Source organism: Bacillus sp. EKM202B, assembly GCF_011066025.1.
GTDB classification, from domain to species: domain Bacteria; phylum Bacillota; class Bacilli; order Bacillales; family Bacillaceae_G; genus Bacillus_A; species Bacillus_A toyonensis.
Window position 1 is genome coordinate 57,672 of the sequence record NZ_JAAMNK010000001.1, and the last position, 57,671, is coordinate 115,342.

At 35.8% G+C, this 57,671-nt stretch carries 45 protein-coding genes, 6 pseudogenes and 1 riboswitch (2 of these 52 cut by a window edge); of the genes and pseudogenes, 6 read left to right on the plus strand and 45 right to left on the minus strand.

Annotated features, from left to right (window positions below; genetic code table 11):
- Positions 1–576, plus strand: partial view of an LTA synthase family protein gene (locus G9F74_RS00295; protein WP_016108971.1) — the end only. 1,344 nt of this gene lie to the left of the window's left edge; only the last 576 of its 1,920 coding nucleotides appear in the window; its start codon lies off the left edge, out of view; it ends in the stop codon at positions 574–576.
- Positions 577–689: 113 nt separating this feature from the next.
- On the opposite strand, the gene G9F74_RS00300 is transcribed toward G9F74_RS00295, so the two are convergent.
- Both G9F74_RS00300 and G9F74_RS29935 read right to left on the minus strand, forming a co-directional pair.
- A complete protein-coding gene (locus tag G9F74_RS00300) occupies positions 690–3,473 on the minus strand; it encodes a dynamin family protein (protein WP_016108972.1) in 2,784 nt (927 codons plus the stop codon).
- A 331-nt stretch (positions 3,474–3,804) separates the two neighbouring features.
- Positions 3,805–3,942, minus strand: a pseudogene (locus G9F74_RS29935) (IS6 family transposase); the annotation flags it as partial.
- A gap of 113 nt (positions 3,943–4,055) precedes the next feature.
- Here G9F74_RS29935 and G9F74_RS00305 point away from each other — a divergent pair.
- Positions 4,056–4,247, plus strand: coding sequence for a hypothetical protein (locus tag G9F74_RS00305; protein WP_000461140.1), 192 nt, complete (start codon positions 4,056–4,058; stop codon positions 4,245–4,247).
- Positions 4,248–4,525: 278 nt separating this feature from the next.
- Here the strand turns inward: G9F74_RS00305 and mutL are convergent, their stop codons facing one another.
- The 35 genes and pseudogenes from mutL to spoVFB form a co-directional block, all read right to left on the minus strand.
- On the minus strand, positions 4,526–6,469 hold the full coding sequence (mutL, locus tag G9F74_RS00310; protein ID WP_016108973.1) for a DNA mismatch repair endonuclease MutL: 1,944 nt from the start codon (positions 6,467–6,469) through the stop codon (positions 4,526–4,528).
- An 8-nt stretch (positions 6,470–6,477) separates the two neighbouring features.
- Entirely contained in the window at positions 6,478–9,150 is a 2,673-nt protein-coding gene (mutS, locus tag G9F74_RS00315; protein WP_016108974.1) for a DNA mismatch repair protein MutS, read from the minus strand.
- 324 nt (positions 9,151–9,474) lie between these two features.
- Positions 9,475–10,017, minus strand: a complete 543-nt coding sequence (gene cotE / locus G9F74_RS00320) for an outer spore coat protein CotE (RefSeq protein ID WP_001288802.1) — start codon at positions 10,015–10,017, stop codon at positions 9,475–9,477.
- A gap of 127 nt (positions 10,018–10,144) precedes the next feature.
- Positions 10,145–10,576, minus strand: coding sequence for a YlbF/YmcA family competence regulator (locus G9F74_RS00325; protein ID WP_000870465.1), 432 nt, complete (start codon positions 10,574–10,576; stop codon positions 10,145–10,147).
- A gap of 3 nt (positions 10,577–10,579) precedes the next feature.
- Positions 10,580–12,109, minus strand: a complete 1,530-nt coding sequence (miaB, locus tag G9F74_RS00330) for a tRNA (N6-isopentenyl adenosine(37)-C2)-methylthiotransferase MiaB (RefSeq protein WP_001005380.1) — start codon at positions 12,107–12,109, stop codon at positions 10,580–10,582.
- 431 nt (positions 12,110–12,540) lie between these two features.
- Positions 12,541–13,407, minus strand: a complete 867-nt coding sequence (locus G9F74_RS00335; protein ID WP_000190161.1) for a 2-oxoacid:ferredoxin oxidoreductase subunit beta — start codon at positions 13,405–13,407, stop codon at positions 12,541–12,543.
- Entirely contained in the window at positions 13,394–15,151 is a 1,758-nt protein-coding gene (locus tag G9F74_RS00340; RefSeq protein WP_016108975.1) for a 2-oxoacid:acceptor oxidoreductase subunit alpha, read from the minus strand. The genes G9F74_RS00335 and G9F74_RS00340 overlap by 14 nt, the downstream gene beginning before the upstream one ends.
- Positions 15,152–15,378: 227 nt before the next feature.
- On the minus strand, positions 15,379–16,302 hold the full coding sequence (locus tag G9F74_RS00345; protein WP_000688026.1) for a dipeptidase: 924 nt from the start codon (positions 16,300–16,302) through the stop codon (positions 15,379–15,381).
- 58 nt (positions 16,303–16,360) lie between these two features.
- Positions 16,361–16,621, minus strand: a complete 261-nt coding sequence (gene spoVS, locus G9F74_RS00350; RefSeq protein ID WP_000404341.1) for a stage V sporulation protein SpoVS — start codon at positions 16,619–16,621, stop codon at positions 16,361–16,363.
- A 149-nt stretch (positions 16,622–16,770) separates the two neighbouring features.
- Positions 16,771–17,565 (minus strand): TIGR00282 family metallophosphoesterase, encoded by a 795-nt coding sequence (locus tag G9F74_RS00355; RefSeq protein WP_001221099.1) that lies wholly within the window; start codon positions 17,563–17,565, stop codon positions 16,771–16,773.
- A gap of 147 nt (positions 17,566–17,712) precedes the next feature.
- Complete coding sequence (rny, locus tag G9F74_RS00360) at positions 17,713–19,278, minus strand: ribonuclease Y (protein ID WP_000204713.1); 1,566 nt, start codon at positions 19,276–19,278, stop codon at positions 17,713–17,715.
- Positions 19,279–19,762: 484 nt separating this feature from the next.
- A pseudogene (locus G9F74_RS00365) lies at positions 19,763–20,185 on the minus strand (recombinase RecA family protein); the annotation flags it as partial.
- Positions 20,186–20,453: 268 nt separating this feature from the next.
- Positions 20,454–21,077, minus strand: coding sequence for a PDDEXK family nuclease (locus tag G9F74_RS00370; protein ID WP_000301533.1), 624 nt, complete (start codon positions 21,075–21,077; stop codon positions 20,454–20,456).
- Positions 21,078–21,174: 97 nt separating this feature from the next.
- A pseudogene (gene recA, locus G9F74_RS00375) lies at positions 21,175–21,783 on the minus strand (recombinase RecA); the annotation flags it as partial.
- A 144-nt stretch (positions 21,784–21,927) separates the two neighbouring features.
- Positions 21,928–23,166 carry a competence/damage-inducible protein CinA gene (cinA, locus tag G9F74_RS00380; RefSeq protein ID WP_000990726.1) on the minus strand — a complete coding sequence of 413 codons (1,239 nt, stop codon included), beginning with the start codon at positions 23,164–23,166 and terminating at the stop codon, positions 21,928–21,930.
- A gap of 20 nt (positions 23,167–23,186) precedes the next feature.
- The gene (gene pgsA, locus G9F74_RS00385) at positions 23,187–23,765 is read right to left on the minus strand and encodes a CDP-diacylglycerol--glycerol-3-phosphate 3-phosphatidyltransferase (RefSeq protein WP_001052980.1); all 579 of its coding nucleotides are present in this window, start codon (positions 23,763–23,765) and stop codon (positions 23,187–23,189) included.
- 63 nt (positions 23,766–23,828) lie between these two features.
- Entirely contained in the window at positions 23,829–24,743 is a 915-nt protein-coding gene (locus G9F74_RS00390; RefSeq protein ID WP_000137455.1) for a helix-turn-helix domain-containing protein, read from the minus strand.
- A gap of 21 nt (positions 24,744–24,764) precedes the next feature.
- Positions 24,765–25,550 carry a DUF3388 domain-containing protein gene (locus tag G9F74_RS00395; protein ID WP_000574107.1) on the minus strand — a complete coding sequence of 262 codons (786 nt, stop codon included), beginning with the start codon at positions 25,548–25,550 and terminating at the stop codon, positions 24,765–24,767.
- A gap of 138 nt (positions 25,551–25,688) precedes the next feature.
- The gene (locus G9F74_RS00400; RefSeq protein WP_000114447.1) at positions 25,689–25,937 is read right to left on the minus strand and encodes a DUF3243 domain-containing protein; all 249 of its coding nucleotides are present in this window, start codon (positions 25,935–25,937) and stop codon (positions 25,689–25,691) included.
- 75 nt (positions 25,938–26,012) lie between these two features.
- Positions 26,013–26,726, minus strand: a complete 714-nt coding sequence (gene ymfI / locus G9F74_RS00405; protein WP_000759598.1) for an elongation factor P 5-aminopentanone reductase — start codon at positions 26,724–26,726, stop codon at positions 26,013–26,015.
- 100 nt (positions 26,727–26,826) lie between these two features.
- Positions 26,827–28,113 carry an EF-P 5-aminopentanol modification-associated protein YfmH gene (yfmH, locus tag G9F74_RS00410; RefSeq protein WP_000411962.1) on the minus strand — a complete coding sequence of 429 codons (1,287 nt, stop codon included), beginning with the start codon at positions 28,111–28,113 and terminating at the stop codon, positions 26,827–26,829.
- The gene (gene yfmF, locus G9F74_RS00415) at positions 28,114–29,388 is read right to left on the minus strand and encodes an EF-P 5-aminopentanol modification-associated protein YfmF (RefSeq protein ID WP_000772425.1); all 1,275 of its coding nucleotides are present in this window, start codon (positions 29,386–29,388) and stop codon (positions 28,114–28,116) included.
- A gap of 209 nt (positions 29,389–29,597) precedes the next feature.
- Positions 29,598–30,557, minus strand: coding sequence for an ABC transporter permease (locus tag G9F74_RS00420; protein WP_000008853.1), 960 nt, complete (start codon positions 30,555–30,557; stop codon positions 29,598–29,600).
- Complete coding sequence (locus G9F74_RS00425) at positions 30,558–31,616, minus strand: ABC transporter permease (protein WP_001085263.1); 1,059 nt, start codon at positions 31,614–31,616, stop codon at positions 30,558–30,560.
- Positions 31,609–33,141 carry an ABC transporter ATP-binding protein gene (locus G9F74_RS00430; protein ID WP_000456934.1) on the minus strand — a complete coding sequence of 511 codons (1,533 nt, stop codon included), beginning with the start codon at positions 33,139–33,141 and terminating at the stop codon, positions 31,609–31,611. The genes G9F74_RS00425 and G9F74_RS00430 overlap by 8 nt, the downstream gene beginning before the upstream one ends.
- Positions 33,142–33,259: 118 nt before the next feature.
- Complete coding sequence (locus G9F74_RS00435; protein ID WP_000725766.1) at positions 33,260–34,345, minus strand: BMP family lipoprotein; 1,086 nt, start codon at positions 34,343–34,345, stop codon at positions 33,260–33,262.
- An 88-nt stretch (positions 34,346–34,433) separates the two neighbouring features.
- Positions 34,434–35,159 (minus strand): GntR family transcriptional regulator, encoded by a 726-nt coding sequence (locus G9F74_RS00440; RefSeq protein ID WP_000114182.1) that lies wholly within the window; start codon positions 35,157–35,159, stop codon positions 34,434–34,436.
- Between the two features lie 233 nt (positions 35,160–35,392).
- Positions 35,393–35,494: riboswitch (purine riboswitch) on the minus strand.
- Between the two features lie 204 nt (positions 35,495–35,698).
- Entirely contained in the window at positions 35,699–38,083 is a 2,385-nt protein-coding gene (locus G9F74_RS00450) for a DNA translocase FtsK (protein WP_001118764.1), read from the minus strand.
- Positions 38,084–38,301: 218 nt separating this feature from the next.
- Positions 38,302–38,505, minus strand: coding sequence for a YlzJ-like family protein (locus G9F74_RS00455; protein ID WP_000605018.1), 204 nt, complete (start codon positions 38,503–38,505; stop codon positions 38,302–38,304).
- Positions 38,502–39,251 carry a translocation-enhancing protein TepA gene (gene tepA, locus G9F74_RS00460; protein ID WP_000139820.1) on the minus strand — a complete coding sequence of 250 codons (750 nt, stop codon included), beginning with the start codon at positions 39,249–39,251 and terminating at the stop codon, positions 38,502–38,504. Before tepA ends, G9F74_RS00455 begins: the two co-directional genes overlap by 4 nt.
- 103 nt (positions 39,252–39,354) lie before the next feature.
- Positions 39,355–41,025, minus strand: a complete 1,671-nt coding sequence (locus G9F74_RS00465) for a ribonuclease J (protein ID WP_000823093.1) — start codon at positions 41,023–41,025, stop codon at positions 39,355–39,357.
- 603 nt (positions 41,026–41,628) lie between these two features.
- Positions 41,629–42,507: a 4-hydroxy-tetrahydrodipicolinate synthase gene (dapA, locus tag G9F74_RS00470; RefSeq protein ID WP_000564769.1), complete on the minus strand. Its 879-nt coding sequence runs from the start codon at positions 42,505–42,507 to the stop codon at positions 41,629–41,631.
- An 11-nt stretch (positions 42,508–42,518) separates the two neighbouring features.
- Positions 42,519–43,751, minus strand: a complete 1,233-nt coding sequence (gene dapG / locus G9F74_RS00475) for an aspartate kinase (RefSeq protein WP_000692465.1) — start codon at positions 43,749–43,751, stop codon at positions 42,519–42,521.
- A gap of 23 nt (positions 43,752–43,774) precedes the next feature.
- The gene (asd, locus tag G9F74_RS00480) at positions 43,775–44,821 is read right to left on the minus strand and encodes an aspartate-semialdehyde dehydrogenase (RefSeq protein ID WP_000414844.1); all 1,047 of its coding nucleotides are present in this window, start codon (positions 44,819–44,821) and stop codon (positions 43,775–43,777) included.
- 150 nt (positions 44,822–44,971) lie between these two features.
- Positions 44,972–45,160, minus strand: a pseudogene (gene spoVFB / locus G9F74_RS00485) (dipicolinate synthase subunit B); the annotation flags it as partial.
- Positions 45,161–45,398: 238 nt separating this feature from the next.
- Here spoVFB and G9F74_RS00490 point away from each other — a divergent pair.
- Complete coding sequence (locus G9F74_RS00490; protein WP_016108976.1) at positions 45,399–47,054, plus strand: EndoU domain-containing protein; 1,656 nt, start codon at positions 45,399–45,401, stop codon at positions 47,052–47,054.
- A 20-nt stretch (positions 47,055–47,074) separates the two neighbouring features.
- Positions 47,075–47,485, plus strand: a complete 411-nt coding sequence (locus G9F74_RS00495; RefSeq protein ID WP_000272778.1) for a hypothetical protein — start codon at positions 47,075–47,077, stop codon at positions 47,483–47,485.
- Between the two features lie 231 nt (positions 47,486–47,716).
- Here G9F74_RS00495 and G9F74_RS29940 read toward each other — a convergent pair.
- A pseudogene (locus tag G9F74_RS29940) lies at positions 47,717–47,902 on the minus strand (N-acetylmuramoyl-L-alanine amidase); the annotation flags it as partial.
- Between the two features lie 4 nt (positions 47,903–47,906).
- On the opposite strand from G9F74_RS29940, the gene G9F74_RS00500 reads away from it, so the two are divergent.
- Together G9F74_RS00500 and G9F74_RS00505 are read left to right on the plus strand one after the other, a co-directional pair.
- Complete coding sequence (locus tag G9F74_RS00500) at positions 47,907–48,395, plus strand: hypothetical protein (protein WP_016108977.1); 489 nt, start codon at positions 47,907–47,909, stop codon at positions 48,393–48,395.
- A gap of 641 nt (positions 48,396–49,036) precedes the next feature.
- Positions 49,037–49,531, plus strand: a complete 495-nt coding sequence (locus G9F74_RS00505; RefSeq protein ID WP_016108978.1) for a hypothetical protein — start codon at positions 49,037–49,039, stop codon at positions 49,529–49,531.
- 76 nt (positions 49,532–49,607) lie between these two features.
- On the opposite strand, the gene G9F74_RS00510 is transcribed toward G9F74_RS00505, so the two are convergent.
- The 7 genes and pseudogenes from G9F74_RS00510 to G9F74_RS00540 all read right to left on the minus strand — a co-directional run.
- Positions 49,608–50,672, minus strand: coding sequence for an N-acetylmuramoyl-L-alanine amidase (locus tag G9F74_RS00510; RefSeq protein WP_016108979.1), 1,065 nt, complete (start codon positions 50,670–50,672; stop codon positions 49,608–49,610).
- Positions 50,669–50,908 (minus strand): hypothetical protein, encoded by a 240-nt coding sequence (locus G9F74_RS00515; protein ID WP_016108980.1) that lies wholly within the window; start codon positions 50,906–50,908, stop codon positions 50,669–50,671. Before G9F74_RS00515 ends, G9F74_RS00510 begins: the two co-directional genes overlap by 4 nt.
- A complete protein-coding gene (locus G9F74_RS00520) occupies positions 50,908–51,144 on the minus strand; it encodes a hemolysin XhlA family protein (protein ID WP_033668551.1) in 237 nt (78 codons plus the stop codon). The genes G9F74_RS00515 and G9F74_RS00520 overlap by 1 nt, the downstream gene beginning before the upstream one ends.
- A 120-nt stretch (positions 51,145–51,264) precedes the next feature.
- The gene (locus tag G9F74_RS00525; RefSeq protein WP_016108981.1) at positions 51,265–51,663 is read right to left on the minus strand and encodes a hypothetical protein; all 399 of its coding nucleotides are present in this window, start codon (positions 51,661–51,663) and stop codon (positions 51,265–51,267) included.
- Positions 51,664–51,677: 14 nt separating this feature from the next.
- A complete protein-coding gene (locus G9F74_RS00530) occupies positions 51,678–56,135 on the minus strand; it encodes a phage tail spike protein (RefSeq protein WP_016108982.1) in 4,458 nt (1,485 codons plus the stop codon).
- Entirely contained in the window at positions 56,132–57,589 is a 1,458-nt protein-coding gene (locus tag G9F74_RS00535; RefSeq protein WP_016108983.1) for a distal tail protein Dit, read from the minus strand. Before G9F74_RS00535 ends, G9F74_RS00530 begins: the two co-directional genes overlap by 4 nt.
- 41 nt (positions 57,590–57,630) lie before the next feature.
- Positions 57,631–57,671, minus strand: a pseudogene (locus G9F74_RS00540) (phage tail tape measure protein) (its annotated part continues 2,371 nt past the right edge of the window); the annotation flags it as partial.

A 57,671-nucleotide genomic window follows, 5' to 3' on the forward strand; every position in this document is an offset into this window, starting at 1 on the left:
ATTAAAAACTTTATTGAGCGTTTAAAGGCCGAGGGGCTTTATGATGATTCTATTATTGTATTATACGGTGATCATTATGGCATTTCTGAAAAACATAACCGTGCAATGGCGCAGTTTTTAGAAAAAGATCAAATAACAGAATTTGATACTTTACATTTACAACGTACACCTTTATATATTCATATCCCTGGACAAACAAAAGGTCAAACGATTTCAAAGCCTACGGGACAAATTGATGTGAAACCTACTATTCTAAATTTATTAGGGATTGATACTACGAACGATATCCGTTTTGGTCACGATATGTTTTCAGATGAATATACAGGATTTGTTGTTTTACGTGATGGTAGCTTCGTTACAGACAAATATGCATACAAAAACAACACTTTTTATGACCGCATAACAGGTGAAATTGTAGATTTACCAAAAAAAGAAGCTCAAGCACTCATTAACCGTGCACAAAATGAATTACGTATGTCTGACAAAATTATTGAAGGCGATTTATTACGTTTCTCAGAAAGTAATAAAATTAAAACTGGCGAAGTAAAAACTAAAATTAAAGAAACTGAAAAATAATCTATATATGCGAAAGGAGCAACTCATTACGGTTGCTCCCTTTTTCCCCTCTTATAACAACGGATATAAACAAAAAAACAACTCCAAAATCCACTTTTGGAGTTGTTTTACGTTTATTCTATGCTTGTTTCTAAATTTAAATCTGTATAGGCATTATACTCACCTATATTTAAGATTACTTCACATTGACGTAATCTCAATTCAAAGAGCGTTATAGAATCATGATACACTTCAGGATTTGATTTCATTTTATGTAATATCTCTTGTTTTTCTTGTATTTCTAACTGCGTATTTTCTACAGCTTGTTTCAAGGAGTTAAATGGATTTCTAAAGAACATATTAATATCCCGCTCTTGTGTATTTTCAAACAGCTCAAATTGCAAGAAAAATTTCTTCACAATAGAAGCCGTTACTTCTGTATAATCTTCATTTTCTATATACTGTTTATATTTGTTATATAGCATAGATCTATTCTTTGGAAGAACCCCAAATAATTTACCGGCACTTTTCAGTAAAAATTGCGCTGGCGTAAATCGGCGTAAAATATTTACTTCTTCCATTTGTATTCTAGTCGTCATTCTATCAGTATCTCTGCGCCAGTCATCAAGCACTTTAAAGTCACATTCTAATTGTATTCGATTTTCTCCAAATAAAGAATTAAGTCCTTCACTGAGTTCTTCTAAGTGCGATTGACTTTGAAGTAACTCATTATTAGAAGTTTCAATCCAATTTTGCATAGAACGAGCAAAGTTAGGTAATACAGTTTGTTCTAAATATTTGTGTACTCTTTCGTTCATTGCTGTATTTAGTTCCATTTCAATGTTTCCAAAATCGCTTTCTTCACTGATTAAATCAGAACAACTCTGCAGTAGCTTCGGAATATGTTCAGTAAGACCATTCGTAATTTCTGTTTTCATTGTACGATACGATTGTGTAATGATATGAATTTTTTCCCTCTCAAAAGCAGTAAGATTATTAATACTACCATTTAATTTAACTAACATATCTTCATTCCAATTCATAGCATCCACTAGATTGTTTTCCTTCTCAACGCGTTTATCTAAAAGGTATGTAATTGTTTTTCGAATGAAAAACAATAGCTTTTCAGTACGATCTGCATCGATATTTTTATAGTTAAAGTTAAAACGAATAAACTCAGTTAAATCATTTAGTTGTTGATTACTTGTATATAACGAAGAGTAAGGGAAAAGTCTCGCTTGCGGGAAATACGCGTTTATTCTCGCTTGCGTATCATGTAAAACTCTTTTTACTTCTGCTTCACTGTAAATGTTATCGATTTTATTTAATAAGAAATGAATTTGTAGATTTGGTGTATGTTCTTGAATACTTAATAGAATGTCACGTTCTTTGTCAGTAAAAGGTGAATCCGCATTCAATACGAACAATAATTCGTCTACAGAATTCAGGTATTCAAATATCTCATCTCTAGTATCGTTATTTCTATTAAAGCCAGGTGTAACTACAAATGTAAGTTTATTTTCACTTAAAAATTTGCATGGTAGTTTAAATTCAACACACGCTCTATCTCTATACGTTTGGTGGTGTAAAGACATCATATCATGGTAATCAGAGAAATTCTCAGTTGTTGTAATTGCTGAGTCTGTTATAGCGTTAATTTCTGTATGAGCATCATTTTTTAAAACCACTACATTTGAAATTGAGTTTTCTAATATATTTTCTCCTACTATAGAGTTAATAAATGCAGTTTTTCCATTTCCTGAAGTGCCCGTTACTAAAATACGATTTGTTCTTAAATCTGCAAGTTCGCTAACTAACCATCTAAATCGGTGACCCATTTCTATATCATGCTTTTGTGCCCACTGTGTAATAGATTCAAAAAGATGTAAACTATACTCTAAGCCATCCACATGATTAATAGAATACAACAGTAGGTTTTCTGCATTTTTTATATTTGCTGCATCTATTTTGGAAGGGAAAATCTCATCCCATGCCAATACAGCTGCTGATGGAAATACAGCATAAGAAGAATTGACTACCTTTAACCAATTTGTTAACAGATTTGGAATGATATCATGTAATTGTCTAAGCGTATATTGGCCTTGAATTAATTCAAAATACGTTTCTTCGTAAAGAGAAGAAATTTTGTCCCATATATCGGACGAATGTATTTCGATATGTAAGAAAAACTCATTTATTGTGTTAAGCCATAATAAGTAATTTTGTTCATTTTTATAACTGTTCCAAAGTGATGATACAATTTGTGTAAATTGCACTTGATCTACATGATTTAATGTAACTAATACTTCATGAAAATAGTCTGGTGAAATATTTTTAGTAAATCCTTTATCGATATACCCTTTTAGCACCTCAAACCAAGGATAAGATTCTGTTCGAACCAGCTCATTCACAGCAAGCTCTACTGCACTATCAAAATCTTGCTGTTCTTCATAAAAAGAACGGGCAATTTTGGTGACATTCGGATAATCGGGATTTAAAGAAACCGCCTCTTTAATTACAGCGAAAGCTGAGTCAAAATTATTTTGCTCGATGTAAAGAGAAAGTAATTGCAGTCCAATTTCAGTCATCAATATTTTGTTATCAGTAGTAATGGAAGTATAAACCTCTTCAGCAACTGATAGTCGGTTTAGTTCAAAGTAAGCATCCGCAATGTTTTTTTGTGCCCATGGTGCTAGTTCGTTGCCAACTTTCTCCCATTTGAAAATAGCTGATTCAAAATCTTGATGGTGATAATAAAATTCACCTTGTGCAAAACGAATATAAGACCCATCGGAAATTTCATGTTTTTCTTCGTTTACATAAACTTCCCCAAGTACGTCAAGAGGTGGTTTTGTTTCATTCTCCATTAGGAATGTTTCATAATACATCTTTTTTATTAATTGTTTTTCTATTCTCATCTTTTCCCCCACTATATCTTGAAAACACACTTTTAAGATATGTCAATACTTTTTTTATGTATGCTTTTTATCTTAACAAAGAATTTCTTTTGGAAAATTTCATTTTCCTTTCATTTTTCAAGTAAGATTGAATTTTTATGAGAAAAGTTTCAGTTCTTTTTCAATTCCCTTTCAGTTGTGAAACAACATTAAGTGTTCCTAATAACCTAATAACACTATAATATTCCGCATTATATTATCAGGAAAACTATATATATATTACATTATAAAAACAATCTATAACGAATATATATGCATTGTTTGTTTCACCGATAAATAAAAAAACTCACCACATAATGGTTATTAGATAGACCAATATGCTACGTCCTTTCAGAATTTCAAACACACCACGATAACTTAAACAACAATAATAGTGAACGGCTATCATTACAATACCTCTCTCAAATTGTTTTCCTTTAAAATATTTCAGTAGTTATGTAATTAAATTGTTCTAACCTATATAAATAACTAGTCCAAAAAAACTCTATATGCATATCATGTTATAGTAAAGAATTCAGGAAATCCTAAAAAGGAGGCATTTTCATGTTTGAAGATAAATCTAAAATAAATTACCCATATGAATTTACTGAAACTACAACAGTCCCTCTAAAGAACCCCATTGATAAAAAATTCAAGAACGGCACAGGTACACATAACTTCCCAATTAAAAAGCATTATAAAGAGCAGGTTTTATATACTGAAAAAATTAATAATAATAATAATAAAAACAAATAATCCTATAGATCCTTATAACAATTAACCAAATAAGAATCAATATTTGGCCATGCATAGTTATATGTTTAATAATGTAGAAATCTTTATTATACAATTTACGTACCTTTAAAAAGTGCTGATATACGGCGCTTTTTTATACATAGATAAATTAAAGCTTACTTAGTCTAGAAATAAACTGTAAAATCAATCCACCTTATTTTCGTTTAACAATTAACTCTACATATTAAAAGGGAGCAACATTTACTGTTGCTCCCTTTTAATATCTAATTTTAGTATCCCTACATAACCCTCTTAAACATCTTCTCCAACTCATAAGTAGAATGATGTACAAGAATCGGTCTCCCGTGCGGGCATGTGTATGGATTTGTTGTTGTACGAAGTTCTTCAAGTAAAGCAAATATTTGATCGTTCGTTAAATATTGATTTGCCTTGATAGATGCTTTACAGCTCATCATAATGGCTGCTTCTTCACGCAACTTTTTAATATCAACTTTTTTTAGTTTAACAACTTGCTCCATCATCTCATCAATGATTTCTGTTTCTTGTCCTTTCGGGAACCACGTTGGATGCGAGCGAACAATAAAAGATTGATGGCCGAATTGTTCCAAAAATAGGCCGACTTTTTTAAGTTCTTCTAGTTGCTCTTCGACACGTAAAAATTCAGTAAGAGATAGGTCAATACGGTACGGTACAAGTAGTTCTTGTACTTCTTGCGCTACTCGTCCTACTTTATCACGGAAGTACTCATAATTAATACGTTCCTGTGCGGCATGTTGATCAATCATATATAACCCATTATCATTTTGAGCGAAAATATATGTTCCGTGCATTTGTCCAATTGGATAAAGCGGTGGTAAATCGTTACCGTTCATTTCAATCTCTTTTATTTCCCCGACCTCTTCTTCCAATTCCTCTAATTCAAAGTCGTCATCGTTACTGTTCCACGATTTCTCTTCTCGAATCGGTTCTTCGATTATCGGTTTAGAGGATGGCTGCCAACTTTGCTCTTCTCTTACGAGCGACTGTGGTGGTTGCCATTCTCGCTTCGCCGGTTGCCAAAGCTGCGCTGGTTGTTTCACAGTTGTTCGTTCTTCTTGTTTTTCATCCATGTCAGTCGGTAAAACGATGTTTGGCATCTGTGGTTCTTTCGGCTTTGTATGCTCAAACTGGAACTGTTCTTGCACACTTTCGTCTTTTTCTTTTTTCTTCGTTGTTACGCCTGCATCTGGAATGAGCTGTATTTTTTTAAATGCAGCTTGCAATGTTTCTTCGATAAGCTTTAGCAATTCTTGTTCTTTACTAAATCGAACTTCTAATTTTGCTGGATGTACGTTAACATCAACAAGCATTGGGTCCATTTCAATCGATAAGAAGCCGATTGGATATCGTCCAACTGGCAGTAATGTATGGTATCCTTGCTGAACTGCTTTCATTAATACGAAATTTCGCACGTAACGGCCATTTACGATCGTTGACATATAGTTACGAGACGCTCGCGTTACTTCTGGTAATGTTACATACCCTTTAATTGTGAAATCTAAAGATTCAGCTTCAATTGGAATAAGCTTCTTCGCAACTTGAATGCTATAAATTGATGCAAGTACTTGCCTTACATCACCATTTCCGGATGTATGAAGCAATTTCTTTTCATTATGAAACAGTCTTAACGATACTTCTGGATGTGACATTGCAATACGATACACGATATCTGTAATATTCCCAAGCTCTGTATGAATTGTTTTCATATATTTAAGACGCGCTGGTGTATTAAAGAATAAGTTTTGTACTGTAATATCCGTTCCTTTTCGGCTCGCTGTTTTTTCTTGTTTTATAATGTCTCCACCTTTAATGATAAGGTGGGTACCCGGCGCCTCACCTGTGCTAGTGATTAATTCCAATTCACTAACTGAGGCAATACTTGGCAATGCCTCACCGCGGAATCCGAGCGTTCTTATACGGAACAGATCGTTTTCATCTTTAATTTTGCTCGTCGCATGTCGTTCAAAGGCGACGATACAATCTTCTTCGGCAATGCCATCTCCATTATCAATGATGCGAATTTTTGATAAACCAGCTTCTTCTAAGTGGATTTCAATAGATGTACTATTCGCATCGATAGAATTTTCCACAAGTTCTTTTACGACTGAGGCAGGGCGCTCTACTACTTCCCCTGCCGCAATTAAGTTAGAGAGTTGGTCATCGAGTTTGCGAATTTTTCCCATCTACTTACTCATCCTTTCTTTAACTTTTTCTGTAAGCGATACAGTTCGTTCATCGCTTCTAAAGGCGTCATATCTAGTAAATCAATTTTTTTAATTTGCGCAAGTACTGCGCTTTCTTTTTGATCAAGCACAGGCTTGTCTTGTTTTTTTGAAGATTGGTCTCCTCCAAAGAAAGATAGTTGTGACTCTTCTTCAGTCTCTTCTTTCTTTTCTTGTATTTCTGCCAATTCTTCTTTTACAACTACAGGTTCTGGAACAACTTCTTGTACCTTTACTTCTACACGCTTTGGAATAATAATTTCTTCTTGTCCTTCTAGTTGCGCTAACACTTCTTTTGCACGAGCGATTAAGCTATCTGGAAGCTCAGCAAGTTGCGCAACGTGAATTCCGTAACTTTTATCGGCTGCTCCATCTTGAATTTTATGAAGGAAGACTACTTTTCCATTCTCTTCAATAGCTGAAACATGTACATTTTTCAGTTGATCTAAACTTTCTTCTAGCACCGTTAATTCATGATAATGCGTAGAGAATAATGTTTTTGCACCAATTTGGTCATGAATATGTTCAATGATTGCTTGTGCAAGCGCCATACCATCATACGTTGATGTACCGCGTCCAATTTCATCAAATAAAATTAAACTTCTTTCTGACGCATTTGCAATCGCATTTTTCGCTTCTAACATTTCAACCATAAATGTACTTTGACCTGAAATTAAATCATCCGCTGCACCAATTCTCGTAAAGATTTGATCGAATACAGGTAATACAGCTTCTGTCGCTGGTACGAAACAACCAATTTGTGACATAACAGTAACAAGTGCTAATTGTCTCATATACGTACTTTTACCAGACATGTTCGGTCCTGTAATTAAAAAGACATCCATCTTCTCTGGCATAATACAATCATTTGGTACATACAATTTCCCGTTCAATACTTTTTCAACGACAGGATGGCGACCATCTTTAATAAAAATTTCACGCTTCGTTGTTAGCACAGGTTTTACAAACTGCTCTTCTTCACTTACAGTCGCAAAGCTTTGTAGTACATCTAATTCACTAATTACTTTCGCTAAATGTTGTAATTTCGGAATGAATACTTTTACTTCTTCACGAAGTGCTGTAAATAAATCATATTCCAGTTGTACAATTTTCTCTTCTGCTTCTAAAATTAACGTTTCTTTTTCTTTCAGTTCATCTGTAATGAAACGCTCAGCATTAGCAAGCGTCTGTTTTCGCTCATAGCGCCCTTCTGGAAGCGCTGCAAGATTCGCCTTCGTCACTTCAATGTAGTAGCCGAAAATACGGTTGTATCCAATTTTTAATGATTTAACCCCTGTAATATCACGCTCTCGTTTTTCAAGCTCCGCGATCCACGTTTTCCCATTTTTGCTCACGTAACGATATTGATCAAGCTTGTCATTATAACCGCCTTTAATAATATCTCCATCTTTAATAGAAAGTGGTGGGTTTTCCTGAATACTTCTTCCTAGTAATTCAGTTAAGCTCTCACATGGATCCGCACCTTGAATTAACCTTGCTGCATAAGCATTATCTAAAAGACTAATCGCTTCTAAAATAGCTGGTACTTGAAGTAAAGAACGTCTTAACTGTAATAAGTCCCGTGCATTTACATTACCAAATGCAACTTTCCCTGCTAAACGCTCTAAATCATATACTTCTTTTAGCTTTTCTTTTAAATCTTCACGTAAGAAGTAATCATTTACAAATGTTTCTACCATTTCTAAACGTTCTTCCACTTTCTCTTTCTGGATAAGCGGACGTTCCATCCACTGTTTTAACATACGGCCACCCATAGCTGTTTTCGTTTTATCTAATAGCCATAATAGTGAGCCTGTTTTTTCTTTCGTACGAAGAGTCTCAGTTAACTCTAAATTACGTTTTGAGTGCACATCAATTTTCATAAATTGATTTGTATAATAAATTTCTACTGGTTGCAAATGATCTAACGAACGTTTTTGTGTTCTTATCACATAGTTAAATAAGCGTCCAATCGCTTTAAGTAACTTTGCTTGTGAAACATTTTTCACAAGATGTTCTAACCCTTCCGGAATCGTTGTTGCATCTTCATACGAAATCGTCATTTTTAATGTTTCAGTTAATTTATTTAATTCATCTTTTGAAAATGTAGAATCTACAACAATTTCTTTCGAACCAGTTGCATACACCTCTAATAAAATATCTTCTACTGAACCTGTTAACAACGTCACTGTATTTTGTCCAGTCGTTAAGTCATTACAAGCTAGCGCATAAGATCCATCTTCGAAATGTGTTAATGCTGCTAAAAAGTTATTCTCTTTCTCGTCTATTGTACGCCCTTCCATCATCGTTCCTGGCGTAATTAGTTGTACTACTTCACGACGTACTACACCTTTAGCTGTTTTTGGATCTTCCACTTGCTCACAAACAGCTACTTTATATCCTTTTTCAACAAGTTGTTCAATATAATTTTTAGCTGCATGATGCGGTACACCGCACATCGGTATACGATCACTACTACCACCATCTCGGCTCGTTAATGTAATTTCAAGTTCATGAGCTGCTTTAACCGCATCTTCAAAGAACATTTCATAAAAATCACCTAATCGGAAAAATAAAAAGGCATCTTGATAGTCTGCCTTAACCTTTAAGTATTGCTGTATCATAGGCGTATATTGCGTCATGTCTTTCCTCCATAATTTTTACATAATAATCTATATTCATCCCGCATTAACGGGCAGTAAGATTCCCACCTCAAAAATCGGCTGGAACAAAGAAGTTAGGTGGGAGATCAACTGCCCGTAAAATCCCGATTGGTTCAACTAATAATCAGTGGGGATCCCCCCACTGATTAAAGTTTCACTTTAAATATGTCACACTTCACGGACATCCATCTCTCCTATTTCAGGAGTCTTTCTTCATTATAACATATTTCATAAAGATTCATGTTCATTCAGCACCACTTATGTAAAGTAAAAAGCTAGGAAGAACTTCTCCCTAGCTTTCTATTACTCTTCTTCTGCGTCAACGATAAAGTTCGGATCTAATTCTTCAAACTCATCATCATCGACTTGGAAATCCTCATCTGATTCTACACAACCTTCAGGATTTACACTTACACAAATTTTTGTTTCTCCAACTACTTCTGTTACAAATTCACGTTCTACAGTTACAACAATTTTATTCCCATTTGGCGATACAAGAGCTTCTAAACAATTTGGCGGTTGAATGACACGAGCAATAATTTCTAAATCGTCACCAGAGAAGTTCTTATCACGATAACCAATGCTTACTTCGTCAGTGTAGTTCACACGTTCTGTTACAACTTCAGTCTTTGTATTGCCATCAAACGAATACCAAGTGTTCACATCATAGAAACCTTCAATTTCTACATGTTTTCCATTCTTTCTCGCTTCGTACGAGTGGTTAATTACCCAGCACCCTAAAATACTTGTTGGCTCATTATTCGATTCACATGTATGCGTTGACTTTGTATACTTACGTCCTTTTCCAACCACTGCTTTTGTAATAATCTCTCTAAATTCGGACATTCGTAACCCTCCTCAATCACTATTCACTTAATCATATGCGTGACAATAGCGGAATGTGTCATTCTTTTTTTGGGAAGAACTTACGTTTAATCCACTAAAAAAAAAGAGATGTCAATATGACATCTCTTTAACAACCACAATTTCCTTTTTTACTTTCTACCGCCGCACCAGTTTCACCCTTAAGTACATCGCCGCCAGTTGAAACTAATATTTCATCTGTAACATTATTAGAAATGGTACTCGCAACTAACTGTAGTAAGTCATTTACATATGTTTGTGAAGATTTAAACTCCTGCACAACTGGAATATTGTCTAACTTATCTTGAAGTGCATCAATTTCAGCTTCTACTTTTTTCAAAGCTTCCCACTTCCCGTAATGTTGCAAGTTAACTGCTTGTTTTTGCAATGCTTTAATTTCATCAATTGCGTGCTTTACATTTTCATTTTTATGAATTTGCGCCTCTGCTTTCTTAAAAAAATCAACTTCTTCTGTTTCAGAAATCATTTTCGCTAATTCTTTCGCTTGCTCTACAATTTCGTCTTTCGTATATACTTTCATCTATTATTTCACCTCAATCGGTTCCTCAACTAATTCCCCGTTAAGAGACCAAGTTTTTGCTTCCGTTATTTTTACTTTCACAAGCTGACCAATTAAAGATTTTGAAGCGACGAAGTTTACAAGTTTATTCGTACGAGTATAACCTGCAAGTACTTCCGGATTATTTTTACTTTCCCCATCAACTAACACTTCTACAACTTGACCTTTATAACGATTATTTTTTTCAACTGCCAACCCATTTACGAGTGTGTTTAATCGTTGTAGTCGTTCTTTCTTTACTTCCATAGGCACATTATCTTTCATTTTTGCAGCTGGTGTACCTTCTCGCGGGGAATAAATAAATGTAAATGCAGTATCAAATCCTACTTCACGATATAACGACATCGTTTCTTCAAATTGCTCATCTGTTTCATTTGGGAAACCGACGATAATATCAGTTGTTAATACTGCGCTCGGAATTGTTTCTTTAATTTTTCTTACAAGTTCTAAATAATGTTCACGTGAATATTTACGTGCCATAATTTTCAACATATCTGTGCTTCCAGATTGAACTGGTAAGTGAATATGTTCCACTAGATTTCCACCTTTTCCAAGCACTTCAATTAAGTGGTCATCGAAATCACGTGGATGACTCGTTGTAAAACGAATACGGGCAATATCAACTTTACGAAGTTCGTCCATTAAATCGCCAAGACCGTATTCTAAATCTTCAAAGTCTTTACCATATGCATTTACGTTCTGTCCAAGTAGCGTAATTTCTTTATAACCATTCGCAGCTAAATGACGAATCTCTTGAATAATATCTTCTGGACGCCTGCTTCGCTCTTTTCCTCGTGTATACGGTACAATACAATATGTACAGAATTTATCACAGCCATACATAATATTTACCCAAGCTTTAATATCGCCACGACGTACTTTCGGAAGGTTTTCAATTACGTCTCCTTCTTTTGACCAAACTTCAACTACCGTCTCCTTCGAGAACATTGCATCTTTTAGAATGTACGGTAATCTATGAATATTATGCGTGCCAAATACCATATCTACATGCTGATTTTTTTGCATGATTTTATTTACAACAGATTCCTCTTGAGACATACAACCACATACACCAATTAAAAGGTCCGGATTTCTACGTTTTAATGATTTTAAATGACCAAGTTCACCAAACACTTTATTTTCAGCGTTTTCACGAATTGCACAAGTGTTTAATAAAACTACATCTGCATCTTCAGTTGAAAATGTCGGTTCATATCCAAGTGTTGTGAAAATACCTGCCATTACTTCCGTATCATGCTCATTCATTTGACACCCATATGTACGAATATAAAACTTTCTTCCTGCACCAAAATTACGAAACTCTTCAGGTAAGCCAAAATCCCGTTCAATTTTAACTTCTTCTTTTCCACGCTTTTTGGCATCTTTTAAGGAAGGTGGTTGATATACGCTTTCAAAGTATTTGCTATAATCTTTCTCTTCTTTTTTCGTAGAGGAATTTGCTTGTTGACTTGCTAATCGTTGTTGCTCGTTCATCGGTAATCTCCTTTCACCCTTAACTATACACACTCTGTAGTCTATTTTAATGCGCTTAGACCCACCTTAAAAATGGTTAGATAGCTTGATTGAGAGATAACTTGTCCTTTGAAACTTGAGTAATCGATCTAATCATCCGTAAGAATGAAGTCTTCCCCACACAAATAGACATTCCCTTTTTATTATTTCATCTTGTCCTACCCAAAAGCATATTGCTTTATCCCTATACACATTACCATAGTATGAAGCGTTTAGCCAATTTTGACAAGGAATAGGACCTGCCTTATCTTACATTTCATAAGCAATGAACTTGCCATTTCCATACAACGATCCTTATATTATTTTACCATTCTGAATTTTCTAAGTAAACAAAGCTATCCTATATTTTTTATTCAGTAAAAAAAGGTTGCCAAATGGCAACCTTTTAATCGTTACATAAATTCAGCAACAAGCTCATCAAACATTTTCTGATCCATATTTAAATCAGCTTGTACTAATGGCTTTTCACTATAGCCTTTTACAAGTTCTTGATATGATGGTTGCGCAGTATTTTGATAAATTAAACCTGTTACTAATCCGTTATTTTCCATTAATGTTTGCATAGCCATCATGCGATTAGATGGATCATATCCCTCTACTGTACTTAGTTTCGTTAAGTTCTCTTTGAACCAATCGTACGTATTTACTTTATTATAAGTAACACATGGACTAAATACATTAATTAATGAGAACCCTTTATGGTTAATACCAGCTTCAATAATTTGCGTTAATTCTTTTAAATCACTTGAAAAGCTTTGCGCCACAAATGTTGCACCAGCTGTTAATGCCATTTCCATAACATTTAATGATGGTTCAATCGAACCTTGTGGTGTACTTTTCGTTTTAAATCCAGCTTCACTACGTGGTGAAGTTTGGCCTTTTGTTAATCCGTAAATTTGGTTATCCATTACTATATACGTAATGTCAATGTTTCTACGAATAGAATGGATTGTATGTCCCATACCAATCGCAAATCCATCACCGTCACCACCTGATGCGATAACTGTTAAATCACGATTTGCCATTTTCACACCTTGTGCAATCGGAAGGGCACGTCCATGAATACTATGCACACCATATGAATTAATATAACCTGATATACGACCTGAACAACCAATACCAGAAACAACAGCAAGTTCATCTGGATTTAAGCCAACGTTAGCTGCCGCACGCTGAATTGCAGCTTGCACCGAAAAGTCTCCGCAACCTGGGCACCAGTTTGGTTTTACACTGTTACGAAAGTCCTTAAATGTTGCCATTTAATACAACCCCTTTTTTGCATTCGTTGTAAATCTCTTTTGGCAAGAATGGGTTTCCATCATATTTTAAAAGACTAGAAATTTTCTCACCACTACCAAGATTCATTTTCATAATGTTAGCAAGCTGACCAGTCGCGTTGTTTTCTACAACTACAACACGTTTTGCATTTTTCACAAGTGGATCGATTTCAGCTTTCGGGAACGGGTGAATTAAACGGATTTGAGCATGGTTTACTTTCATACCCTCTTGTTCTAAACGCTCCATTGCCTCTTCGATCGCACCACGAGTTGAGTTAAATCCAACAAGCAATACATCTGCTTCCTCATGCTTAACATTTTTATAAACAGGGGTATTAAACTTCAAGTTCTCCATTTTACGGAAACGTTTGTCCATTTGATCTTTACGGTTTATTGCCGATTCAGATGGTTTACCAGTTTCATCATGTTCTACACCTGTAACATGGTGAATACCATTTTTCATACCAGGTAAAACACGTGGTGAAACGCCATCTTCTGTTACTTCATAACGCTTGAAGTATGCTTTATTTTCACGTTCTGGTAATTCTGCTTCTAAATCCAGCTTACCGCGACGAATTTCCACTTTATCTAACGTAAGCGGTTCTACAGTTTGTTTACCTAAAGAAAGCTGTAAATCCGTTAAGAAAATAACAGGCACTTGATATTCTTCAGCTAAGTTAAACGCTTCTACAATATCATAGAAAGCTTCTTCCACTGTACTTGGCGCCATTACGATTTTTGGAATTTCACCATGCGTACCGTAAATCATCGCCATTAAATCAGACTGCTCTTGTTTCGTTGGTAACCCCGTACTTGGACCACCACGTTGCGTATCAACAATTACTAGCGGTGTTTCTGTAATACCTGCTAACCCAATCGCTTCCATCATTAAAGAAAGACCAGGCCCTGCAGATGCTGTTAATGTACGAACACCAGCATAGTTTGCGCCAATTGCCATTGTACAAGCTGCGATTTCATCCTCAGTTTGGATTACTGTTCCGCCGACTTTAGGCAATTTTTTAATTAAGTATTCCATAATTTCAGATGCAGGTGTGATTGGATATGCTGACATAAAACGAGCGCCACCAGCTACCGCACCAAATGCGATTGCATCGTTTCCAATCATAAACATGCGTTTCTTACCATTAGCTTTTTCAAGCTGCATCATGTTAACTTTCTCACCTAGCAATTCTTTCATATATTGAGAGCCGCGTTTAATTGCGTCCATATTCTTTTGAACGACTTGCTCTCCTTTACGACCAAAGATTTCTTCAACAACATCCAAATAAGCTGTTTCGTCTAAACCTAATACCGCACTTGATGCTCCAACAGCAACCATGTTTTTCATTAATGATGTGCCTAATTCTGAAGCAATATCTGTAAACGGTATCACATATAAATTTACATCTGTATTGTCAGGTATTGTTGGATTAAATTTCGCATCCGCAACGACAATTCCGCCTGGACGTAGTTCGTGGAAGTTAAAATCAATTGTTTCTTGATCAAAAGCAATTAAAATATCTAAGTCATCTGAGATCGCACGTACTTCTGTTGTACTTACGCGAATTTTATTATTTGTATGGCCGCCTTTTATACGTGATGAGAAGTGGCGGTAACCGTATAGGTAATATCCTAATCGGTTTAATGCTATACAGAAGATTTCCCCTGTACTTTCAATTCCTTCACCTTGTTGGCCTCCAACTTTCCATGAAAGTTGACTAATCATCTCCTACACCCCTTTTGGCTGCATTCATTGTAGTGTATTTTTTTACAGTATTAGTTTAGCATTTTTTATGCAAATAAACTACAACGGACGCAAATTATGCCTCTTCTGATTTCCCTGAATCTTAAGTATAAAGCTATTTCGTTTTTCATTCTAGTATTAGGTCCTAAAAAAAGCAATAATATCAATTGAATTTATTTTAATTTTTCTGAATTTTTAAAACAAAACACTTAAAAACTTATATGTTCAACAAAGTTATCATACAAAAATCGTTCTACAGTTGATGCAGCATAGTGTTTATATAGTTCATTAATTACATTTTCATAATCTTCATACACCGATACATTTGCAACTGTTTCTAAAATCCCATCAAAATCTGAACCAAACCCTATGTTGTTTTCTCCACCTAGCGAACAAATATAATCGATATGTTTTATTATATCTGTAATATTCGCTTGTTTTTCATTTGTAAGAAACTGAGGTACAAAAGTGACACCAATCATGCCATTTCGCTTTATAAGGAATTGAATTTGTTCCTCATTTAAATTACGTGGATGGTCACACAGTTTATAGCAATTTGAGTGAGATGCAATAGGATTATTTGCAATTTCTACCACATCCCAAAAACTTCTCTCATTTAAATGGGACAGATCGGTCCATAAATGCAACGTATTAAGTTCTTGTACAACTTGTCTACCGAAAGTAGTTAAGCCTGCTCCACGTGTCTCTAGCGCCCCATCAGCTAACAAATTCGCATAGTTCCATGTTAATCCAAAGGAACGTAAACCTAATTGATAAAACAAACGTAATTTCATCGCTTCTTTTCCAATTGCTTCGCATCCTTCTAATGTTAAAAGAGCTCCAATCTCGTCCTGTTTTAACATACTTATATCAGCTTTCGTTCGGATCAACTTCACACCTGGTAGCGATAAAATTTCATTATAAAAAATATCTATCATTTGTAATGCCGCTTCAAAACGTTTTTCATATGCTACTGTTTCTGGCACGTATATAGCAAAACATTGTATACTTCCTTTTCTTTTCTTTAATTGTTCAAATGTAATATGTAATTGTGAATCATTTTTAAAATTCTTTTTCCCCTTTGCAATCCATAACTGTAAGAGTACATCACAATGAGCATCAAAAATTTTCATTTTCATTCCTCCACTATAAAAATAACCTGTTTGCATACTGCAAACAGGTTGTTTAAACTTAACGAGGTTCTACAATTAATTTTATTGCTGTACGCTCTTCCCCATCAATCATAATATCTGTAAACGCTGGGATACAAATCAGGTCCAAACCACTAGGCGCTACAAACCCTCTTGCAATTGCTACTGCCTTTACCGCTTGGTTCAATGCACCTGCACCAATAGCTTGAATTTCTGCTGTTCCGCGTTCGCGAATAACACCTGCAAGTGCACCAGCTACAGAATTAGGGACCGACGTTGCTTTAACTTTTAATATTTCCATTCCGCGTTTCCTCCTCGTTTCTTTAAAAAGTATTAGCAATTATATCACTTTAACTTATATTCACGAGGAATGGCGCGTATTCCTGCTAAATTTTCGTAATTTTTCTAAAAAATTAAAATATAATAACTTATCTAAATCTTTACGGAGATTTACTCGAAAAATGGTTGATCGTCATTAATTAAAATGCGCTCAATTTTCTTTGCTTTTCCTGTATTCGGATCCACATCAATTAGCACTGCACTTAATTGTGTTCTACCATTCGTCACTTCAAATCTTACCGGTAAGTTTGTTAAAAACTTCTTCAAGACCGCTTCTCTATCCATACCTAAAATTCCGTCATACGGGCCTGTCATACCAACATCTGTAATGTATGCTGTTCCGCTTGGTAAAATACGATTATCTGCTGTAGGTACATGAGTATGTGTACCTACTACCGCTGTAGCACGACCATCTACATACCAACCGAGCGCTTGTTTTTCACTTGTAGTTTCCGCATGAAAATCAACAAAGATAATATTCGTACGTTTTTTCGCAATGTTAATTAATTCATCCACTTTTCGAAATGGACAATCAATCGGAGGAAGGAACGTACGCCCTTGTAAGTTAATAACTGCAACTTCTGTTCCATTACAATTCACAAATATAAGACCTTTTCCCGGTGTTCCTTCTGGGAAGTTAGCTGGTCTTGCAAGATATTTTGCATCATCAATAAATTCAAATACCTCACGATTATCCCAAGCATGGTTTCCAAGTGTAACCGCTTGTGCGCCGCACTCTAAAAAGTTTCGATAAATTTTTTCTGTAATACCACGCCCACCTGCTGCATTTTCTCCATTAATGATTGTTACTGTAGGTGTATATTTTTTCTTTAACGCCGGTACGTATTGTTGAATCATACTTCTACCAGGAGATCCTACTACATCCCCAACAAATAATATTCTCATATGTCTTACCCTTTCTATGTACTACATTTTTTATTACTATAACTTCAAGCAATTTCCTTACAACAAATTTATTATAAGTTTGTTTCACTTGATTTTCTTTATTTTATCCAATTCCAACACAAAAAAATAAAGTGGTGTTTCACCACTTTATTTTGCGTATTCCACTGCACGTGTTTCACGAATAACAGTTACTTTAATATGTCCTGGGTAATCCAGTTCATTTTCAATACGTTTTCGAATATCACGAGCTAAACGATGAGCTTCTAAGTCATCGATTGTATCTGGTTTTACCAGAATACGAACTTCACGTCCTGCTTGAATTGCGAATGATTTTTCAACGCCTTCATAAGACTCTGAAATCTCTTCTAACTTTTCAAGACGACGAATGTAGTTTTCAAGCGTTTCACTACGAGCTCCCGGTCTTGCAGCTGATAATGCATCTGCTGCTGCAACTAAAACTGCAATGATAGAAGTTGGTTCTGTGTCACCATGGTGAGATGCAATACTGTTTATAACTACAGGATGCTCTTTATATTTCGTCGCGAGTTCAACACCAATTTCAACGTGGCTACCTTCTACTTCATGATCAATCGCTTTTCCGATATCATGTAATAGACCTGCACGTCTTGCTAGTTTTTCATCCTCACCAAGCTCTGCTGCCATAAGTCCAGTTAAATATGCAACTTCCATAGAGTGTTTTAAGACGTTTTGTCCGTAACTTGTACGGTATTTCAAACGACCTAAAATCTTAATTAAATCTGGATGTAATCCGTGAACACCCACTTCAAACGTTGTTTGCTCTCCGACTTCGCGAATATACTCGTCCACTTCACGTCTTGATTTTTCGACCATCTCTTCAATACGCGCTGGGTGAATACGTCCGTCCTGTACTAGTTTATCAAGAGCGATACGAGCTGTTTCACGACGAATTGGGTCGAATCCAGAAAGGATTACCGCCTCTGGTGTATCATCGATAATTAAGTCAATACCCGTTAACGTTTCTAACGTACGAATATTACGACCTTCACGCCCGATAATACGTCCCTTCATTTCGTCATTTGGAAGATTTACAACCGAAACGGTTGTTTCAGCAACATGATCAGCTGCACATCTTTGCATTGCAAGAGATAAAATCTCTTTTGCTTTCTTATCCGCTTCTTCTTTCGCGCGAATTTCACTTTCTTTTACCATAACGGCAATTTCATGAGAAACTTCACTTTCCACTTTACCAAGAATAATTGCTTTCGCTTGTTCGCGTGTCAGATTGGAAATGCGCTCTAATTCTGTTTGTTGCTTTTGAACTAACTCTCCCACTTTGCTTTCCAACTCTTCAATCTGTTGTTGTTTCGCTACAAGAGAATCCTCTTTCTTCTCTAACTGTTGCTCGCGCTTATCGAGCGTTTCGTCTTTACGATCAAGGTTCTCTTCTTTTTGCATTAAACGATTTTCTTGTTTTTGTAATTCGCTTCTACGGTCACGAATTTCTAATTCAGCTTCTGTACGAAGTGTATGAATTTCATCCTTTGCTTCTAAAAGCGCTTCTTTCTTAAGTGCTTCTGCATCACGATTCGCTTCGTCTAAAATACGTCTCGCTTCATTAGCTGCACCATTAATCTTCGCTTCAGCAATAGACTTTCGAACAAAAAAGCCAACAACTGCACCGACTGCTGTTGCAAGCAAAATGGAGATGAGTATCCAAAATGTACTCGTCATGATTTCACCTCCCCTTGCTATGAATGAAAAAAGACTGTCGGCATGTACATTGAATTACAACATACAGCAAAGACCGTCGTCCCGCTTTTTTAAGGGACTTTCTTCATTTCACAATTAAAATGTCATATTATTATTTCGGCAAGATTTAAACCTTACTCCGAATATTACTTCTCTTCTTGAGAAGAGTATATCGTATATAAGAAAAAATATACATTCTCATTGTATCTATCGGAATTTTCATTGTCAAGCGTTGTCTACTTTTACTTTCTTTACCTTCAGTCCTGAATGTTATCTGAATTTGAAAAATTGATAGCATATTATCCTGGAAAACCTTAGTAAATACCATTTTATTCCCTTAAAACATATGAATATCCCTCTTTACACATCCCGTTTGAGTCAAAAAAAATTTTTTTAACTACTGCGATATACACGATTTTAATAGAAGGTAAAAAAATAAAAGACACGGGACCGTGTCTTTTATTTTTTAATCTTGAAGAGTTGAATCTTCCGTGTCTTCCACACCTGAGTCTTCACCAATTCCGTGATGATCACGAACAAAGAAGGCAATTTCCTCTCTTAAATCCGTATTCTCTTTTAAGAATTGTTTTGAATTTTCACGACCTTGTCCTAAACGTTCTTCATTATACGAGTACCAAGCACCACTCTTTTGAACGATATCAAGTTCAGAAGCCATATCTAAAATTTCACCTTCTCTTGAAATACCTTCTCCGTACATAATATCAACTTCAGCAACACGGAATGGTGGTGCTACTTTATTTTTCACTACTTTTACTTTCGTTTTATTACCAACGATGTCGTTACCTTGTTTTAATTGCTCAGCACGACGTACTTCAAGACGAACTGTTGAATAGAATTTCAACGCACGACCACCTGGAGTTGTTTCTGGCACTATCTATAGATTTTCCATCTCTATAGTCCGGACTATCTCTTCATCTCTTTACAGAGAGCCTTGCACTTCCAGCAGTAGCCTATCATCTGCCGTACCCTACTCAGTTAACTAAAAGTCCTTTTCGGTAGTCTCTACACCTTCCCCATATCACTATGGAGCTTGGCACGGTATTACCCTAAATAATGGTGGGCTTCACCGTTAGCAACTATATGGATAGTTACACCCTTAGGCAATAAGGTTCACAAGGTTTTTTTACATGCTATCACTAGCAAGGGAAACCCATGGTAAACTCCTTAATCTTTTGCAAGACTTTTTCTTTATTTGCTAACTCTTCTTCATGTATAACAAGATATTTATAGCAGCCCTCTTCCATAAATAAAAGTTTTCTTTTATCTCGTTCTTTTATCTTTTTGAGTGAGTGTGCCCATTTCCCATGGACATCTAAACAATATTTTCTACCTAAGTAGAAATCAATAGACCACTTATCGATTCTTTTTTGCTTAATGAACGCCAGATCTAAACTTAACAACATCTGTTCAACCTGTTGTTCCAGTAAAGTATCATAATTTTTCTTTCTGACCTTTACATTAAGCTCTTTTCTCCTTTTAGCAACACATGTATCGGATACGCCATACTTAATAGCAATTTCAACATGTGATAAATATGGATTTTTCAATTCTTGTTCAACTTCTGCGGTTTTAGGCAAGTAAATCTTTCTATATCTGGTTCTTTTAATTCCGAGTAACTTTAATATTTCACCTACTCGCCTTTCATCAAGATTAATTTCTTTACCTATATCTTTCAATTTGCTATCCGCATGTGTCACAATAAAATCCACTTGCCATTGTTCTATGTTTCGATAAGTTCTATTTCCAATTGTCACTGCCACTTTAATCTCTCCCTATAAGAAATCCCTTATAAAGACTTAGTCGAAGAAGACAAATAAAGACTCAAGTACATTACTTTGATTAAGCAACTTGTAGTTGATTTCCGAACATAACCCCAACTTTTTCACGAATTTGGTTGATAAAGATTGCGATTGTTTTTGATTTATTGATTGCACCTGAAAGCTTACGAAGTGCTTGTGACATTAAACGTGCTTGTAAACCTACGTGTGAGTCACCCATGTCTCCTTCGATCTCTGCTTTCGGTACAAGAGCTGCTACAGAGTCAATTACGATAATGTCAACCGCGCCACTTCGTACAAGTGCTTCTGCGATTTCTAGTCCTTGTTCCCCTGTATCAGGCTGTGATAATAGTAATTCATCTATGTTAACGCCTAATTTTTGTGCATATACAGGATCCATTGCATGCTCCGCATCAATAAACGCTGCTTGTCCACCTTGACGCTGTACTTCAGCGATTGCATGTAATGAAACTGTTGTTTTACCTGAACTTTCAGGTCCGTAAATTTCAATAATACGGCCACGTGGGTATCCGCCTACCCCTAGTGCCACATCAAGTGCTAAAGAACCACTTGAAATTGTAGAAATTCTACGCTCAGCTTGTTCTCCTAATTTCATAATTGAACCTTTACCGAATTGCTTCTCTATTTGTTTTAACGCCATATCTAATGCCGCTTGACGATCACTCATTCAAAATTCCTCCTTAACTGAATTGCTAATCTTATTATACCTATTTTCAATTCAATTTGCCAACAAAAATCGAACATTTATTCGATTTTTTTATTTTCCATTACATAAAACTGCATTTAACCATTAAAAAAAGCTAAAAGAGACTTATATCTCTTCTAGCTTTTTATACAAATGATAAAACCCATATTTTGCTGAGCGTTCCCTAATTTGTTGACGACTTCCGCTTAAATTTAGAGGAAAGACTACAGTTGGTTCATCTTTAATCGCCAATCCAACAAATACTGTTCCCGGCTCTTTATGTTCTGAAGCATCTGGTCCTGCTACCCCAGTGAAACTAATTCCGATATCCGCTTTTAATAATTCTTTAACATTTTCAGCAAGATAACGAGCACATTCTTTACTAACTGCACCGTCAGTAGACAACACTTCCTCAGGTACATGTAAAACATGTTGCTTCACATCATTATGATAACAAATGACACCGCCTTTAAATACTGAAGACACACCAGCACTTTCTGTTACTTGATTACCGAAGAGACCACCTGATAAACTTTCTGCACACGCTAAAGTTAATCCTTTTTTCTTCAATAACTCTATCACCTTATAGTGCAGAAACTCTTGGTCATACCCGTAGAAAAATTCTCCTACTCTTTCTAAAATCAAATCTTCCATATGCTGAATGAGTTTCTCCGCTTCATGAGCATTTTGATGCTTCGCAGTTAAACGTAATGTCACTTCTCCATCATTCGCAAGCGGGGCGATTGTCGGGTTCGTTTGTCCATCAATTAAATCTTGAACTTTCACCTCTAATTGAGATTCCCCAATTCCGAAGAAGCGAAGCACGCGAGAATAAATGTTTTCTCCTGTTGTAAAGTTACGTAAAAAAGGCTCTACATAACTTACATACATTGGCCTCATTTCTTTCGGTGGTCCTGGTAATAAAATATAAACTTTTCCGTTCTTATTTAAACCCATACCAGGTGCCATACCGTGATCATTTGCAAATACAGTTGCTCCATTCAAAACGAGTGCCTGCTTTTTATTATTTTCAGTGAACTCACGACCTGTACGCTTAAAATAATCGCTTATTAATGCTAATGCATTTTTGTCATATACAAGCTCTTCCCCTAAGCTAGACGCAATTGTTTCCTTCGTCAAATCATCTTTTGTCGGGCCTAATCCACCTGTAAAAATAAGCATGTCCGCACGTTCTTCTGCAACTTCAATCGCCTGCTGTAATCGTTTGTTATTATCTCCAACTACAGTATGGTAGTACACATTAATGCCAATTGAAGCTAACTTTTCAGATAAAAACTGGGCGTTTGTATTTGCAATTTGTCCAAGTAATAATTCCGTTCCAACCGCAATAATTTCAGCATTCATCCCAATTCCCCCATAAACTTCTATTTTGAGTTTACAAAAGCAGCTCTATTTTTCCAGAAATAATCCCATCCTGAAATAACAGTAAAAATTAATGCAATCCATATAAAGATATCAGCAACTGGAATATGGATTAAATTTAACGGTACATCGTGTAATAAATACGCTGCAATCGCAATAATTTGTGTCCATGTTTTAATTTTCCCTAATTGATTCGCTGCAACGACTTCCCCTGTTCCAGCAAGTACAAGTCGTAAACCTGTCACAGCAAACTCACGACTTATAATTACTATAACGATCCAAGCTGGTACAGATCCCATCTCGACTAATGTGATAAGTGCTGCCGAAACAAGTAATTTATCTGCTAACGGGTCAAGGAATTTCCCTAAGTTTGTTACAAGATTATACTTTCTTGCGTAATGTCCATCAATCCAATCTGTAGCTGAGGCAATAATAAAGATAAGCGCCCCTACTAAGTGTTGAATTGGTAGATCTACATCACCAATTGTGTATGAACCCCAATCAAAGGGTGCTAACATAATTACCATAAAAACTGGGATTAAGAAGATTCTAGATATTGTAATTTTATTTGGTAAATTCACAGCTATTCCTCCATCATATCAAAAACATTTGTTCATTGAAAAAAGTCATCGAAGCGATGACTGTTATTGTGCAGGTTGCTCTACCCCTTGGTTTTTTATCACCAATCTTTGGTGAAGTTCTTTTTCTGGATCCAATGGGTAAGCGACCACTTGGCCATTCAGTTTAACTTCAACATTCGTTGCATTTCCAATATTAAGTCGCACTTCTTTTGCTGTTGATAAATCACGTTTTTCTGTTTGACCACTTTGTACTGTAGTGTTTAGAATTTCATTACCCGCATCGTCCTTAACATCTACATAACTTGTACCCTTCGCTGAAATTTCCAGTTCTAATGTTTTATTATTATGAATTTCCAAAGTAGATACCTTACCACTTGTTCCAACTACTTTTACTTCTTGTTGTCCAGTTGGTTCCTCTTTCTTTGGCTCTTCTTTTTTTGGCTCTTCTTTCTTTGGTTCTTCTTTCTTTGGTTCTTCCGCTTTCGCTTCATCTTTCTTCGTATCTAGCGGAGAATTTTCTGCTTTTTTAACTTCAATTTTCTCACTTTGAGTAGCCGGAACTCGTCCGTCATCTTTACCAGTCAGTGCTTGAATAACAAACCAAACTACGACTCCAAATGCGATTACTAACAATGCAATTAAGATTTTCGGCATATGATCTGCCATTGGCAATGATGAAGATTTTTGCATTGTTTCTTGTGTTTTTTGTCCAGTTGATACTTGTGGAACATCACGATTTTCAGATTGTGGTATCGTACTCTGATATTCTACAAGCAGTTCCTCTCCATTTAATCCAGCCGCATCTGCGTATTGTTTAATGAATGCACGTGCATAAAAAGCTCCTGGCAATACGTCATAATTGCCTTCTTCAATCGCTACTAAATGGCGTTTTTGAATTTTTGTAATCTCATGCAGCTGATCAATAGACAAGCCTTTTGCTTCTCTTGCTTCTTTCAGCTTTTGTCCTAATTCTGTCACTACTAACACCTCAATATTTCTTTAAAAGTCGAACATAGAGAAATTATTTTGCGTACCTTGCTCAATTTCATCTACTAAATTATATTGAATTTCTTCATCATAATCGTTACGTAACTCGATAATATAATCAAAATCATCCAATGTGTATTCTGACTGACTCACAAATACATCAGGATGTTCCACAACTTTCGTTGCAGGCAATCTCATAATTTCACGAACGAGTTGCCAATGCCTTTCATTGGCACGCTTTGTTGACACAATTCCATCTAGGATGAAAATATTGTCATCGCTATACTCATCTTCAATCAATTGACTACGAACAGTTTGCTTAATGAGAGTAGATGATACAAATAACCATCGTTTATTTGCACAAACACTTGCGGCAACAATGGATTCTGTTTTTCCGACACGAGGCATTCCTCGTATCCCAATTAGTTTATGGCCTTCTTTTTTCATGATTTCCGCCATAAAGTCTACAAGTAATCCTAATTCATCACGCACAAAACGAAATGTTTTCTTATCATCTGCATCTCGTTGTATGTACCTACCATGTCTAACCGCTAGTTTATCCCTTAGCTTTGGCGGACGATATTTCGTTACCGTTATGTTATCCATCGTATTTAAAATTGATTCAAGTCTAGAGATCTGCTCTTGATTATCACACATAAGGAGTAACCCACGTCGTGCATTATCAACACCATTAATTGTGACAATATTAATGCCGAGCATACCGATTAACGAAGAAACGTCACCAAGCAAGCCAGGTCGGTTTTTATGTATTTCATATTCAAAATACCATTCAATCATCCAAGATCACTCCCCTTGCTTACTTTACACCTACGTACTATATTATATGATTTCACCTTAATAGGGAAGCTAAATGTATAATCTCTCCCGTGTAATTATTATACAAAAAAAGTAGAGAGGAGAATCTCCTCTCTACTTTTACTTATGTTGTACAAACTTAACCATTAAATTTGCGATTGTATGCTGCTCTTGTTCATCAGCAACTTTCCAAAGCTCAGACAATAATTTTTCTTGATCGTTACGCGCTTCTACTTCATTTGCTAAATAATCGCCAACACGAAATGCCATATCTGATACGGCACCATTATTAAGCCCTTTTCCTTCCGCTTGTTCTAAACGTTCTCCTAAAAAGCTCTTCCACTGATCAAAATTATCTAACACTGACATAATTAAGCACCTCACTATTGAGTAATAAAATCATGCTTAATTTGTGCAACTTTTCATTTTTTATGTAAGAATTTTTTAACAATGCCAGCCACCATTCACACCGATAATTTGTCCAGTTATGTAAGATGCTCCTGGTGATACGAGAAATGAAACTGTCTTTGCTACCTCTTCTGGTAAACCTATTCTGCCTAATGGTATCTCTTCAGCAATGCCAATCTTATCTTCTTCAGAAAAGACACTTAACATTTCCGTTTCAATTGCACCTGGTGCTACTGCATTCACACGCAATCCACTTAAAGAAACCTCTTTTGCTAAAGCTTTCACATATGAATTTTGTGCTCCCTTTACCATTGAATATAACACTTCACAAGAAGCCCCTATTTGCCCCCATATAGATGAAACAACTACAATATTTCCACTTCTCCGCCCAATCATAGGTGGAAGTGCCTTTGATAGTAATTTATATACACTCTTAACTTGAAGTTCTACCATATAATTCAACTCATCATTTGTTACATCTGTCACTAATCCAAAGATACTCTTCCCAGCTGCGTATACGATAACATCAATAGGATGTTCAATTTGTCCCCACAACTGCTCTGCCCCATCATTAGAAGCTAAATCCGCTTGAACAGGAATCACTTCACCCCATTCCTTCTGTAACTCATTTACCTTGTCTTCACTGTTATTGTAATGAACATATACAGTATATCCATCTTGAATTAATTGTTTTGAAATAGCAGAGCCAATCCCTCCGCTCCCTCCAGTTACTAATGCATACTTTTTCATAATTACCCTCTCTTATCTCTACAAGCTCATTTTTCATATAACTAAATAATACCCTCATCTTACAATTTATCAATGATAAGATGAGGGTATCTTTTAAATTTTATTTTTTCGGTAAAACTTGACAAACGCTCATTTTTTCTTCTGATAATAATAATTTCGCTACTTCTTGTAAATCTTGAACAGTTAGACTTTCTAATTCAGTCAATGCATCAAACAAGCTAGATTCATTAAACGCATATCGCGTAAATTGATTTGCAATATATTCCGGTGAATTCAACGAGCGTAAAAAGCCACCAATTTTCTTTTTCTTTACTCGTTCTAATGCTGCCTCATCTAATTGATCATAATTTGTGTTTAATAAAATATCTTTCAAACGCTTTTCCAATTCATCCGGTTGCTTCGTATCACCGCCAACCATTGCAAAACCGAAGTTATTCTCTTCCGTATAATCATACGAGAACGAATCATCAATAAGCCCTTCATTATATAACGATTCGTAATGAACCGAGCTTTTTCCAAATAAATAATCTAAAAGTAACGTAAGCGCGATTTCTTGTTTTAAAAGAGCTTTCCCTTTTTCTTTTAAATTTGTCGCTTTAATACCGACTAAACATTTCGGTGTTTGTACAGGCATTGAAATGATTTTCTTCTTTTCATTTACCTCATTTGGTTCATCTTCAAATGAACGTACAATTTCCGGCTGATTTTTATAATCTTTTTTCGCTTGATTTTCACGCACTAAGTCCATTGTTTCCTCTGGATCAATTGCACCAACAACAAATAGTAACATATTGCTCGGATGATAAAATGTTTCGTAGCATTCATATAATAGGTCTTTCGTAATTTTACTAATAGACTCGATTGTCCCTGCAATATCAATTTTAATGGGGTGCTTTACAAACAAGCTATCAATTAATCCAAAGTATAAGCGCCAATCTGGATTATCTTGATACATTTGAATTTCCTGTCCGATAATCCCCTTTTCTTTTTCAACAGTTTTTTCAGAGAAGTAAGGCTCTTGTACGAAATTTAACAACGTATTTAAATTTTGTTCTACATTTGATGTGCATGAAAAAAGATAAGCTGTTCTTGTAAAGGATGTGAAAGCATTTGCCGATGCTCCTTGTTTACTAAACAATTGAAAAGCATCGTGATCTTCTTTTTCAAATAATTTATGCTCAAGAAAATGCGCAATTCCGTCAGGTACACGAATCATTTCTTCTTTACCTAATGGTACGAATGTATTATCCATAGAACCATACTTTGTCGTAAACGTTGCAAATGTTTTATTAAATCCTTGCTTCGGTAAAACATATACATCTAATCCATTCGGAAGTTTTTCATAATAGAGCGTCTCTTTTAATTGCTCATAAACAATCTTCTCCATTTATTCTCCCTCCGTTCCTTGTAAAAAGTAAATTGTATCTAGTTCAATATTTTTAGCAACTTTCACAATCTCTTCTTTCGTCACACTTTCTATACCTGTTAGCCATTCTTCAACTGGACGTGTACGATCTGAAATAATACCATGATATAGCATTTCCACAAATCCACGTGGCGTATCAATTGCTTCTAATATTTGATTTTGAATGACACTTTTCGTTTGATGCATCTCTTCTTCAGAAAAATCACCATTTTGCATCGCAAGCATTTGTTCTTTAATAATTTCAACTGCTTTTTCATAATTTTTTGCTTCAATCCCTGACATAACAAACAACAAGCCTTTATGACTTTCAAATCTTGATGCTGCATAGTACGCTAAACTATTCTTTTCGCGGACATTTACGAATAACTTCGAATGAGAAAAACCTCCAAATAGCCCATTGAACAATTGCAGTGCAAAATAATCTTCATCTTTATATGTGACAAACGTACGATAACCAATGTGTAATTTACTTTGTTTTAATTCTTGTTTTTCAACAACTTCTTTTTCTTCATTATTTCGCTTATGAAGGAGTACGTTTCTTTCTCTCACAGGACGCGCTGTAATAGAAAAATACTTACTTACAAGATCAACTGCGTTTTCTGAAATATCACCAATAATATATAGATCCATTTCATCTTCCGCTAACACCTTTTGATAATATTGATACAAACTTTCATTTGTAATAGAAGTAACACTCTCTTTTTTTCCATTTGCACTTAATCGATACGGTTCTACTTTGCACATTTCTTCGATTAAACGCTCATTTGCATAGCGCATTTTATCATCATAAGTAGCTTCAATTCTCTGCAAAAGCGCTCTTTTTTCACTTTCTACAATAGAAGGTAGGAAACTATTTCCCTCTGTTGCTGGATGTAAAACAATATCCGATAACATAGAAAGCGCTTTTTCAAATAACGGTGGTGCATCGTGTAAATATACTTCATTTGCAATGTCTACATAAATGGAGATGATATGGTCTTCCCCTTTTTTACTTACATCTACTCCCAAAGAAGATCCGTATAATTCTTCTAAATATTGACGTAGACGAATTACAGAAGGAAGTTTTTCTGTCGCACTTTGCAATACGTATGGCAATAGGGCACGCTCTGTCACCGTCTCCTCATTTAAAGGTGCTTTAAAACGAAATACAAAGGTATTTGTTTTATATTTATCAGTCGGAATAATATGTACTCGCAAACCACCTAACTCATGTAATTGTTGTTCCATTAGTTTCATTTATAGCCCTCCTTTACGTATATAGGAATATTCCTCTTCAATATACAGTTTTTAGAAATAAAAAACCAATTTTTCTTCCTTATTATGCTTACAAATGACTTTTTCTAAAAACTATAATATGTAAGGAACATAGTAAAATTTCGTATTACATATATTCTATGTAAAAAAGCTCACACTAATGTGCGAGCTTTTTTCTACTTACAAATTACTTATCGTTTTCCTTTTTCATAAGGAGTTCCTAATGCTTTCGGAGCTTCAGAACGACCTACAAAACCGACAAGTGCTAATATTGTGAATACATACGGTAATATCGTTAATAAAACACTTGGAATCTGGTCTAATACAGGAATTGTTCCACCCGTTACACTAAGAGACTGAGCAAAGCCAAAGAATAGAGCTGCACCCAGTGCGCCTAGCGGATTCCACTTCCCAAAGATCATAGCAGCTAAAGCTAAGAAACCTTGTCCTGTAATAGTTGCTCCTGAGAAGTTATTAGAAATGGACATTGCAAAAATCGCCCCACCAATTCCGGCAAACACCCCTGATATACAAACGCCGATATAGCGCATTTTATATACGTTAATCCCCATCGTATCCGCTGCCATTGGGTGTTCACCAACAGCACGCAATCGAAGACCAAACGGTGTTTTATAAATAACATACCAAACAACAAATGCTAAAACAATCGCAATATACGACGTTATTGGTACATTTGAAAAGAATATTTTCCCTATAACCGGAATATCCGAAAGACCTGGAATATCAATCTTTTCAATACGGTACTGAATAAAGTCAGTCTGCCCTTTATCAAAGATCTTCTTAATTGCAAATACTGTTAAACCAAGAGATAAGAAGTTAATTGCTACACCACTTACAACTTGATCCGCTCGGAATGTAATAGATGCTACTGCATGAAGTAATGCAAATAAACCACTACCAATTGCCGCAAACAATAACGCAATCCACGGAGTCATCGTTCCCCAAGTATCACCCATTAATAAGTTTGTAACAACTCCAATAAATGCACCAAATAGCATTAGTCCTTCTAATCCGATATTTACAACACCCGATCGTTCACTAAATACACCACCTAGTGCTGTGAAAATTATAGGTGCCGATGTATATAACGTACCCGTCACAAGAATGGCTAATATATCTAAAAAGCTCATTTATTTCCCCTCCTTGCTCATGCGTGTAAGCGCCCATCTTAACACATAACTACATGCAACAAAGAAGATGATACATGCAATAATTACGTTTATAAGCTCTGATGGCACATCTGCCTCAAAGTTCATTTGAGGGGAAGCACTTTTCAAACCACCAAATAATAAAGCTGAAAGGATAATACCAAACGGATTATTTCCTCCAAGTAAGGCTACGGCAATCCCGTCAAACCCTACCCCTGTAAAGGAGGACATCGCTGTCATGCTTTGGAATGTTCCTAATCCTTCCATCGCTCCACCAATCCCTGCGAACGCACCAGCAATTGTCATGGAAAATACTACATTACGAGAAACTTTCATCCCTGCATATTGAGAAGCATGTTGATTAAATCCTACTGACTTTAATTCATAACCTAAAGTTGTTCGATCTAATAAGAACCACATTAAAATAGCGATTAAAATTGCTACAATAATTCCCCAGTGAAGGCGTGAACCGTCAGTAATGGATGCAAGCCAGTCTGAAGATAATGACGCACTCTCTTTAATGTCGTACGTTTTATCATTACCCTCGTGTAAAAAGCGCTTAATAATATCATATGTTACATATAACGCGATATAGTTCATCATAATTGTTACAATAACTTCATTAACTTGAAACTTTCCCTTTAAATATCCAGGGATGAAACCCCAGATTCCGCCTACTAACGCTGCGAATAAAATAGATAATGGAATGTGAAGAACAGCTGGTAGCGAGACTGCATAACCGAACCAAACCGCTGCAAGCCAACCAACTAACAATTGACCCTCTACCCCGATATTAAATAAACCTGTACGAAATGCAAACGCCACCGATAAACCAGCAAGAATAAGCGGTATCATTGTACGAAGTGTTTCACCAATCGCACTTGGACTGCCGAACATGCCTGTCCAAAGTGCACTATAACCAACAATTGGGTCATAGCCACTAACTAGCATTACAATCGCTCCTACAAGTAAGCCAAAAATAACGGATAGTACTGGGACTAAAATATTTATCGTTCGTTCTGTTAAAAGTTTTTTAGCCATTTGTACCCACCTGCTCCTTCTTTGTTCCTCCAGCCATTAACAATCCAAGCTGTTGTTCATTCGTTTCTTTCGCATCAACTATTGCTACAATTGTTCCTTCATAAATAACAGCAATTCGATCGCTAACATTTAAAATTTCCTCTAACTCTAGTGATAAAAGTAATACACCTTTTCCTTTATCTCTTTGCTCTATTAATCTCTTATGAATAAATTCAATTGCCCCTACATCTAAACCACGTGTCGGCTGTGCTGCAATTAATAAATCTGGATCACGGTCTACTTCACGTGCAATAATTGCCTTTTGCTGATTTCCCCCAGATAGTGCACGAGCTAACGTTTGCTCACTAGGTGTACGTACATCAAACTGTTCAATAAGTGCCTTTGCTTTTTCTGTAATTTTGCTGAAATTTAAAATCCCTTTCTTTGAAAACGGATTTTTATAGTACGTTTGCAAAACTATATTATCTCTAACAGAAAAATCAAGAACGAGTCCGTGTTTATGACGATCTTCTGGAATATGACCAATTCCTTCTTCTGTTATTTTTCTAACAGGCCAATTTGTTATTTCTTTCCCTTTAATTGCAATAGAACCTGACTCAACTTTTCGTAAACCAGTAATTGCTTCTATTAATTCACTTTGTCCGTTTCCATCAATTCCTGCAATACCGACAATTTCCCCCGCACGAACAGTTAAGTCAAGGCCTTTTACAGCAGGTAGTTGACGTGCATCGTGAACAACAAGGTTTGCAATTGAAAGTACCTCTTCTTTTGGCTTCGCGTCTATTTTTTCTGTTTTAAAATTCACTTGACGTCCGACCATTAATTCTGCAAGTTTATTTTCATCCGTATTTGCAACGTCAACCGTTCCAATCCCTTTTCCTTTACGAATAATCGTACAACGATCGCAAACTTCCATAATTTCTTTCAACTTATGTGTAATAAGAACAATAGATTTCCCTTCTTGCACAAGCTTTTTCATAATTTGAATTAGCTCATGAATTTCTTGTGGTGTTAACACAGCTGTCGGTTCATCAAATATTAAAATTTCTGCCCCGCGGTAAAGTGTTTTTAAAATCTCAACACGCTGTTGCATACCGACAGAAATATCTTGTATTTTCGCATATGGATCTACAGCTAAACCGTATTGTTCAGACAGTTTTTGAATTTCTTTAGCAGCTTCCTCAACAGCAATTTTCCCTTTTTTCTTCGGTTCGTTTCCGAGAATAATATTCTCTGTAACTGTAAAATTATGAACAAGCATAAAGTGCTGATGTACCATTCCAATACCAAGGTCATTTGCTATATTCGGATTTGTAATCTTTACAGTTTTTCCTTTAATTTTAATTTCACCTTGTTCTGGCTGGTACAAACCAAATAGTACATTCATCAATGTGGATTTCCCTGCACCATTTTCTCCAAGTAAAGCATGTATTTCTCCCTGCTTTACTTGCAGCGTAATATCATCATTCGCTACAATGCCTGGGAATACTTTCGTAATGTTATTCATCTCAATTACGTATTCCATTGTGTTCCTCCTTTTAACAGGGAACATTCCCCTATTACACTATTAACTTATTAAGCAATTCGGAAGTTTTATACATACAAAGGTTAGTTCTATGAACTAACCTTTGCTATTTCTCTATTTATTTTTTTAGAGAAGCTTCATATTCTTTATACTCTTTATCTGTAGCTGGTACTTTAATTGCACCATCTGTAATTTTCTTTTCAAACTCTTCTACTTTTGTTAAAATTTCAGGGTTAACTTTTTTCACGTTGTCAGTTGTTTTTGCAATACCAACGCCGTCATCTTTTAAGCCAAACGCTTCTATTTTACCGCCTTTTAATTTACCGTCTTTCGCTTCTTGTGCTACTTTTTCAACAGCGATATCTACACGTTTTACCATTGAAGTTAATGTTACATTTTCAGGCATACCTTCTTGGTTTTGGTCACGGTCAACACCGATTACCCAAACGTTTTCACCTTTTTTCTTACGGTTTTTCGCTTCAGTGAATACACCATTACCTGTACCACCAGCAGCATGATAAATTACATCTACGCCTTGACCATACATTGCTGAAGCAAGAACTGTACCTTTTTCAGGTTTATCAAATGCTTCTGCATATTCAGATACGATTTCAATATTTGGATTTACTGCCTTTGCACCAGCTTTAAATCCATTTTCGAATTTACTAATTAAATCACTCTTCATTCCACCAACAAATCCTACTTTATTCGATTTCGTTGACATAGCTGCTACCGCACCTACAAGGAATGAGCCTTCATGATCTTTAAATGTAATGCTTGTTACGTTTGGTGCATCTACAACAGTATCAACGATTGCGAATTGTTGTTTTGGAGATTCTTTTGCTACTTCTTTAATTGCACCTTCTAATTTATAACCAATTCCGAAAGATAAATCATACTTATCTTTTGAAAATTTCTTTAAGTTCGGAATATAATCTGCTTCTTTTTCAGACTGTAGGTAACGATAATTTGTCTTTTCCTTTAAATCGTTATCTTTACCAAACTTTTTTAGCCCTTCCCAAGAAGATTGGTTGAATGATTTATCATCAACGCCTCCAACATCTGTTACCATACCGACTTTGAAATCTTTATTGTCTTTACTGTCTTTCTTGTCACTGCTCGCTTTATCCGAGTTACCACATGCACCTAAAACTGTACTTGCTGCTAATGTTAATGATAATAAAAGACCTGCTTTTTTCTTCATACTAGAAACCCCTCCTAAAATGATATATATTTCTTCTTACGCTGCTGTCCCTTACTTCTTGCTGTCACCTCCCTAAAAAGGAACTTACTTACATACGTTTTCTTAATACGTGGAAGCTAAACTTATCAGCTCTAAAGTAATTAATAGAATATAAGATTGGCTCATCATTTTGATCATAGTGCATTTGTTTTAATACAAGCAGTGCTGTTTCAGGCTCACATTCTAAAATCGGTGAGATTTTCGGATGGTAACCAATCGGCTCAATATGAGCAACCGCATACGTTATGCGCTTATGCGTGTTATTATGTATCACTGTAAGTAATGATTCTTCATTGTAGCCCGATAAATCCGGCAATATTTCTTTTGCAAGTTTATCAATGCAATATACAACAGGTTCCCCATCCGCTGTACGCACACGCTCAATCATCACTGCATTAAAACCATCTTCACTATTAAACTTCTCTTTTTCTTCTTCGGTTAAAGTTGTTGTAGATGATGATAAAAAGATTGTTCCTGGTGTTTTCCCCACACTAGAAATCATATCTGTAATACTAGAAAGTTGTTCTATTCCAGAAGAAAATAATGGCTTTGCATTTACAAACGTCCCTACACCATGTCTACGAATGACAACATTTTCTTCTTCTAAAATACGCAATGCTTCCCTTAAAGTAGCTCTACTTACGCCAAGTTCTTTCGCTAAATCAAACTCTGATGGCAGCTTTTGTCTTTCTTTGTAAGCCCCATCTTTAATTTTTTCTTTGATGTGATCAATCACCCGTAAATATAGGTGACGACTATCGGATTTTACTGACATAAGACTCCCCCGCATTTCAATTATTCGACCTCTGATGTAAGACTTCTTTTCTCTTTTTTCAACTTACAACATAGTAAACATGACTAATCACTAAAAATAAACACAATTGTCGAATAAATATTAATAATTTTTTTAGATAAAATTTTCACTCTTTACTGCATAAAAAAAACTTTGCACCATAAACATTCCTCTTTTCGAGAAAAAGTTCGGCACAAAGATCCCTTACATCCTTTGTTACACACTTTTCCCCTCATAGTCTAGCAATTCATGGTTGCCAGGTAGAAACTTATGGACCTTATCTCCAAGATTATATGAGGCAGTGATTCTTTTCGAAGTAATCTTACCACTTGCTCTCATACGTGTCAACAAAATTTAACATTTTTCTACAATGAATATCGAACATTTATAAAAAGGCACACTCATAGCATTCGTATTCTAAAGAATCGACTTGAATGTAAGCCCTTTCTTTCTTGTTGAATATAGTATATAACAAAAACAGTATATAAAAAAGCCTAATTGCAAAAACAATTAGGCTTTTTTTAAGAACTTTTTTCTTGTACATCATTAATGAGCACTTCTCTCGGTTTACTACCCTCATATGGACCTACTACACCGTTCATTTCCATTGCATCAATTAGACGAGCAGCTCGCGTATAACCTACTCTAAATCTACGTTGCAACATAGAAACAGACGCTGTTTGCATTTCCACTACGAGCTGAACTGCTTCATCGTATAATTCATCTTCAACTTGCTGCTTTGTCTCAGGGACATCTTGTGGAATCATATCCTCTTGATATTGTGCTTTTTGCTGCCCAATAACATATTCTACAACTCTCTCAACTTCATCATCTGATAAAAATGCACCTTGTACACGAACAGGCTTTGATGCACCAATTGGTATAAATAGCATATCTCCACGACCTAGCAGCTTCTCTGCGCCACCACCATCAAGAATTGTACGAGAATCCGTTTGAGAAGATACAGCGAATGCAATACGTGATGGAATATTCGCTTTAATAACACCTGTAATAACGTCAACCGATGGGCGCTGCGTTGCAATAATTAAATGAATACCAGCCGCACGAGCCATTTGTGCCAAGCGCATTATCGCATCCTCTACATCCGACGAAGCAACCATCATTAAATCTGCTAACTCATCCACAATTACTACAATATACGGTAATTCAGGTTGTTTCGCTTCCGATTGATTATTATGCGCTTTAATATAATCGTTATACCCTTCAATATTCCGCGTACCACTATGAGCAAACAACTCATAACGGCGTTCCATCTCACTTACAACCTTTTTCAAAGCTTGCGATGCTTTTTTCGGATCAGTTACAACTGGTGTTAATAAATGGGGCACACCATTATATACATTTAACTCTACCATTTTCGGATCGATCATCATTAATTTTACTTCATGCGGTTTTGCACGCATTAAAATACTAACTATAATCCCGTTAATACACACACTTTTCCCACTACCTGTCGCACCGGCTACTAGTAAATGGGGCATTTTATTTAAACGGGCCAATACAGCTTCACCTGTAATATCTCGTCCAAGACCAATTAACAACTTCTCTTCTGGATGATTATTAGCCTTAGAGTCCAGCACTTCCCTAAGTGTTACCATAGAAACTTCTGAGTTCGGAACTTCAATCCCTACAGCTGATTTCCCGGGAATAGGCGCTTCAATACGAATGTCTTTCGCAGCTAAAGCAAGCGCTAAATCATCACTTAAACTAACAATTTTACTCACCTTTACTCCCATATCAGGATACACTTCATACTTCGTAACTGCAGGACCTCTGTGTACTTTTGTCACTTTCGCTTTCACACCAAAACTTTGGAATGTACGTTCCAATTTACGAGCATTTTCATAAATTTCCGCATTTTCATTTGTAACTTGCTTATTTTTTGGGAACTTTAATATATCAAGCGAAGGAAGCTTATAATCTTTATTTTCAACATTTGAAAATTGCATCGGTGGGGCACTTGTTTCCGCCTCTAAAGATTCCACAATTTTTTCTCCACGCTTTTTCTTAGGCTCTTCAATAGGTGGAGCTTCTTCAATAAACGGTGAAGTAATTGGATCTGTTACATGTTCTTCTTCCATCCGTTTATCCTCTTCTTCATTTACAGGATAATTCTCAGTGAAATTTGAAATAATGGGGGGATCAATTTGCATCTCTTCCATCGGCTCAATCACTTCTTCTTGCTCCACAGCACGTGCGTGTCTTGAACTTCTTGTTGTTTTTTTCTTTTCTGTTTGTTCAGCAATCCTTTTTGATCGCCAATCTTTATAATCCCCTTGCATAACTTGAAATTGACTTCTAAGAATTCTACCCACCGGGGCAAGAACTTCTCCAATATGCTTATTTGTTATACAAAGTATTCCAAGAATAACTAAAATAATTCCAATGATATAGGCTCCTACTTCATCAAATAAGAAGTAACATGTTGCGAACATGAGCGCACCAAACATCCCACCGCCTAAGTGAACGCTATCTGGCCCTTTTTTCATTTCAAGAAAGAAGTTATCTTTCGTACTCACAATAACAGAAGTATTTTGCACTGCTCCATCTTTCGTAAGAAGGTTAAATAATGTAATATGACTGAACATTAATATCGCCAATACAATTAAATAAAAACCGATTAACCGTTTATTTAAAAGGTTCGGCCATCCACGTTTTATAACAAACGAAACCGATAAAGCTATTACACCTAACACACCAATTATGTACCACTCACCAAAGAAGAAGCGAAAAAATAACACAAACGATTTCCCTACAACGCCTAGCTGTAAAATCGTAATGATTGAAAGTGCAAAAAGAGCCAAACCGACGATTTCATAATATAGAGTTGGCTTTATCGTACGTCTTGCCTTTGCCTTCGTCCCTCTTTGCTTTTGTTTTGCCATTTCTTCACCTCGTGTTCTACATATAAATAAGGACAACCTCTAAAAAAACTCTACTTATATGTCTGTTTTCTCTATTCTTTCAGGTCTTTATCTCTTCTATTTTTACACTTCTTGTAAAATGTTAAATAAACAGAAGAAAGCAGCCCCCTACTCATGGCTGCTCAACCGTCTTGTTTTTTATATTATACCATAGCTTCTGAACAAAATCCTTCTTTTTGCTAAAAGGTTATTTTCTGACCAGGCTCATACTCTAAGTAGTGAAATGGATTCGTACTTAACACACGCACAATAGAATAACACCCATGTTCCTCTTCAGAAACCATCAATTCAACACCATGTATATTTACAACTTTTTGACTTTCACATTGCGAATAATCGGCAGGGTATACAAGTTGCTCTGGCATAATTGTATATAGAATCATTGTAGCATCGTTCCTTCTGCATTATCATCTGCGCGAGCCTCTATTAATTCGTTTAGTTTTTGAAGTGCACTCCCAATGCCACCCACATCATCAATAAGACCATACTTCACTGCATCTCCACCAATTACATTCGTCCCAATATCTCGAGTCAAATTCCCTTTCGCAAACATAAGTTCTTTAAAACGATCTTCCGTTACTTTCGAATGTTTCGTCACAAATCGAATGACTCTTTCTTGCATTTTATCCAAATACTCGAATGTTTGCGGCACACCTATAACAAGACCGGTTAAACGAATTGGGTGAATCGTCATCGTCGCTGTTTCTGCAATAAATGAATAATCAGTCGAAACTGCAATTGGTACACCAATCGAATGCCCTCCGCCTAAAACAAGAGATACCGTCGGTTTCGAAAGCGAAGCTACCATCTCAGAAATCGCTAGCCCTGCTTCAACGTCTCCTCCAACTGTGTTTAATATTAAAAGCAAACCTTCAATTTTCGGATTTTGCTCAATCGCAACAATTTGCGGGATAATGTGCTCATATTTTGTTGTTTTATTTTGCGGTGGCAACTGAACATGACCTTCCACCTGTCCAATGATTGTTAAACAATGAATACGTGATTCATTCATTTGCGGCACATTCGTTTGTCCAAGCTGTTGAATTTTCTCCACTATTGAAGCTTCTTTCGGAACTTCTTTCGGCCCAGCTTCTTTTTCTTCATTTGTATAACGATCACGTTCTGTCATATCGCATCCCCTTTCACTCGTATATAACTATTATTTCTTAAGTTATAAATTTCATTCGATAGGGTTTAAAAAGAAAAAAGATCACCCGTAAAGGTGATCTTTTTTACACTTCCATAATAATCGGTAAAATCATAGGTTTTCTCTTTGTCTCTTCGTACAAGAACTGCCCTAATAATTCACGAATATTTTGTTTTAACATAGACCATTCAATTGAATATTCTTTAATTGATTGCTCAACAATCATGCGTACAATCTCTGTAGATCGCTCAATTAATGCTTCTGATTCACGAACATATACAAAACCACGTGAAATGATTTCTGGACCAGAGATAATTTTCTTTTCATCTTTACCAAGTGTTACAACAACTACTAATATTCCATCTTGAGATAACATCTTTCTATCTCGAAGAACGATATTACCAACGTCACCTACACCTAATCCATCAATTAAGACATTACCAGCTTGCACTTTACCAACTAAGTTTGCTTCATTATCACCAAAAGCAATTACATCGCCTTTTTCTACGATAAAAATATTTTCTCTTGTAATACCTACATCTTCAGCTAAATATGCATGTGCTTTTTGCATACGAAACTCACCATGTACGGGTACAAAATACTTAGGTTTCATTAAATTTAACATTAGTTTTAATTCTTCTTGACTACCATGACCTGAAACGTGAACTTTTCTTTCACCGTAATAAATAACTTCAGCTCCAGCTCTAAATAACAAATCAATAATTTTCGATACAGATATTTCATTCCCCGGAATTGGAGAAGCTGCAATAATAACAGTATCACCTTTACGAATTGAAATTTGTTTATGAGCTTGCTTCGCCATTCTAGAAAGTGCTGCCATCGGTTCCCCTTGACTACCTGTCGTTAAAATAGCTACCTTTTTCTCTGGGAAGTTGTCTACTTCTTGTAATGAAATAACCATACCTTCTGGAACATCTAAATAACCAAGACGTCTTGCAATGTCTACTACTTTCACCATACTACGTCCTACTACCGCTACTTTTCTTCCTGTTTCGGCAGCCGCGTCAAATACTTGTTGAATACGATGTACGTTCGATGCAAATGAAGCAACGATAATACGACCTTCTGCACCGTAGAACACTTTAGAAATTTCTACACCAACTTCTTTTTCCGAACCTGTATAGCCTGGACGCTCAGCGTTTGTACTATCAGATAATAAGCAAAGTACGCCTTCATTTCCGATTTGTGCCATTTTCCCAAGATCTGCTCCATTATTTCCAATTGGAGTTTGATCAAATTTAAAGTCTCCTGTATACACTACAGCACCTTTTGATGTATGGAAACAAACACCAACAGAATCCGGAATACTATGTGTCGTTCCAAAGAATGACACTGTTGTAGTATTAAACTCTACTGTTGAATTTGAATCGATTGTTTTTAAGTCCACACGGCCTAACATGCCCGCTTCACCAAGTTTTTCTTGTATAAGTCCTACCGTTAATTTCGTTGCATACACTGGAATAGATAATTTACGAAGTACATAAACAATTCCACCAATATGATCTTCATGACCGTGAGTAATAAATAAACCTTTTACTCGCTCTTGATTTTCCACTAAGTATGTAATATCAGGAATAACGATATCAATCCCAAACATTTCATCTCCTGGGAACATTAATCCTGCATCTACAATAAAGATTTCAGAATCAATTTCAACACAGTACATGTTTTTCCCGATTTCACCTACTCCACCAAGAGCAAATACTTTAACAGACTCATTCTCTTTTCTCTTCATGTTGTTGCCTGGTTTAAAAATCTTGCAAACACTGATTTCACTAAAATTGTAGAGACACCAGGGGAAACTCTACAACCACCATATATTCACCGTCCAAGACGAATGTCCTTACCGTTATGCGATATCATGTCCTTGTATATTTTTTAAACCAGGTTTCACCTCTCTTTCATTATATAAATCAAATATCTTATTCGATATGATATGAAAATTTAATTAAATTATAATTTCTTCCAATTTTGCTAAGCATACCCGTACTAAGCTACTTAGCCATATTATACCTGATACAAGAAATAGAACACAAGTTAAATTATATGAAAGACTATATAAGAAGCTAAATTGAGGTTGTAATTTGCGAGGTTTTTTTCCACATACTACCTATTATTTTTTCTACTTATATAAGATATTAATGGAAAAATATACATGTGTGTTCTGTATATAAATATAAAGCACTATTCACTAAAAACACATGATCTCTATAATCAATTTCTAACCAATATTATGCCGTCCCCTTCTTATTACACCTCATTAACTATGCTGTTTTTACCACTCACGTATATTTAATCTAAATAAAAATGACCTAGTTTCACACTAGGTCATTTCTTATTAACGAGGAATAGATTGCATTACAGATTGTAACGTTACTCTTTCTTCTTCTGTTAATGGAAGAAGCGGTAAACGTACAGAACCTACATCTAATCCAACCATTTGTAACGCTGTTTTTACTGGCGTTGGGCTTGGCGCCATAAATAATGAATCCGTTACTCTTACAAGTAATTGATGTAATTTTTGCGCCTTCTTAAACTCTCCCGCTTGGAATGCTGTAATCATTTCTTGCATTTCATCTCCGATAACATGAGATGCTACTGAAACGATACCTTTCGCTCCAACCGCCATAGCCGGTAACGTTAAACCGTCATCACCGCTGTATACTGCAAAGTCGTCCGCTGTTTTTTCAATGATTGCTGTCATTGTTAGTACATCGCCGCCTGCATCTTTAATCGCAACAATGTTTTCTATTTCTGATAAACGAACAACTGTATCAACGGAGATTTGTACAATAGATCGTCCTGGAACGTTATATAGCATAACCGGAAGTGGCGTGCTTTCAGCAATCGTTTTAAAGTGCTGATACATTCCTTCTTGACTCGGTTTGTTATAATACGGCGCTACTAGCATAACTGCATCAACACCAACTTCTGTTGCCTTTTTAGTTAAGTCAACAGAGGCATGTGTATTATTGCTACCTGTTCCAGCGATTACGGGCACCCTTTTATCGACAACAGATACGACATGGCGATATAACGCTACTTTTTCTTCTGAAGTTAATGTAGGAGATTCACCTGTCGTTCCTCCTACCACGATTGCTGTTGTACCGTTATCAATTAAATAATTTACCAATTTCGTTGTCTTTGCAAAATCGATATTCCCGTTTATATCAAACGGTGTTACCATCGCAGTTGCAATTGTCCCAAAATCTATCATGGTCTCACTCCTTATTGTTCCAGTTGCTTTTCTTTTGAAAGCTCAAACGCACTATGTAATGCATTTACAGCCTCCACTAAATCAGTTTCTTTTACAAGAACCCAAATTGTCGTATGACTATCTGCCGATTGCAGAATTTGAATACCTTTTTCTGCTAAAGCTGTAACGATTTTCGCAGTAACCCCTGGGATTCCTGCCATTCCAGCTCCAACGATAGATACTTTGGCACAATGCTCTGTCACAATTGGCTCATATCCAAGTTGTTTCAACACTTCGACAGCACGAGCTGATACATTATCATTTACTGTGTAAGCTACACCAGTAGGAGAAATGTTAATTAAATCAACACTAATGCCTTCGTTTGCCATTTCTTTAAATACATGTTGTTGCAAATCATATGCCGTTTCTTTTGCAAGTACTTTAATTTGCGTTACGTTTGATACGTGGGCAATACCTGTAACAGGACGTTCTTCTACATCCTGCCCTTTTGTAGCACCATCGTATGCTGCAATAAGCGTACCTTCGCTATCAGAATACGTAGAACGTACACGAAGCGGTACTTTTGCATGCATCGCAATTTCAACCGCACGTGGATGAACGACTTTTGCACCTTGGTAAGCCATATTACAAATTTCGTTATACGTTACCGTTTGAAGATGACGTGCATCTTTTACAATACGAGGATCCGCAGTCATAACACCTTCTACATCTGTGAAGATATCAATAAATTCAGCATGAAGCGCAACACCTAATGCTGAAGCTGAAGTATCGCTACCTCCGCGTCCAAGTGTTGTCGTATCACCTTTTTTCGTTTGCCCTTGGAATCCTGTAACGACGATTACATCTAGATTTTCTAATTCTTCATGTATACGATCGCAATTCATTTCAACGATTTTCGCATTCGTAAAGTCATCATTTGTTACAAAACCAGCTTGTGCACCATTTAATGCCGCTGCTTTTATACCGTTCTCATTCAACATATTAGAGAAAACAATTGCAGAGATTAACTCTCCACATGATAATAATAAATCTTGCTCACGTTTAGAAATAGTAGATTCCTCTTGATTTACAAGACTTAATAACGTATCCGTTGCATACGGTTCACCTTTACGGCCCATAGCAGATACGACAGTAACTACTTTATATCCAGCAGCTAACGATTTTTTTATATGATGAAGCGCATGCTTACGTCCATTTTCATCACGTACTGATGTGCCACCAAATTTTTGAACAATTATTTTCATATTTTGCACCTTCTCTTAGCCGTTTACACTAATTGTAATTTTACTAAGCGCTCTGCAATTTGAACAGAATTCCATGCAGCGCCTTTTAATAAGTTATCAGATACGACCCAAAGATGGAATCCTTTATCGTTATTTAAATCTTTACGGATTCTTCCAACGAATACTTCGTTTTTACCTACTGCAGTAGCTGGCATTGGATATAACTGCTCTTCTGGATTATCTTGCAGAACAATACCTTCTGCATTTGCAAGTAAGCTCTTTAATTCTGCTACTGTTACGCCTTCTTTTTCTACTTCGATGTAAACAGACTCAGAATGCCCTGATACAACTGGTAAACGTACGCATGTTGCCGCTACTTCTAATTCAGGCATATGCATAATTTTTTTCGTTTCATTAATCATTTTCATTTCTTCAAATGTAAATCCATTATCTTGGAACTTATCAATCTGTGGAATCGCATTAAAAGCAATTTGGTAATGTTTTTTATCACCTGATACAGGTAAAACATTCGCCTTAGCTTCTTCGCCATTTAAAATTGCTTGTGATTGTTCATGAAGTTCTTCAATCGCTGCCGCACCAGCACCTGATACAGCTTGATATGTGGAAACGATTACTCGTTTTAAACCATATTGCTGACGAACTGGCTCAAGAGCTACTACCATTTGAATTGTAGAACAGTTTGGATTTGCAATAATACCATTATGTTCTTTTAAGTCGTTTTCATTTACTTCAGGTACAACAAGTGGCACGTTTTCTGTCATACGGAATGCACTTGTATTATCAACAACAATCGCACCGCGCTTTGCTGCTTCTGGCGCTAATTGTTTCGATACAGATCCACCAGCACTAAATAGTGCGATATCTACTCCTTCAAAACTTTCAGGAGTCGCCTCTTGAACTGTAAATTCTTCACCTTTAAATACAAGTTTCTTACCTGCAGATCGTTTAGATGAAAGTAACGTTAATTTCCCGATTGGAAATTCTCGTTTCTCTAAAGTATTTAACATTTGTTCACCAACTGCGCCGGTTGCTCCAACTACAGCGACATGAAAAGTTTTTTGCTTTTCCATCACTATGCCCCTTTCTAGATACCAATCCTTCTATAACTTAGAATTAGAAGGAGTATACAATACCCCTTCTAATCTTAATAACGTTAATTTTATCATATTCTACAGTAAGAATGATGGTTTCATCAAAAATTGTCCGTTTTTTTTCGTTTTTTAATTCATATATCTGAATTTTTCTACGACAACCGGTTGCAATTGTTTTCCTTGTAGCGCTTCTAATACTGTATCTTCCAGTAGCTCCATACGAGCTACCATTGAGTTCGGTTTTTTCTCTGGTGCGTCTTGGCCGAATGGGACGAAGTAGATGTTTTTTGTGGCCATTAGGCGCATGAGGTTGACGCCAACAGGGTGATAACAATATAAATATTTCTTTTTTCTTCTATTATATAATCATTTCACAAGCTGTAAATTTATTTTGTATACCATATTCTTCACAGGTACCCATAAAACGAATTCGACGGTACTGTAGTAATTAAATGGAAAAGTCCTACTTTGATATTGAGTTTACTACAGCATCATATTTACATATATATCCTTTAATTGGTATGATTTACTTGTTCACATAAAAGGGGGGAGATTTTTGAGTTTAAACATGTATTTAGGGGAAGTACATGCCCAAACACAAAGTATGAATGCTGTATGTACGGCTACCATTCAAGCTATGGAACAAGCGATTCAGTCGATTGACACTTTTGCAATGGATACTGTGTTACAAGGACAAACATATAGCAGTGCAAAAGCCTATCTTGTCCAAACATTTCGGCCTTTGGCGCAAGGCATTATATACTTATGTGAAGAATTAATTCGTCAAAACGATGCGTTTCCAAATGAATTTCAAGCAAAAGTTGCTTCGACAGATGTTATCGAACAAGAAATAAAAGAACAAATCCAAGAAATCAACCAAACAATTGCAAGTATTGAAGCAATAGAGGTACTTACACCAATGCCTGGAGTAGAAGCAATTGTGGTTGTTTTAGTTGCGATGAGAAAAAAACTTGAAGAAAAACTAGAACATTTATATGAATTTAATTATACATCCAGTAATAACTACAGCACTGCTCTTCAATTAGCAGCTAGTATCACAGCCGGACTCGCTGAAGTGCAAAGTGGAAAAGGATTTAGTCCCGCAAGTGGGACGTTTAGCACACAAGGGTTGAATATGGAATGGACGACTTCCATTCAGGTGATTGAAGAAGATAGGAAGCGTCAGGCCGACAATCTTTTAAATGGTAGTTCAATTGAAGATGGAGCAATGTGCGGTCCATTAAATAGTGAAAAAAAAGATGAATCTTTACTAGATACGTTTAAACATGGTGTCGAAGATATTTATGAAGGTGCTTTGGACTTTATACAAGGCGCTGGTAGTGCAGTAGCTGAAGACTATATTGGACTAACACCACCTGATAATGATAAATTAGAAAGCAAAGCAATTTATCAAGCTGGAAGATTCACTGGACATGTTATATCAACGGCAGGATCTATTGTAGAAATTTTTGAAGGTATTTCAGTCATAGGTGGGGCTAATTTCTTAACATTCGTCGCAGAAGTAGGAAGTGGTGGGTTAGCATCACCAATTGTTCTTCCATTAGATGCAGTTGCTACAGCGGCTGGTGTTGGTGCTGTTGTACACGGTGGATTGGTTTGGGATAAATCGATTCAAAATGCCAAGGATACTCTTCAAAAATTCGAGTCTTCCCCATCTTCTGGTGAGCGTGTTAATAAAGTTAAAGAGAATGGTAAACTTGATAAAGAGGGAAATGCAACTAAAAAAACGGATAATTATGGTAATGAAACCAGCGGAGCTAATTCCACAATCACACCCGAAATGGAAGAAAAAATTCTGTGGGGACAAAGAAAAAACCCTAATAAGAATGAGATTATTGGGGGACATTCTTCTGGAATAAATAATAATCATCATAACTATGTTGTAGAGGAAATTAAAATTAATCCAGATGGAACAAAGAACATTAAGTATACTACTCAGTTTCCAGATGGTAAATTATCTAAAATAAAAAGTAGTACAGTATTTCCAGATGGGTGGAGTGACACAAAAATACTAAAATGCGTTGAGAATATCGGGAATTCTAAATTAATAAGTACTAGAGCTAGGGACGGAGCAACTTGGCATCGAGGTACTATTGATGGTGTAGAAATAGATGTGATAAAGAAAGGAGATAGTGTTATTAGTGCCTATCCGACAGGTAAAGCTAATGCATTACCACCATCTGGATTTTAGAAATAAAGGAGGAATAAGAAATGTATGAAGAATTAAATGAAATATTATCCGAAAATAGTTCAGAAGATTCTTGGTATGATGATGGATTTATGTATGCTCAAGAACTGCTGAATGATTTTACTGACAAAGATTGGGGAAAATTATTTCAAAGTATTAATGATAAAAATGATAAGTGGAAAATTAGGCTGGCTTATTGCATTGATGATGATTTAGGAATAAATGGATTGGAATTACTATTGAATATGCTTGATGAAAGTGATGAAGTTGTTGAGACTACGATAGATTCTTTAAGGTCTTTCAATTCTGAAGAACATAAAAAGATGATAGTATCCAATAGTCGAGTAATTGATACAGCACAAAAATTATTGGAAAAGGCTAGCTTACCCGTCAAAAGAGTTCTAGAAGATTTTTTGAAAGATATTAAAAATTAATTTTTTCGGAATATGAAGAAGAAGTAGCATGGGTGAAAGTAATTGAATTTGACTACTATTTTGCTAGATTCTTAGCATTAGTAAAGGAGACAACTTTTCGAAGAAACAGTTTTCTTTAAGATTGGATATTTCAATGAAGCATGTTATCTAGCTTGGAATAAGTGAAGAGAAGTTACATATGGAGAATAATCAACAAAAGAGACCTGACATTTGAGGTCTCTTTTGTAACTCTTACTTTACATACACATAGGCTTCAATTGCTGATACATAGTATGTTTTGCCCTTGCTATTGTGTACTTTGTATTGTGGCGAACCATTCACATTTACCTTTGCACCAATAGTAAAGTCTAATCCCATATCTACAGAACTAGCAACATCTTTACCCTGCAAAAAAGGAGATTCATAGAAAGGAGAATTTTATATGTCTTTAGATAAGTATAAAAATATGTCTGATGAAGAGTTTAAACAATTGTCTACTGAAGAATTTCAAAAATATATAAGATTAAAGCAAGAAGATTTTTCAAGACATTATAGGAAAATAAATGAAATTACTATAGATGTGATGTTAAAACCTCAGGAAGCAATAGAAATTGCTAAACATTATCATAAGAAAAATAAATTAGGTGGAGTAGTTAATGAAGATATCAACCATCTTTTCTTTGATGAGGCTTATACATTTAAAATTGAGAAAGAAAATAGAAACAACGATGATATAAGACCAGCTTGGAGAATATTAGTGGATTTACCAAAAAACCCTTTTCTTATGGAGGACTATACACTAATAGTGTCTGATAGGGATAAAAAAGTAATGGGTATACTCGATCCAAATGGGCATCCAGTATTTAAAGACAATGAATTTACAGATGAAGATATTGAATATATTATGAGCGATGAGGATTCTAAAGATTAATTAAGGTAATAATTTAGTGGATAATTTTATAAATAGAATAATTGTCTTTTTTAATTAGTTTTTATGCTATTTTTCTAGATTCTAAGGGCAGGGAAAGAAGAATTTAAAAGAACAAGATAAATGGAAGAAAAATTATTATATCTCTATTTTTTATATAATAATACATTTATTAACATCAACTAGGAGGAACATTCCTTGAAAGTTGTACGATCTATATTTAAAGGCTTTCGTTTAATAGGTTTATTTGTAAAGCCAGTACTTAAAGCATTATCTAAAAGTAAATTTTAAATCTCATAAATATTAAAATCCCCTTCTGCATATAGGTGCAAAAGGGGATTTTTTTCAAATTATTCTATTCGTTCTACAGACAGTACTCATAGATAAATAAGAAACGGTGTATATTTACACTAACATTTATATAGATGAAAATCAATATATAATTATTTGCATATAGAACCAGATAATAATTTTTGTTCATAAAACTATTCTTTTGTAAGAAATCACTTCTCATATATAATCCCATTTTTCTTACCAACTTCACAAATTATTACTAAAAGAATATCATAAATTCCATTATATCTATTTACTTTATAATTTTAATATAACACGCGTGACAAACACATAGGGGAGGAATGGAAAAGATGTTACAAAAAATTAAAAGAATTATGGTTGTTGCTGCTGCAGCTGTTACGCTATCAGTAGGCTTCGCAACATTTGCTCCAAAAGAAGCATCTGCACATTGGGCAGACAACCAAATGAGTTGGGCTATGGGGAGAGGTTATATCACTTCTGATATGCGCGATAGTCTAGCGACTCGACAAGATACGTGGTTAATAATTACTCGTGCTAAAAAGCGCGCAGGTGATGCATACACTTATGATTATGCACAACGTTATGTGAAAAACATGCAGATCTCAGATGGTACGCGCGGAACTAACTGGATTACTCGTGATGAATGTGCTGCCATGATGCTGCAAGCAACTGGAATTTCAAGTTTATATCGTAACGGATTTTCATATGTACAAAAATACGGTAAGCAGTATGGTATATACGATGGAAGTCGTGGCAGTGATTTTGCGACAAGAGCGGAAGTTATAAGCATGCTTCATAATGCGTATTACAAAATGGGACTTTAATATTCTTTGTTATAATTAAGTAAAAAATATTATAAGAAAAAGGGACCTAAGTATTACAAATGGTCCCTTCTTTTTTTCACTTCACATTTACATATTCTCCACTAGCGGTAATATAAAAAGTTAATCCTTTTGAATTATGAACTTTATATTGTGGTGATCCATTTACACTTACCTTCGCATCAATCGTAAATCCTAAATCTGCATCTACAGAACCAGCCACGTCTTTATCCTGCCAAGATGGAGCATCATAGAAACGTAGGTTGTTAACTTTTGAAACAACACGCTTTCCAACAATAGAAGAATCTACTGTGCTTTTCTTGTTAAACTTCACATAAGATGAATCGTTCTTAATCCACTGATCTCCACCGAGATTTAACCAACCATCCTTTTCCGCCCACACAATATAAGATTCTGGTTTGTTTAGTTGACGAATCTTAGAATAGCTTGTACCTGGTCCTTTACGTAAGTTGACGTTGTAACCTTCAATATAGGCGATACCTTCTGTTACTGCTGTCAGTACTTCTGCTGGTTTAGATGGCTTGTCCGGTACAGAAACATCTACATTAGCATTATTATATGCGCGTTGCACATCTGCTCTAAATTGAGCTTCTGAAACACCGTGAGACTTTAAGTAGTCAATTGGATCTTCATGATCTGTACCGCCAAGGTGATGCGTTACATCGCTATGTGTCCATAATCCTTTTTCTACAGATATCTTGTTATCTTTCAAAATTTTCGCTAGAAGTTTTACATACTTTTCATAAGAACGCTTAAATTTTGCATATTCCGCTGTTTCGCATAACTCTACATGTACAAAGCGCTTATTCGCTGCAGGTCCACCGCCATAAGCAATGTACTTTGTATCAGCGATTTGGATTGTTTCGTCCCAATCGACTGCATAGTGAACAAATGCATTTCTCCATGTACGAGACTCATATTTTTGAATGTTAATAGCTGGAGCCTCTGGAGTTGCTGTAGAATGAGCTACAACGCCCTCATATGCACCCACACCATAACGGTATGGTTGTTTAGGTAAATCAGGAATAATAAGCGTTCTATCAGCAAAAGCACTTGTAGCAAAAGAACCAGCAAGTACTAGAATCGTAAGGAACGAGGTAATATGTTTTATTGTCTTTTTCATTTAGCATCAACATCCTTTTTCATAATTTTTGTGTGGTCAAATAATCCACTTGCTGACAGTCCAATGATGATTCCTTGAAATACATTTGTTTTGATATCTCCGTCCAAAAATAAAACGCCTAGCACAATGCCAAGCGTTAAATTCAATAACGGAACATATTTTGTTTGTAATCCAATTGTTTTCCCAATTTGTGAAAGACCTACTACAATGCCAATCATTACAGTAATTTCAAACATTACATACCACCTCCTTTCAAGAAGAAATTAAGAGCTGCCAAAATAATTCCGCCCACAATAAGTCGTAATATCCAGGTAGTATTGGCGCCGATCTTATCTAACTGTTTAGTGATATTAATAATGTCTTTTTCGTTACCTGTCGTCCGAATTTCTAAACTTTTAATTTCTAATCGAATGTCCTTGATATCTTGCTTTATTTCTTGAACATCACTTCTTACTTCTTGTAATCCTTCCACCGCAATCACCCCGTTTCAAAATAAAAAGAGCAGCGAAATCGCCCCTCTACGTTATAAAAGCCTTATTTTATTCAAATTAAAAACAGCTCATGGCTGCCCTACTTGTTTACATGTATTTAGTTAATACTGATCTGCAGATAATGCTCCTTCTATCATTCTATTTTCTACTTCTTCCACATGTTCAATTATCACTTCATCAGAAGCCGCCGGGCTCTTTCCAGTTAACTTTAAATAATCGTCTGCACAGATAAGACTTACTTTACCGAAAAGCTCAATCTCGTAAACTCTACCACCCTTATTACATAAGTCACATGCAGTAGCAATGCGCATACTCAGCGTACCATCAGGAAGTCCCCAAACTTCAACTTTTGTATCTTCCTTGATACCGCAAAATTCTAGCATATCGTTTGGAATGCTAACCGTGACCTGATTTTCACCTTTCTTCAAATCAACTACTCTACCCAAGAATGGTGACTGTTCATTAGGTGGCATTGGACGCATAAACTTATCTGGATTCATACTCCTCTTCCTCTCTATGTTCTAGAAGTCATATTTGTGAAATTAACATAATTCCATCTGCCATCATGGAAATACCATCCTGTACCTAAGCTACCATTTGTATAATGAATAGAACCTGCATTAAAACCAAAGTACCCACCACCTACATTAATCCCATTACATTCAATCGACTGTGTTGTCGCAATTGGATCTTTTGATTCAATTCGGAATCTATTCTCATTGTTATAAATGTGACCGATGTAACTTCTACGTTCTCCACCACCACGGGGATAAAAACTGAGTCCTGCACGATCAGTTCCAACGAGTGCCATCATTTCACCATTGCTTATGATTTCAAGCGGCGCATTCATATAGTTCCATTTGTTCACATGATTGTGATAAATAACATTATCTTTTGTACCAAGTGCAATTGTAGAAAAAGGCAGTGTTCCGTTTACGAGTTGTCCATGTGTTGTATCCCAGTTATAAACGGAAGGAACGTCACCTTCCACCAACTGAACACCTGATACAGCAATTGCTTGCATATTATTTAAGAGCCCCTCGCCAAATAAATCAATATAAACATAACCATTTCCTTCTACATAGTTACTCGGCACAATGAAGGTTAAAGCGTATCTTACTATTTTCCCCGTTTGAATGCTTGGTGCATCGTAAGTTTTTGATGCTCGTTCAAGCTCCACCGGAGTGTCACCGTTATATTTACCGAATACCGCTCTCATGATTGGCTTGTTTGTAATGTTTACACGATTATCATTGGTAGTTGCTCTGAAATGAGCCGACAATGTGTATTTCTTACCTGGTTTTACCCCTTCAAATAATGTAAATCGAATCCAATTTGACAAATCTATCCGCATCGGATTAACCATTGGCTCATAATTGTTAACCACTGGTTTCTCAATATATGGATTAGACATAATTGTCCATGTAGGACTGTATTCGATCTTCAAAAAATAATTATTAAAAGTATTAAAAGAAATGTGTGAAAAGTCATGATCTGGAATGAGATTCTTCCTTGGTGTTACTGAAAATTTCTGCCCACGCTCATCTTCAAAAAAGAAGTCAGCCATTTTTGCTGTAATACCATTCTTATCAATTGTTACTTTATCACCACTGATTTTAATAACATCAGCATCAATTCCTTTTGCTGTTAGCCATTGTACGATTGTATCCGCGTTGATCTTCAACTTACCAACATCGATTTGAATCTGTTCGGCTGTTTGGTTAATAGCCGAGATAATATTGCCTTTTTGGACGGTACTAGTAATCGCTTTTTCAGTTACGTCAATACGTCCTACTTGTTTTTCTACATACGCTTTATCCGCATATTTTCCGTCAGCCTGTACTTTCGTATATACTTCTGTTTTGATTGCAGCAAGACTAATCCCCTGCGCATTCGCAGAAATAAGACGCTCTAATTCAGTCGTTTTCTTGTTGTAATCTTGCGTAGCTACTTTTTTAGATATTTCTCCCATTAAATCTTGAGCATTTTTTGTAACAGTATTCTTCAACTCAGGAATTCGAAAACCGCCAACGTAGTCTTCTACTTGCTTAATTTCTACTTTAGCCTTAATTGCTTGTGCTTGCTGCTCTATCTTTGTGTTAGCATCAGTAATCTGTTTTCCTTGTGTAGTTTGTGTTTGCGTCAATTGGTTAACTGAAGTAGAAAGACCGCTTGCTGTTTGTTCCACATTACTCATACGCTTTTCAAATCCCACTTGACTGTTTTGAACATTTGATACAGTAGTTTTAACGCCTTCCACACTTTTTTCAATCTCAGTTGTTCTCTTGGTGAATTCATCATTTGTTACTTGGTCTTCTGGGGCTGGTGTCCATCCTGTGGCTTTGTTCCCCTTTTCAAGTTTAAAGTTTTGAATAATGATTTTAGTTGTTTTAGCATCTATCCCCCAAAATTCCAATCTTGCTTGTCCATTGTTACTAGGAATCTCTTGAATTTTAGTTGTGTAAGTAACCCGTTGGAAATCTTTATTTATGCCTGTTAATACTTTTTGAGCGAAAGTATATTTTGGAGAGCCATTAGAACCATAAAATTGAATCCTTCCCTCAGTGTTATCATTCGTGATAATTTTCACGTCGAAACTGAAGGTTACGGTTTGCTCAACTAAAGTACTAAACAATGAATTTAAGTTATTTTTAAATATTCCATATGCCGAATTTGAAGCTACTTGTGTTGTTTCCCAATATTGCGTGTCTGATATTAAATTACGCACTCCTATTTCTTGCTCATCAAATTTCTTTTCTACGCTTGTTAACTTCTCATTAATCTTTCCGGCTTGTTCTTTAATTTCAGTTGTTGTTTTCTTCAGATCATTTGCAGTTTGTTGCACATCAGATATCGTCTTTTTTGTGCCGTCCACAGTTTGCTCAACTGTATTTAATTTATTGCTGATATCAGTATCTTTTTTAGTTAGCGATTCAATAGAAGTTTTAAATCCATCTGCGGTTTGCTCGGATTTAGTAATACGCTCACTGATCTTGCCTTGTTCAGTTTGTATATTGGTAACTTTTTTTGAAACCCCAGTAACAGTTTCTTCTATTGCTGTTGTCTTTTTGGTAAAGTCTGTAGCTGTTTGGTTTACTTTAGAATCCACTTGTGAAATGGTACGTGTATTACCATCAGCAGTTTGTTTCGCTTCATTAGCAGTTTTTGAAACTTGTGTTAGGTTATTACCTAAATCAATAACGCTTTGTTTCTCTGCTTTTGATTTGATATCTTCATTTGTTTGTTCAAAGGATGTACTGATTTCTTGGAACTTCTGAACATTCCCTTGTTTATCAGTTTCATAGATTTGTTTCCCGATAAAGCCATCTTTAATTTCATCTTTCGTATAAACACCGGATTTATCTGCTTTATCTTTTAATTGGGTATTAATCCATGTTTGATCTACTTTGTCATTAACTTGTTTTTGAACATCAACTATTTGCTTAACTATTTCTTGCGCTTTACCTTCCACACTTTGAACCTTTTCATTTAATTCGCTTTTTGTAGCCTCAATATCTTTGCTTACCTGTGCCAATGTTTCTTTCTTAACGGATTCCACATCAGGAACAACAGGATCCCATTTGCCATCCTTCCACAATTTCAGAATACCAGGCTTACCTTTGCTGATATCTTGCCACAAAGTTTTTCTATCCTTTAAGTTTTCTGTTGGTGGATTTACGCCTTCAATAATATCAACGGTATTATTCTTCAAGTTTTCAGCCACTTGTTCAGCGATTTTCTTTGCTGCTTCCGATTCTTTTCGAATGACTTCTGTTTCTGTTACATTTTCTTGAAGTTTCTTATCTAACATATCTAGTAATTCTTTAGATGCTTTATTTGATAAGCTACCCATGATTTGTGCGTATAACCTATCGATAAGACTTCGTGTATCTTTAATTTCACGATAATTACCAAAGATATATTTATCTTTCGATGGATCAGTGTCACATTCATCTGCTGCTATTAATCTAGCTTCTAAGAAAAGTGGTGGACTAAACCCGATATCTTTTATTCGTACCGTATCGCCTTTACGAACCGCTTCATGAGATAAACCAAATACTTCTTCCAGCGCTACTGCATTTACTTCATATGAAGTAGAACTATCAATTCGCTTCTTTAATTCTGCTTCTGTTAATTGTTTGAGTCTTTGCTTCGTCATACCTTGGTCTTCTGTTTGTGGTGAATAAATATCAAATAAATGCTTACCATCTTTCGACCAACGTTGCAGAGCATCATTATTTCCTACATAAAGTTTGCCATTGTTTATTTCTTCAAATGTGAGAAATTCACCAGTTTCATTATTTTGTGGACCAACACCTACAAGAGCAGTTACTACATCTTGACTATTCTCAATACGCCGGATACCTTGTACATCTTTTCCTAACAAGAATTCTTTTCCGTTGTCACGTCCTACTTTTTTTATTACATCTACATAACGACCGACAATAAAAGATCCCATTATTTCTGTTCTAAAACGAATCTCAAGTTCAAACGTAGATGCAATTTGTTTTAAGAGATCAAGCGGATTTGTAAAATCCTTAATATGAATGGTACGTATACCAACAAACTCAGTAATCCCACGTTTCCACTCTGTACCTTGTAAAGCAAAGTCTGTAGATTCGTTGACTGTAGTAGCTTGCAAAGTTTGTGGTTTAATTACAGTCGCTTTCTTTAGTTTTGTATGTTCACCAAGTGTATAAATCTTTTTCGAACGACCTGTTGTATCTTGTTCTACTTCTGTAATAATGTATGAAACAAAAGTACCGTCACGAGTTTGTTTAACGACAAGGTTCTGTTGTATAAGTGATGCCGCTATCTTTATACCATCAGCTGTTGTGAACTCAAATTTATCTTTGTTATCTTTAAGTTCCCATTGGCGTAAATCATCCCAATAATCCTGTTCTTTGATAACACCTATGATTTGTTCTGTTTTAAAATCCACAATGTGTAATAGATTATTTGCTTTGCTCATCTGTAACGCTCCCTATACGTGACATCTACCTGTCCAATGTTGTTTGGGGATATTTCGATTTCATTCTTTCCTTTTTCAATACGTATATAGTCACTCATAAAATCCTTTATATTTATCGCGTCTGCTCCGTTAATACGAATACTGGCATCGGATGAATCGATTTCTACAAGATCTCCTTTTTGAACAATATAAGGTATTTGACGTTCTGTATTGCTATTCACTTTTTGTACTTTAATATCGTGTACAGCTGCAATCAATGATGGTGCGTCATTAAATGAGCATATATGCACAACAATTTGAGCGACTTTTTTCATAAAGCTATTGCCTGTATCGTACCATTGGGCAAATTTTTCTGTATGGTAATTTCCTTTTTCATCGATTAAAGCAATATCCCCTTGCCAATAGTTTCCCACTCGTGCAATGTGTAGACGTCCATAAAAATCATTCCATGTTGTACGATAATAACCCGTTTCCGCTATAATCAAATGATTGTAGTCACCGTTTCCCGCCATAACTTCACCAAAATTCTCGCTAGAATTTCTATATGCATCAAACATACCTACTTTTCCGACTACAACGCTGTTTTCATCTAATAAATAAAGTTCTACACGTCCCATAGTTGCAGGGTTTAAGTTTCGACATTCAACTATTGCATCAAGTGTGAAATCTTGTAGCGGTCCACCTGTAATACTTCTTTTCACTGCTGGTCCGTGCCAAAATTGCCCTTGACCGTAATCAGATGGCATGATGCGTGCACCATCCGCTATCATTTTCCCTGCTACGATTCCGTAATCTGAAACGAAATCTTTTCCCACTTCCGTCCAACCCACTAGAGAATTCGCTTTATCATGCATAACCAATTCATACCGACTTATTGGCGTTTCATCTATCTTAACTGGGTATCCTATACGAAAATGTTGACCTCCATTTTTATTTATAATATCGATGAATGTGGACGGATTCTCTACCTGTATCTTGAATTTCGGTTCTGAAAATACACTTCCCTCATTCAAAGCATCCATTTTAATAATATTATTTGGTTCTAGTTTTGCTTTTGCATTTCGAATTGGTCCTAATTTATATGGCATTGGGCAAATAAATTTTAAAGTACCTTTTCCCAGACTTACAAAATCATCAACATTAAAATCTTCATCAACAACAGCTATATATGTTCTATCTGGTTTTACATCAAAAACTAACTCGACAGGTTGTTCTGTAATTAACCAATCTGCTATTTCTTCTTTTAAAGTTTCTAAGTCCGTTCCATTTGGAACAATAATTCCTACAGGTACAGGAAGTGGACGTGGATCGGTTTCTGTACCTAATAATCTTGCACCTGGATATCCAGGTGTTTTTAAAAAATTCCGTTTTAGAGGTGCCCATGTTGGTGGACTCCATCCTTTTTCTATTTGAATGTATTCCTTGCGTTGTTTATTAAAAGTAAAAGTACTCATTTTAACACCTCGTTTCTCTATAAAATAAAAGAAACCCAAACCTAAAAGGCTGAGTCTCTTTGTTTTTCTCTTTCTTGGTACT

Excerpts from the sequence above, each read along its gene's own strand:
- G9F74_RS00300 (WP_016108972.1), bottom strand. The coding sequence starts at position 3,473 with ATGAGAATAGAAAAACAATTAATAAAAAAGATGTATTATGAAACATTC.
- G9F74_RS00305 (WP_000461140.1), top strand. The coding sequence starts at position 4,056 with ATGTTTGAAGATAAATCTAAAATAAATTACCCATATGAATTTACTGAA.
- mutL (WP_016108973.1), bottom strand. The coding sequence starts at position 6,469 with ATGGGAAAAATTCGCAAACTCGATGACCAACTCTCTAACTTAATTGCG.
- mutS (WP_016108974.1), bottom strand. The coding sequence starts at position 9,150 with ATGACGCAATATACGCCTATGATACAGCAATACTTAAAGGTTAAGGCA.
- cotE (WP_001288802.1), bottom strand. The coding sequence starts at position 10,017 with ATGTCCGAATTTAGAGAGATTATTACAAAAGCAGTGGTTGGAAAAGGA.
- G9F74_RS00325 (WP_000870465.1), bottom strand. The coding sequence starts at position 10,576 with ATGAAAGTATATACGAAAGACGAAATTGTAGAGCAAGCGAAAGAATTA.
- miaB (WP_001005380.1), bottom strand. The coding sequence starts at position 12,109 with ATGAACGAGCAACAACGATTAGCAAGTCAACAAGCAAATTCCTCTACG.
- G9F74_RS00335 (WP_000190161.1), bottom strand. The coding sequence starts at position 13,407 with ATGGCAACATTTAAGGACTTTCGTAACAGTGTAAAACCAAACTGGTGC.
- G9F74_RS00340 (WP_016108975.1), bottom strand. The coding sequence starts at position 15,151 with ATGATTAGTCAACTTTCATGGAAAGTTGGAGGCCAACAAGGTGAAGGA.
- G9F74_RS00345 (WP_000688026.1), bottom strand. The coding sequence starts at position 16,302 with ATGAAAATTTTTGATGCTCATTGTGATGTACTCTTACAGTTATGGATT.
- spoVS (WP_000404341.1), bottom strand. The coding sequence starts at position 16,621 with ATGGAAATATTAAAAGTTAAAGCAACGTCGGTCCCTAATTCTGTAGCT.
- G9F74_RS00355 (WP_001221099.1), bottom strand. The coding sequence starts at position 17,565 with ATGAGAATATTATTTGTTGGGGATGTAGTAGGATCTCCTGGTAGAAGT.
- rny (WP_000204713.1), bottom strand. The coding sequence starts at position 19,278 with ATGACGAGTACATTTTGGATACTCATCTCCATTTTGCTTGCAACAGCA.
- cinA (WP_000990726.1), bottom strand. The coding sequence starts at position 23,166 with ATGAATGCTGAAATTATTGCGGTTGGAACGGAATTATTACTTGGACAA.
- G9F74_RS00395 (WP_000574107.1), bottom strand. The coding sequence starts at position 25,550 with ATGATTGAATGGTATTTTGAATATGAAATACATAAAAACCGACCTGGC.
- G9F74_RS00400 (WP_000114447.1), bottom strand. The coding sequence starts at position 25,937 with ATGTCAGTGTTAGATAATTTTGATCAGTGGAAGAGCTTTTTAGGAGAA.
- ymfI (WP_000759598.1), bottom strand. The coding sequence starts at position 26,726 with ATGAAAAAGTATGCATTAGTAACTGGAGGGAGCGGAGGGATTGGCTCT.
- yfmH (WP_000411962.1), bottom strand. The coding sequence starts at position 28,113 with ATGGAGAAGATTGTTTATGAGCAATTAAAAGAGACGCTCTATTATGAA.
- yfmF (WP_000772425.1), bottom strand. The coding sequence starts at position 29,388 with ATGAAACTAATGGAACAACAATTACATGAGTTAGGTGGTTTGCGAGTA.
- G9F74_RS00420 (WP_000008853.1), bottom strand. The coding sequence starts at position 30,557 with ATGAGCTTTTTAGATATATTAGCCATTCTTGTGACGGGTACGTTATAT.
- G9F74_RS00425 (WP_001085263.1), bottom strand. The coding sequence starts at position 31,616 with ATGGCTAAAAAACTTTTAACAGAACGAACGATAAATATTTTAGTCCCA.
- G9F74_RS00430 (WP_000456934.1), bottom strand. The coding sequence starts at position 33,141 with ATGGAATACGTAATTGAGATGAATAACATTACGAAAGTATTCCCAGGC.
- G9F74_RS00435 (WP_000725766.1), bottom strand. The coding sequence starts at position 34,345 with ATGAAGAAAAAAGCAGGTCTTTTATTATCATTAACATTAGCAGCAAGT.
- G9F74_RS00440 (WP_000114182.1), bottom strand. The coding sequence starts at position 35,159 with ATGTCAGTAAAATCCGATAGTCGTCACCTATATTTACGGGTGATTGAT.
- G9F74_RS00450 (WP_001118764.1), bottom strand. The coding sequence starts at position 38,083 with ATGGCAAAACAAAAGCAAAGAGGGACGAAGGCAAAGGCAAGACGTACG.
- G9F74_RS00455 (WP_000605018.1), bottom strand. The coding sequence starts at position 38,505 with ATGATTCTATATACAATTATGCCAGAGCAACTTGTATACCCTGCCGAT.
- tepA (WP_000139820.1), bottom strand. The coding sequence starts at position 39,251 with ATGACAGAACGTGATCGTTATACAAATGAAGAAAAAGAAGCTGGGCCG.
- G9F74_RS00465 (WP_000823093.1), bottom strand. The coding sequence starts at position 41,025 with ATGAAGAGAAAAGAGAATGAGTCTGTTAAAGTATTTGCTCTTGGTGGA.
- dapA (WP_000564769.1), bottom strand. The coding sequence starts at position 42,507 with ATGATAGATTTTGGGACAATTGCAACTGCGATGGTAACACCGTTTGAT.
- dapG (WP_000692465.1), bottom strand. The coding sequence starts at position 43,751 with ATGAAAATAATTGTTCAAAAATTTGGTGGCACATCAGTACGTGATGAA.
- asd (WP_000414844.1), bottom strand. The coding sequence starts at position 44,821 with ATGGAAAAGCAAAAAACTTTTCATGTCGCTGTAGTTGGAGCAACCGGC.
- G9F74_RS00495 (WP_000272778.1), top strand. The coding sequence starts at position 47,075 with ATGTATGAAGAATTAAATGAAATATTATCCGAAAATAGTTCAGAAGAT.
- G9F74_RS00500 (WP_016108977.1), top strand. The coding sequence starts at position 47,907 with ATGTCTTTAGATAAGTATAAAAATATGTCTGATGAAGAGTTTAAACAA.
- G9F74_RS00505 (WP_016108978.1), top strand. The coding sequence starts at position 49,037 with ATGTTACAAAAAATTAAAAGAATTATGGTTGTTGCTGCTGCAGCTGTT.
- G9F74_RS00510 (WP_016108979.1), bottom strand. The coding sequence starts at position 50,672 with ATGAAAAAGACAATAAAACATATTACCTCGTTCCTTACGATTCTAGTA.
- G9F74_RS00515 (WP_016108980.1), bottom strand. The coding sequence starts at position 50,908 with ATGTTTGAAATTACTGTAATGATTGGCATTGTAGTAGGTCTTTCACAA.
- G9F74_RS00525 (WP_016108981.1), bottom strand. The coding sequence starts at position 51,663 with ATGAATCCAGATAAGTTTATGCGTCCAATGCCACCTAATGAACAGTCA.
- G9F74_RS00530 (WP_016108982.1), bottom strand. The coding sequence starts at position 56,135 with ATGAGCAAAGCAAATAATCTATTACACATTGTGGATTTTAAAACAGAA.
- G9F74_RS00535 (WP_016108983.1), bottom strand. The coding sequence starts at position 57,589 with ATGAGTACTTTTACTTTTAATAAACAACGCAAGGAATACATTCAAATA.